This window comes from Brucella tritici (assembly GCF_008932295.1).
In the GTDB taxonomy this organism is placed as follows: Bacteria; Pseudomonadota; Alphaproteobacteria; order Rhizobiales; family Rhizobiaceae; genus Brucella; species Brucella tritici.
Window position 1 is genome coordinate 1 of sequence record NZ_WBWA01000017.1, and the last position, 57671, is coordinate 57671.

Consider the following 57671-nt stretch of genomic DNA (forward strand, 5'->3'; position numbering starts at 1 on the left):
GCACCTATCGACCCGCCCCCATTCCTCGCTTGCAACCCTGACCAGCCACTCGGCATGGGGGCTGAACGTCAGCACCTGTCGCATCTCTAACTTGCTAAAAACGTCGCATCCCTAACTTGCCAAAACAATGCTGGCATCCGAAGGGCCCGTCCGCACATGAGAAAGAAGCGCCTTCTCAGGCGCTTCCTTTAATCTTAGAATGTCCGCTGCAGTGCGATCAGTCCTTGCCAGGCGTCTGTTCCGTTGAGGACTGACTTCTTGTCATTCCAACGCACATAGGAGATTTCCGGCGTGACCGTGAAGCCCGGAACCAGTTCGTAAGCGACATTTGCAGTCGTATAGAACGTGTTCGTGCCGTCGTAAGCAAGCTCTGCATTGAGAACGGCCTTTTCGGAAAGCTTGTAAGCGCCGCCGCCCCATGCGGCCCAGTCACCGCCCCATTGGCCATAGAAACTATCGATCACGCGCACTCGACCAGCGATCTGGCCGTTGTCGTCCTGGACGTCCATATAGTTGTCTTTGTTAGACTTATAACCGCCCATCGCCCACACCGAAAACCGGTCGGTGATGTTGAGATTGCCGCGCAGCTTGCCTGCCCATTTTTCATTGCGGGCATCGTATGCGGCAACGGCGATGATTGCTCCCCAGTCCTGAGCATATTTGAGGCCGCCGACAACATGCGGCGTATAGCCATTGATGGTGCCGTCATAGCCATATTTTTTGTCGGTATCGACATTATTGCCCTGTTCCAGCGACAGGATTGCCGAAATGCCGTTGCTGCCGGAATAGGTGTAGCTGATCAGGCCTGTCCGGTAACCACCAGCCAGGATCACATCATCGTTGAAGACGTCGCCAAGATAACCAACGAAGGATGTGAAAGCTGAAAAATCGAGGCCGACACGCAGTCCGCCCAGATCGATATAGCCAAAACGTAGCGAGCCGGTGGACTTGGAGTCCTCGCCGTTGCCCCATTGAAAGCGGGTTTCCGCATAGGTTTTGAGCGTACCGAGCTCTGTCTCGGATGCCGTGCTGGCACGTAATGAGAAGCGGGCAGAATTATCCCACGTATCACGCTTGCTGGAACGCTGGAGATGAGGCTTTCCGTCCTTGTCGGTAAAACCGCGGCCATAAACATCGTCGCCGCCCTGCATGAGATAGCGGACGTAGCCGTGAATCCGCAGGCATGTTTCGGTTCCGGGAATATAGAAATATCCCGCACCGTAGGCGTCACAGACCCGGACATATTGTGCCGGTTCCGGCTCGGGTGCGACTACAGCGTCAGCGCCATAGGCAACGGACAGGTTGCACGCGGTCGCAATACCGCCTGCCAACAGTAAATTGAATTTCATGTCCCCTCACAAGTGGTAGTAAAAAATCCGAAAGAAAAAGGTTTTAAAGGAAATGCAAATACAAGATAAAACATGAAGGCAGTTTTTATAATCGCAAATTATAATAGGCGAATTATAGGTTGCATTTATATGCACCTGATCGAAGTTTTCTTACAATAAATCGCTGGTAATTACTTAAAATAGAAAGACGTAAGATGAATATATACATTGATACCTTCTTGCGGCGCATAAACGCTGCCGCACTATCAACGGGAGGGTTTCATGTATCGCAGTTTCTTTCTTGCGAGCGTTTGCTGGTGTTCTGTGGCTGGTATCGCATCGGCTGAAACAGTGCTTAACCGCGATAGCGGCAGCGATCCGTCCACGCTCGATCAACACCGAACAACGACGGTGAATGAAAGCGCCTTGCTGAGCGATCTCTATGAGGGGCTTGTTAGCGAAGATGCGAAGGGTGAGTTGATACCGGGTGTGGCACGGTCCTGGGATATTTCCTCTGACGGACTGATCTATACGTTTCATCTGCGCGAAAACGCGAAATGGTCGAATGGCGATCCGGTTATTGCCGGCGATTTCGAATATTCCCTACATCGTATCATCGATCCAAAGACCGGCGCTGGCTACGCCAATGTTCTCTATGCGATCAAGAACGCCAGAGAAATCAATACCGGCAAGCTCCCACTGGATCAGTTGGGCGTCGAGGCGCTTGACGACCGCACGCTGAAAATCACGCTTACATCCCCTACCCCTTATTTCCTTTCGCTGCTGACCCATCAGACGACCTTGCCGCTAAACCGGAAAGCCGTTGAAAAATACGGAGACAAGTTCACTTTGGCGGCAAACATGGTGTCGAATGGCGCCTATACGCTGGCAAGTTTTACGCCAAATGCCCAGATCGTCATGAAGAAAAACCCGAATTACTGGGACTCCTCCAGCGTAAAGATCGACGTGGTGAACTGGATCCCATTCGAGCAACCGGCGTCGTGCATGCGTCGTTTTGAGGCCGGGGAGATCGACATTTGCGGTACGGTTTCCGCCGAGCAGATGGATTATATCAAGTCCAATCTGGGGCATAATCTGCGCGTAGCACCCTATTTCGGCACTTTCTATGTCAGTGTCAAAGGCGAACCGGACAGCAAGTTGCGCGACCCCAGGGTGCGTCAGGCAATTTCGATGGCGATAGATCGCAAGTTTCTGGCAAAAGAAATCAGGCGCGGCATGATGATGCCGGGCTATTCGATGGTGCCTCCGGGCACTGAAAACTACGTCGCAGATGCGCCTCGGCTGGACTATATGGATGAGGATATTCTTGACCGCGAAGAAAAGGCGAAGGAATTGCTGAAGGAGGCCGGCGTCGCGCCGGGAAGCCTGTCGGTCAAGCTCCGCTATGCGACTTCGGTCAATAACAAGAACTCGATGATTGCTATTGCAGACATGCTCAAGAATATTGGCATCGAAGCATCACAAGACGAAGTCGAAGGTGCTACCTATTTCAATTATCTGCATGAACATGGCATGTATGATTTTGCATATCAGGGATGGATTGGTGATTACAATGACGCCTATTCCTTTCTGAGTATGTTCACGACGGGCAATTATTTCAATAATTCGGATTGGTCGAACAAGGAATACGATGCGCTGATTGCCAAGTCGGAGACCATGACCGACGCCAGGGTGCGCGCCCAAACGCTTGCCGAGGCAGAGCGTATTCTGCTGAGAGAAGTTCCCGTTATTCCCCTGCTCTATCCCTCGTCGCAAGCGCTCGTGGCAGACAAGGTTGAAGGCTACAGCGATAATCTGATGAACATACACGCAACCCGCTGGCTGTCGCTTCAAAGCGAATGAAATGAAGGTTGATTGTATGGCCATCGTGCGGACAGGTCGCGCGGTGGCCTGATTCCAATGTTTCAATCAAAACAGGAAATGCTCTAGCATAGCACTTTCAACTGAATCAGTTTCCGGCAAAGCCAGAACGGCGGGATATGAAACCAGCAATCGAACAGCTCTTTCCCGGCTTTGAAATGCGGGAGGTGGAAACGAACGATGTTCGTTTCGCCGTCATGACTGGCGGTAAAGGCCTGCCGGTCCTGTTGTTGCACGGTTATCCGGAAACCATGGCTGCGTGGCATCGCGTCGCTCCGGAACTCGCCCGCTCCTGCACAGTCATCGTGCCCGATCTGCCGGGCTATGGCCGGAGCAGCATCACGTCCAATCCTGCTGGGGCCGGATCGAAACGTCGCATGGCGGCCAGTCTGGTGGAGTTGATGCAGGCGCTCGGCCATGAACGGTTTGTTGTGATCGGGCATGATCGCGGTGGTCGTGTCGCCTATCGCATGGCGCTGGATCATCCGGACAAGGTGCTTGGGCTGGTATCTGTCACGGTCGTGCCGACACCGGAAATGTGGGAAGGCGCCAGCAAGGCATTCGGCATGGGCGCATGGCATTGGTTCATGTTGGCCCAGCCCGAACCGCTGCCGGAAACGCTCCTGTCCGGCGATCCCCGTTTCATGATCGATACGACCTTGCAGAAGATGGCGCATGGTCTCGACAAACTGCATCCGCTTGCACTGGAAGATTACCGGAAAGCCTTTGACAGCGCGGAAGTCCGGCACTGGATATGCGAGGATTACCGCGCTGGCGCTGGCGTGGATGAAGCCGACGATCTTGCCGATCGGGCGGCAGGACGGCGCATTCATGCGCCGGTTCTGGTCTTCTGGGAACAAGGTCGACGCTATGGCGGCGGGCGGGAACCACTCGATATATGGGCGGACTGGGCCACCGATGTTGAAGGCGAAGGATTGGCGGGCGGGCATCTTCTGCCTGAGACCGCATCCGGTCCGATATTGGCGCGACTGGTGCCGTTTCTCAGTAAATTTGATGCCGGTGCTTCTTTGAACATGCGCTAATCTTATTGAAAATCCCGCCACGTGGCTTTATGCGAAAGCAATCTTCCATATTTTTCCATGGCAGAGACGTAATGAAATTTTGTTTGCCGGGCTTGGCAGGAAATCTGTTGCGCCGGGCTGACACCCGCATCGGAGGAGAGCCAGAATGGATTTCACCCTGACACGCCGTCAGACATTGATGGGGCTTGGTGCGCTGGGCATCAGCACGGCTTTCGGCTCCCCTGCCCGCGCCGCGACGCGCAATCTGGCGGTACTCCATCTGGCGAGCCATGCGCCGAGCTATATTGCGCATGAGCGTGGCTATTTCAAAGATGCCGGTCTCGATATCGAGTTGAAGTTCTTTGAAGCCGCCCAGCCCATGGCCGTTGCCATCGCATCGGGCGACGCCGATTTCGGCGTGACGGCAATGAGCGGCGGACTTATCAGCCTGGCTGACAAAGGTGCGATCAAGGTGATCGGCGGTGCGCTTGCCGAAGAAAAAGGCATTACCGGCAATGTTATTCTGGCCTCCAACAAGGCCTATGAAGGCGGGCTGACGGAACCGTCCAAGCTAGCGGGACACAGCTTCGGCATCACCACGGCTGGATCGTCATTCCATTTCATGGCGCACAAGATCGCCAAGGCCAACAACATTCCACTTTCTGAAATCCAGCTCCGCCCGTTGCAGAAACTCGGTGCCGTAGTCGGCGCTCTGTCAACCGGTCAGATCGATTCCTGGGCCATCCAGCCCAATATCGCCAAGAAGCTCATCCGTGAGGGCGCTGCAAAGCAGATCGGCCTCGTCTCAGATTATGCGCCGGATTATCAGGTCACGACAGCATTCACGTCTACCAGGAATGCGAGCGACGAGCGCGCCATGACTGAAGCCTTCGTCAAAGCCTATTCCAAGGCAATCGATGACTATAATGCGGCCTTTGTCGACAACACGGCAGATGACGCTGCGCGCGACGACATCGCAAAGATCGTGCACAAATATGTCGAAAGCGACAGCCCGTTCGAGACGGCAAAACAGAACCTGATCGATGGCGCTATGCGCATCAACAAGGGACTGGCCCTGTCGCTGAATAGCTGCGTGGAGCAGCTCGACTGGTTCCGCTCCGAAGGCATGGTCAAGGAAGCTGTCACACAGGAAAAGCTGTTCGACACATCCTACGTCAAGACAATTTGAGACTGGCCAAGGCTGGCTGAAACTGAACATTCAGTGCCCGACAGGTTTTGTCGGGCACAAAGCCCGAAGATAGGCATTCCAAACCGGGGTGCGCGTCAAAACAAAGAGATAGAGCGCCGACCTGAACCAATCAGATCGAAACCGCTCTAACGTTGAAGGGCGGACTTTCCGACTGGAGTTGAGATGGATCTGCAACTGAAAAACATCAGCCATTCCTATGGTCCGGTCGAAGTTCTCAAAGATATATCGCTCACCATCCCGCAAGGGCAGATTGTCTGCCTGATCGGCCCATCGGGCTGCGGAAAGTCCACGCTCCTGCGTTTTCTGGGTGGCCTTGAAAAGCCATCTTCGGGCGAAGTGCTGCAGATCGGTTCGCCGCCGAAGGATTCACTCAATCCGCTCACCTATGTTTTCCAGCACTTCGCGCTGCTGCCATGGCGCAGCGTGGAAGGAAACATCAAGCTGGTGCTGGAGGACCACGGACTTGGCCGGGCAGAGATGGACCGGATCGTCACCAATGTGCTGGAACGCACCCGGCTTTCAGATTTTCGGCAGGCTTTACCGAAGCAGCTTTCGGGTGGCATGCGCCAGCGCGTGGCGATTGCACGCGCCTTGTCGGTGCGTCCTGCCGTCATGCTGATGGATGAGCCCTTGTCGGCGCTCGATAGCCAGACGCGGGAATTGCTGATGGACGACCTGATTGCGCTGTGGACGCGCCAGCCATTTACCTCCGTTTATGTCACGCACAATCTCAACGAGGCGGTGCGGCTCGGTCATCGGGTGGTGGTGCTGTCGCGAAGGCCGGGACGGATCAGGGAAATTGTCGATATCGATATTCCCCTTTCCGAACGTCATCTTGGCGACCCCGTTCTTGAAGAAAAACAGAAGCAGCTCTGGGAGCTGATGCGGGCGGAAGCGCAGGCGGCAGATCAGGAGCTGGTCAATGGTTGAGATCGCAGAAATGAAGCAATCCAGCCCGGATATTCGCCCGGTTCCTTTCCGGGGTGGCGGCTTCGCGCCCCAGCCGGTGCGCCATATGGCCCTGATCCTGTTCGTGGCACTGCTGGCTCTTGCGGAAATCGGAACCCGCAGCGGCTTCATATCCAACCTGACATTGCCGCGCCCTTCCGCGGTACTCGAAACTTTTGTCCAGCTTTGGCAGACCGGCCTTCTGTGGCAACATCTGCTGCCATCGCTGCGGCGGCTTGTCGTCGGTGCAAGCCTTGGCATCGCGGTCGGTGTTGGTCTCGGGGTGATGATCGGCTTGTTCAGCTATGTCCGCGCCGGTCTGGTGCCACTCGTCGCTGCCCTCTTCCCGATCCCCAAGATCGCGCTTCTGCCGCTCTTCGTGATCTGGTTCGGTATCGACGAAATGTCGAAATACATGCTCATTGCCTTTGGCACCTTTACGCCCACCGTCGTTGCCACTTACGGCGCGGTCGATAATGTGGATCGTTCGCTTGTGCGCATGGGCCAGAGTTTCGGTCTTGGATGGTGGTCGATCGTGCGCAAGATCATCCTGCCCGGCGCTTTCCCTGCGATCCTGTCCGGGTTGCGGGTGTCGATTTCCATCGCCATCATTCTGCTGGTCGCAGCCGAAATGCTCGGCGCCCAGTTCGGCGTTGGTTCCTATATCCTTGAAGCCGGGTCGCTCTACGACCTTGAAAAGCTGTTTGCCGGGGTCACAATCCTGTCGGTGATGGGACTGATCGTCAATTTCATCATCGGACAGATCGAGAAACGCTTCCTGACCTGGCGCGGCTGATCGCAATAATATTTCGTATAGACTTATTTTTGTTGATAGTTTGAAATGCGCTGTCCGCTTTTCGTTGCATGTTCTTGCCGGGACGTTATACGAAGGGACTCTATCGCAAATTTTTGCGTCTCGCTTTAGACGGATAAGGTCACGCATCTTGTCTGTTCCCCCATTCATGAGGCGCTACCCGAAAAGGAGCGGAAATATGAGCTGTTGTGGCAAAGCACATCGTCAGTTCACCGGATGTGACGAGCGATGAGCGCCGAACCAGGCCGTATTCAGCCGGAAGAAACACGCAAGACAGCAATCGCGCTCAAGGACGTGCAGATTTCGTTCAAGCTGGCCGATGGCGGCCGCTTCGATGCTGTCGCCGAAAGCAATCTGGACGTTGCTGAAAACGAATTCGTGGCGATTGTCGGTCCGACGGGCTGCGGAAAGTCCACATTGCTCAATGCCGTTGCCGGGCTTCTCGTACCAGCCAGCGGTACGGTCGAAATCAGCGGCCAGCGGCTGCAAGGACTCAATCGCAAGGCAGGTTATCTCTTCCAGCAGGATGCCCTCATGCCCTGGAAGACCGTGCTGGACAATGTCTCCATCGGACTGGAAATCGCTGGCACGCCAAAGGCCAGGGCGCGCGAACAGGCTCGTGAATGGCTTGGCCGCGTCGGGCTTGCAAGTTTCGGTGACCGTTATCCGCACATGCTGTCGGGTGGACAGCGCAAGCGCGTCGGTCTTGCGCAGGTGCTGATCCGCAATCCGAAATATCTCCTGATGGATGAACCCTTCGGCCCGCTTGATGCGCAGACGCGCGTTATCATGGGCGATCTTCTGCTGGACCTGTGGTCGCAGGACAAGAAGGCGGTCATGTTCGTGACCCACGATCTGGAAGAGGCCATCGCGCTGGCGGATCGCGTCGTCATCATGTCTGCCGGGCCGCGTGCCCGCATCATGGCAGAATATAAAATTCCCCTCGCCCGCCCGCGCGAGATTTCCGAAATTCGCCTCGACGACAAGTTTCACGAAATTCATCGCGAAATATGGAGTGCGCTCAAGGAAGAGGTTCTCAAGGGCTATCAGCAGACGAGTGGGGAAAAGAAATGAAAAAGCCTATGCTGTTTCTGGCGCAGCTCAGCGTGGCTGTCGTCGTTATTCTGGTCTGGCACCTCTTCACCGCCACTCATCTGCTGGGCAATCCGGCCAAGGCAAAGTTCTTCTTCGCAACGCCGGGCGATGTGGCGCAGCGCATCTATAAATGGTTTGCCGATGCAACCATCTGGTATCACCTCGGCATCACCCTGCTTGAAGCCATGCTGGCCTTTGCCATTGGCTCAATCGGTGGCGTTCTCATCGGGTTCTGGTTCGCCCGCAAGCCCCTCCTTGCAGCAATCTTCGATCCCTATGTGAAAGCGGCCAACTCGCTGCCGCGTGTCGTGCTGGCGCCGATCTTCGCCTTGTGGCTCGGCCTCGGCATCTGGTCGAAGGTGGCGCTCGGCGTCTCGCTGGTCTTTTTCATCGTCTTCTTCAACGTCTACCAGGGCGTGAAGGAAGTGAACCAGACGGTACTCGCCAATGCGCGTATGCTGGGCATGAACGAGCGCCAGCTCCTGCGCAATGTCTATCTGCCATCAGCGCTGTCTTGGATGTTCTCAAGCCTGCATACGGCTGTCGGCTTTGCCGTCGTCGGCGCGGTTGTCGGCGAATATCTCGGTTCGTCGGCGGGTCTCGGCTACCTGATCCATCAGGCGGAAGGCGTGTTCGACGTTACCGGCGTCTTTGCCGGAATGCTGGTGCTGACGGCATTTGTGCTGGTCATAGACTGGTGTGTGTCCATCGTTGAAGCGCGCCTGCTTGTCTGGCGTCCAAAAGCTGCCGGACACAATGATTAAGAGGATTCAAGGAGGAAACCATGACGACAACGCGTAGAGATATTTTGCTGGGCGCCGCCGCCTTCGGGCTTGCGGGTATCGCCTCGCGCCTGCCTGCCTATGCGCAGGATGCATCCGCGACGCCGGAAAAGCCGGAGCTGATGTTCGGTGTCGGCGGCAAGCCGCTCTTCTATTACCTTCCCCTCACCATTGCCGAGCGCAAGGGCTTCTTCGAGGAAGAAGGCATCAAGGCGACCATCAATGATTTCGGTGGCGGCGCAAAGTCCTTGCAGGCGCTGATCGGCGGTTCGGTCGATGTGGTGACCGGCGCATACGAACACACCATTCGCATGCAGAACAAGGGACAGGACATCAAGGCCGTCTGCGAGCTTGGCCGCTTTCCGGGCATCTGCATCGGCGTGCGCAAGGATCTCGCCGGTGAGATCAAGACGATTGCCGATCTCAAGGGCCAGAATGTCGGCGTCACGGCGCCCGGCTCTTCGACCTCGCTTTTGCTGCAATATGCGCTCATCAAGAACGGCCTCTCCGAAGATGCTGCTTCGATCATCGGTGTCGGCGGTGGCGCAAGTGCTGTCGCAGCCATCAAGAAGGGCGAAATCGCCGCCCTTGTCCATCTCGACCCGGTTATCACGCGACTGGAAGTGGATGGCGACATCACGTTGCTACTCGATACACGCACCGAAGAAGGCACGCGCCAGCTTTTCGGTGGCACCAATCCAGCCGCGACCGTTTATGTGCAGCAGAGCTTCATCGATGCAAATCCGGTTACCACGCAGCGGGTCGTCAATGCTTTCGTCAAGTCGCTGAACTGGATTCACAAAGCTTCGGCCGATGAAGTGGCCGATGCCGTGCCGGAAGAATATCTGCTCGGCGACCGTGAGCTGTACAAGACCGGTTTCGAGAAGTCCCGCGCCATGTATTCCGAAAAGGGCCTGATTGCGGAAGACGGCTTCAAGAGCCTGTTCGAGATGCTAAAGGCGCTCGATCCGGAACTGGCAAGTGCGGATATCTCATTTGCACAGACCTTCGATCCGCGCTTTGTGGAAGCCGCAAAGGTATAACCCGCTTTGGGCAGGGCCATTCCCTGCCCTTTGCATCTTCTTTATCAAAAGTTCAAAAGCGGCTCTTGGCAAAGCGCTCCTGCAGCCATTGGGCGGCTGGCCCCTGCCGTCGCCGCTTGTTCCAGATCAGCTCAAGCGCGACCGGATGCGCACCTTCATCGAACTGCAGTTTCGGAATGACAAGCTCCGGCGCCAGCGGCGAATCCTGCAAGATATGTTCGGGAATGAACGCCCAGCCGATCCCTCGCGTGAGGATTTGCAGGATGACCCAGTGGCTTTCCACCCACCAGACCTCGGCACCGACCCGCAGACGGCGGCTTTCAGCCGTATCGCTGTGCTTTCGAGCCATGATCTGGCGAAACGACCTCAAATCTTCCCAACTGACCGCATTATGCGCCAGCGGATGCTCGCGCCCGCAGACCAGCACCAGAGGCACCCAGCCGATGGTATGGAAGCCAAGCTCATCCGGCATCTGCTCGGCGCGCCACATGACGCCAAGGTCTGCCTTTCCTTCCAACACAAGCCCGCTTATCGCGGTTGAGGGTGGGAAGGTCAGCTCAAGCTCGACATGCGGAAACTCCTGCGCAAAGGCTGCAAACAGCGTCGCGATGGCCGGTTCGGGGTAAAGCTCGTCGATTGCGACCACGAGACGGCTTTCCACATGATCGCCGAAATTTCTGGCGACGGAAATCAGATGCTCACGCCTTGCAAGCAGCAACCGCGCTTCCGGCAACAGCCTTGCGCCCGCCTCCGTTAACACCGGATTGCGGGATGCACGGCTGAACAGCTTGACGTCGAGATCGTCTTCCAGCGAGGAAACCAGCACGCTGACCGCAGACTGCGCCTTGCGCAAATATCGCGCGGCGGCGGAGAACGATCCGTGATCCGCAGAGGTCACAAAGGCCTCGAGCTGCTCCAGTTCGATACTCATCTATCGCAAATCCAGATAATATCTAACTTTTCTTATTGGCATAATAAGATAGAAGCACGCGCATTAACAACAGGGATTAAAGGAAATGCGCAGTTTTATGGACCGTGTCCGCCACGCAACGATGTTTGAAGTCATCGGTCTGGCGATCTTCATACCCGGTTCCGCCTTCATTCTGGACAAGCCTGCAGCAGAGATGGGCGTCATCGGGGTTGTTTCGGCAACCACCGCAACCGTGTGGAATTTTCTGTTCAATCTGGGCTTTGACAAGGCGATGCTGCGCTTCACCGGTAGCGTCAACAAGAGCATGGCCGTCCGTGTTCTTCACGCGATCCTCTTCGAGGCAGGATTGATCGTACTTCTGATCCCGTTCATCGCCTGGTATCTGGGAATTTCGCTGATTACCGCTCTGGTGATGGATATCGCGATTGTCGTCTTCTATCTGGTCTATGCGTTCGTGTTCAACATCGCATATGACAGACTGTTCCCGCTGCCATTCGGGCATAAGGCCAAAACAGCCTGACACTTCGCTCTGGAGCATAAGCCGATCTGAACCAATCAGATCGGCGCTCTAATGATACAGCCACACAGGGCGAGCTTGGGAGCGCAATCTCAACAGGGGGCGCGGCGCTTGCGCAGGTTTGCCTGCCGTTGCTCCCAGGCGATGAGCAGCAGGCTTGCCAGCACGATCAGGAATGCACCGGCAAATACATTTGCTGCCGGAACTTCCGCCCAGATGAGATAGCCATAGATAAAGGCCCAGATCAGCCCGCTATATTCCACGGGCGCCAACGCCGAGGCGGGTGCGTGGCGAAACCCTTCATAAAGAAGGAACTGGCCAAGGGTTGATACGAGCCCCAGACAGATCATCAAAAGCCAGCCGTTGAGATCGGGGTCCTGCCATGTCCACGGAAAGGACAGTGCACAGGCCAGACCGAACAACAGGCTCGTCGCATACATCTGCGTCATCGTGGTTTCACTGCGGCTGACAAGCCGGATCAGGATCGTGCTCCATGCCCAGCAGAAGCCCGCCACGATGCACATGGCAGCGGGAATAAGATTGGGCGAATGGGTCGGGTTCGCAGCAACCGTTACGCCGATGAAACCGATGGCGCAGGCGATCCATCGTCCCGGTCCGATCTTTTCCTTGAGGACGAGGATCGACAGGAACATGACCATGATCGGTGCTGAGAAATAAAGCGTGGTCAGTTCTGCAAGCTCGAGATGGCGGGCTGCATTGTAGAACAGCAGCCACGCGCCAAGCATAAGCGCGGCACGCAGAACGACGGTGTTGCGATAAGGGCTTCGGAAAATCGATGGATGACGGCGATAACGTATCAGCACGCCGGTAATGAGCACGATCACCAGACTGCGCATGAACAATATCTGCGGCACCTGATAGGTCGCCACGAGCCATTTCACCATGGCATCCTGAAGGGCAAAACAGGCGTAACCGCCGCAGGCAAGCGCAATGCCTGCGAGCGGTCTTGAACTAACTGACCCGGTGTCCATGAATTCCTCGATCCGGCCCAGGAATCCCCGCTGCGGGAAGGGCCACGAACGCTGAATTTGCAGGACTGGAGCGCGTAAGCAAGAGGCTGATATATGACGACTGCAGACAGGTGCGCCAATGTAGCCGGAATGCAACAAATTGGGAGGCTAAAACACCAGGGATCGATGCGCCGCAGTTCCTGCCGTCACGCCATCAGCCACAGACCAGGCGACGCTGTGCGCGCCGCGAGTAATATCGCCTGCGGCAAAAATTCCGGGAACCGTTGTCGTCTTCAGCCCGTCTGTCTGTATCGTTCTGCCGAGCGGCAGTTCATCCATTGCGCAGCCAAACGTGTCGGCAATCTGGCTGTTCAGCCGATTGCGTGGTCCGATGTAAAGCGCATTGAGTGGGACCAGTCGCCCATCTTCAAGCTCGACTTCTGAAATGTCGCCCCCCTCGCCGTGCAATGCACTGACCGGGCTGTGTTCGATCTTCACGCCGCGCCGTTCCAGTTCTGCGAATGCCTCTGCATCCGGTTCCAGTCCCTTATCTATGAAGAAGGTTGTCGGTCCCCATTCGGAGATCAGCATGGCCTGATGCACCGACATTGGCGACATATTGAGAACACCAAGCTGCCGGTCGCTGAATTCATAGCCGTGGCAATAGGGACAATGAATGACGGTATTTCCCCATCGCTCCGCGAGGCCGGGAATCTCCGGCAGATCATCCGATATGCCGAAAGCAAGGATCAGTCTGCGTCCCTCAACGATCTCCCCGCTATCGAGTTCGATCATAAAATTGTCGATTTCGCCACTACCGGCAACGGCCTTGCCTTGCGTAAAGGTCACGGTCGGATAGGTTTCGACCTGTGCCTTCGCCGTTTCCAGCATAGAGAGCGGGTTGCTGCCGTCCTGCGCAAAGAAACCATGCGAATGTTCGGCAAAACGGTTGCGCGGTTTTCCGGCGTCGATCACGCGGACAGATCGTCTGCCGCGCGCCAGATAGGTTGCCGCAGACAAGCCAGCGAAGCTGCCGCCGATAATGATTGCATCATGATGCATGATTGCTCTCCAGATCGAATGTTACGCCGCGCTCCAGTGCGCGCTGATGAAAATCTGCGCTCAGCATGGCAAGCGTGACCTCGCCAAAACGCTCCAGAAGAAGGTTCTCGGCGTCGCTAAATGCCTTGCTGAGTGAAGCATTGACTGCCTGCTCCACCAGACAGCCTGGCATTTCCGTGCGGTTGCCCATGGCGAGAAGCGCCGGCTCCCCGATGGCTTCGTAAATATCACGCAAGGTAACCTTATTGAGGTCGCAGGCGATTTCCCAACCGCCACCATGTCCCTTTTCCGAGCGAACATAGCCCTGCTCGCGCAGACCGCCCATGACACGTCTCACGACGACCGGATTGGTGGTCATGGCTTTGGCAAGAACCTCAGACGTGACCGGTCCTTTATGTTCCGCCATGTGAAGAAGGACGTGCAGAACGCCCGATAATTTGCTGTCTCTTTTCATGTAACAATAGATGTTACGAGAATCAGTAAATGTCAACACAGCCGGTGAAAAACACCGGGTCAGATAAATGTGATCATTACGGAGTGGTTTGGATTATCTTTAGATTTCAGGCTTGTAACGGCTGCCGAGACGGTAGCGGTTGCCGGCATAGATCAGCTTGTTGACGGTCGCCACCGTCTCGCCCGTCCATGTCCGGCGATCCAGAAGCACACAGGCAGCCCCATCGTCGAGACGCAACAGGCGGGCAATTTCTGCGTCTGGTGTGATTGCCGAAATGACCTGCTCAACCTCGGTCATCGGGGTGCTTTTCTGGAGATAGTCGTATGTCGTGATTGCTCGGAAATCCTGCAATTCGTAGTGCTGCACGAGGCTTGTATTGACGAAGCGCTCTTCAAGCTGCACTGGCACATCGTTTTCGAGATGTACGATCAGCGAATGGGCGATTGGAATGCTCTTGCGCAGCTCGAACGCATTGAGCAGACCGGGCGTCGGCTCGATGATTTCGAGGGTGACGACTTCGGCGCTGTGCTGTCCGCCCCGCGCCTTGATTTCATTGGCGATGTTGACGACTTCGATCAGCGTCGTTTCCGGCTTTGGCGGAGCAACGAAAGTGCCGACACCCTGAATGCGCTTCAATATGCCCTGATCGGTCAGTTCACGCAGGGCCCGGTTGACGGTCATCCGGGAAATGCCGAGTGCATCCACCAGTTCATGTTCCGAAGGCAGGCGATGATTGCCGGGCCAGCGACCGGAGCGGATGTTGTCCAGCACCTGCGCCTTGACCTTCTCATAGAGCGGCCCGGCGGTTTCGGGCAGTTCAATGCCGGCGGTATGATGGGGTTCCGATTTGTCGCCAGCACCCATGGGTCACATCCCTGTCCGTATGATCGTTTTCAAGCCGTTCGCCTCACCGGCTATCAGCCGGGCATAGGCGTCCGGCACCTCATCGAGCGAGATTTCCCGGTCGACAAGCTGTACCAGCGGCGCCTCAAGATCCGGCAGAAGTTTTGCAATTTCATGCAGTTCGTCCTGATAGGCATGGCAGCCGACCAGGCTTATCTCCCGCTCGACCAGAATGTTCGGATCAAGCTCGATCCTGCCATGGGATATGCCGACCAGTGCCAGTGAGCCGCCGCCGGAAAGCACGTCGAGCGTTGCCTTGAGGACGCTGATATTGCCGGTGGCATCGATCGCATAGCGGATTGGCTGGCCATCAAGTGCGGCTTCAATTGCCGACTTGTCTAGCGGAACTTTGATTGCGCCGGTGACGGTTGAAACAAGATTGGCGCGCTGGTCGTTGCGGTCGCAGACCAGTACAGGACCGTCATGCAGGCGGGAAAGAAGAAGCGCTGCAAGCCCGCCGATTGGCCCGCAACCCACAACGAGAACCGCTTCGCCCGACGGCACGCGCTGCTTGCGGATGGCGTGTAGCGCCACCGAAAGCGGCTCGCCCATGGCTGCGACCAACGGGTTGATGGCCGGATCGTAATGAACGAGGAGCCGTGCGGGAAGTGCTGTCTCCTCGGCAAAACCGCCATCGCAGACTTCACCGATGAACCCCAGCGTTTCGCAGACATTGTGCCTGCCGCTTTTGCAGGACTGGCATTTGCCGCACCAGTAGCGGGAGTCCGCGATCACCGTATCGCCAGGTTTGAAACCGGTCACGCCAGCACCGATCTCGGTCACGACACCTGCAAATTCATGGCCTGCGACCGACGGTGACCGACTGATCCACTGCCCGGTCATGAAATTATGGAGATCGGAGCCGCAGATACCGGCAGCCGATACTTTCAGCAGGACCCAGCCCGGCTCCAGATGCGTCGGCGGGTCGATTGTCTCGACCCGCAAATCCTTCGCCGCATAGAGCCGCACAGCCTTCATCGTCAGCCTCCCCGGCTCTTTTCAGAGGTAATCCTTGCGGATTTCCGACACGGCGTTCTCGTGCGACGAGAAGCCCTCATAACGCGCCAGCGTGCGGGCATGTTTTGCAAATTCCGGATAGGCGGATGCCGTCACATAGCCGATGGACGAACGCTTGACGAAATCCGTAACCGAAAGCGGACCATAGGTGCGCGCCCAGCGGCTGGTCGGCAGCACGGCGTTCGGGCCAAGGCCGAAATTGCCGATGACGACCGGCGTATGCGGTCCCATCAGGATTTCGGCAGCTTCTGTGATATGGCCGAGATGCGCGAACGGATCGGTCGAAAGAAGCTCCAGATGTTCCGGCGCATAGTCGTTGATGAACTTGTAGCTCTCTTCCACGGATGACGTCAGGACGATACCGCCATATTTCCCGGTAAGCACGGTTTTGGAGAAGCCGACGCGCTGTTCGGTCATGCGCGCCCAATGGTCCGGCAATGCAGCCAGCGCTTCTTCCGCGACGCGGCGGCTGTGCGTGACGAGCCATGCCGACGAATCCGGGCCATGTTCCGCCTCGATCAAAAGGTCGAGCGCGGCAAGTCCGCCCTTCACCGTGTCGTCGGCGAAAATGACAGCTTCCGAAGGGCCAGCAGGCAGGCCGGGATCGATAACGCCGCCAAGCAGGCGCTTGGCAGCAACCACCCATGGGCTGCCGGGGCCGACGATCTTGAGCGCCGGCTTCACCGTTTCCGTGCCATAGGCGACGGCAGCAACGGCCTGCGCGCCGCCGACCTTGTAGACGGTTTCCACACCGGCAAGGCGTGCTGCAACGAGCGTGGCAGCATCGACCGAACCATCCGGCGTCGGCGGGGTGACAATGGCAAGATCAGGCACGCCAGCAACCACAGCCGGAACGGCGGTCATCATGGTGACGGACGGAAACGCCCCCTTGCCGCGCGGAATATAGAGCGCGACGGAACGAATTGGCGTGAAACGGTCGCCTGCAAAGGCACCGGGACGCATTTCCTTCAGCCACATGGCCTCCGGCTTCTGTTCTTCATGGAAATGGCGAATATTATCGATGCCGAACTGGATGGCCTCGATCACGTCTTTTTCCACCTTGTCGAAAGCGGCATCGAACTCGGCTTCCGTCGCCTTGATATTGGCCGGATCGACTTCAGCCTTGTCGAGATCGCGCGCAAAGCGGACAAGCGCCGCATCGCCTTCTGTGCGAACGGCCTCGATGATCGGCTTCACCTTTTCAATAAAACCGGACAGGTCGGTTTCCGAGCGCTTGAGAAGTTCGGCGCGCGCTGCGTCGTCCAGTTTAGCCAGTTCGTGAAAAGAAACATCGGACATGATCGGCTCCTTGCTGGTTGCGGTGGTGGCGCAACCCGTCATTTCGATTTGAGGAAGATGTCGAGCCCGACCAGCCGGTCGAGCAGGAAGATGGCGGCAGCGGCACAGGCGATGAAGACGACGGAGATCGCTGCAAGGTCTGGCGTGATGATGGACCGGATCGAATTGTAGATCTGCACCGGCAGGGTCACGATGCGTGCATCGACCAGAAGCAGGCTGACCAGAAATTCGTTCAGCGCCAGAATGAACATCAGAAGCGAGCCGCTGATGACGCCAGGCACGACGACCGGCAGCGTGACGAAGAAGAAAGTCGAGATTGGCCCTGCCCCGCAATTTGCGGCGGCAAGTTCAAGATCAGCATCGAGATTGGCGGCACTTGCCGTCACCGCCCAGATCATGAAAGGCAGATTGATGACGCAGGCCGCAATCCCTACCGGCCAGAGCTGACCTAGAATGCCAGCCTGACCGAAGATCAGCATCAAACCGATGCCGGAACCGATTAGCGGAATGGTAAAGGGCAGCAGCAGGTAAATCTGGATCGTCTTTTCAAACCGCACGGCATATTTCGCCAGCGCTATGCCCGCGAGCGTTCCGACCGGAATAGCGACGATAGTGCAGATGAAGGAAACGTAGAGTGAGCGCAGGAATGCATCCCAGAGGTCGCTCGTTCCGGCGATCTTTTGATACCATTTCAGCGAGAACCCTTCCGGCGGAAAGGTAATCATGTTGCCGGATGTGAACGATGCGCCAAGCACCACAATGGTCGGTGCGGAAAGCAACACCAGAACGGCGATAACAAACGTCCATATGACGATGGATTTTGACAGTGGCGAGGTCATTTGCGCGCCCTCCCCATGGCAAGCGTGCCTGCCCCGAACAACGTGAACACGATCCCGACGAGGATGGAGCCGACGCCGACCAGAAGCAGTGCGAGCGTCGCGCCGAGCCCCTGATCGGACGTACGGAAGAACTGGTCATAGATCGCATTGGCGATAAAATCCTGCGACCCGCCGCCCAGAATGGCCGGTACGGCAAAATCGGTGAGCGACAGCGTCATCACCACCAGTCCCGCGCCGATCAAGCCCGGACGGGCCATGGGCAGGACGACATGGGCGAAGGTCCGCAGCCAGTTTGCACCAAGCGAGCTTGCCGCCGCTTCCATTTCTTCCGGAATGGCGGTCAGCGCCGGTGCGAGCATCAGCACGGCGAATGGCAGCATATATTGAATGAGGCCGAACAGAACCGCCGGATAATTATAGAGCAGCCGCATGGGCGCGATGCCGACAAAGCCAAGCGCCTCGTTGACCATGCCCTGATTACCGAGAATGATGAGCCAGCCATAGGCGCGCACGACCTGACCGATGAAGAAGGGCAGGAACAGCGCGATCAGCAGGAATTTGCGCAATGCAGCCGATGGCGTGCGCACCATGAGATAGGCATAGGGAAATGCCAGAAGAAGCGTGAATGCGGTCACGACGAGCGAGCCGAACAGGCTGCGCCATGCCACGGTTGCAAAGAGGCTTTCCGTCAGTGCACGCTTGTAATTGGCGAGCGTGTAATAATCCGACATCAGGAATGTCGAAGTGTCGAGCGTGCGCAGGCTGGTATCCGCGATCTGGATCAAGCCCAGCACCAGCAGTCCGACCAGAACAATCGCCGGAAGCAGCATCAGATAAGGCACGGCGCGATTGAACCGCGCGGGCCACAAAAAGGCTGCGATTGCTTCCAGCGCGTCCATGATGCGCCATGTCATGGGATAGGCAGTGCGTGCCGCTCGCATGTTTCAATTCCTGAATATTTGTCCGAAATGTTTGCCCGAAGACGCCGGGCATACGGATCGCCCTATCGGGCGACCCGTCTTGTTTTTCAAGGAGCTGGATCAGCCCTGCATGATGGCCTTGAACTTCGAGAACCATTCGCTCTCGTTCTCCACCTGCACCTTTGCCGAAATACGGATGAGGTGTTTGAAATCCTCGTCCTTGGTCGGATAGGCCGGATCATTCACCAGATCGGCGGGCGGGGTCAGGCCCGGCACGACGCCCGGCAGGCCAAGGCCGTCGAGCCAGACCTGCTGCGCATCCTTGGTAAGTGCAAAGTTGATATATTCCTTGGCCCAGTAAAGCTCGTTTTCCGGCAGGCCCTTTGGAATCCAAAGGCCGTCTGTGTCGAACTTCGCGCCCTCTTCCGGAACGGTCCAGTCGATCTTGACGCCGTTCTTCTGGGCTTCGCGCGCATTGGTGGAAATGGTGCAGGCCAGATCGATTTCACCCTTCTGGAACCAGGTGGTGAAATCCGGGTCTTCGCCGAGAAGCGGCTGCTGCTGCTTCACCTTGGTGATGAAATCCCATGCGGGCTGCATATTGCCCGGAATGTCTTCCAGCTTGCCGCCACCGGCAACCTGCGCCGGGAAGTGGAAGCCGATGCCATCGTTATAAAGCGCGATGCGTCCCTTGAACTTCGGATCGAGCAGGGCGTGCCACGACTTCGGCGGGCCATCCGGGAAGGCTTCCGGACGATAGGCCAGCACATAGACATAGCCGTAGGTGTTGACGATCGGATAGCCGTCGAGACCGACAGGCTTGGCAAGATCGGTGGTGTTCTTGAGGTTCGACAGGTCCGACAGGTCTTCGGTCACGCCACGCAATGCCGATTTGGTCGCATTGGTGGTCGTATCCCAGTTGACGTGGATCGGCGGAACACGCTTTTGCGCTACCGCGGCCCAGAGCTTCGGCTGGATTTCGTTGTCTTCTGTCAGGTCGTGACGGATGGAAATGCCGGTCTTGGCGGTAAACGGATCGGATACGCCAGCTTTCAGCGCGTCCACCCAGCTACCACCCCAGGCGCGCACGATCAGTTCCTTCGGCTTGGCCGGTTCTTCAGCAAATGCGCGCGACAGGCCGAGCGATGTCGTGCCGGCTGCGGCTGCAAAAGCACCTGCGCTCTGCAGGAAGCGGCGGCGGTCGAGTATCAGAAAAGGCTTCTTCATCTTGCTCATTTTGTTTCTCCTCTGGAGTTTCCCCGTAACGTTTCAGTTCATGCAGCAAAGACGATGAGATCGCGGGCGTTCCAGCCAAGATGCACGGTTTCACCTTCTGCAAACTGGCTATGGCCGATGGGATCGTGGTCGAAGACGCGCATCAACACGTCTCCCAAGGCAGGAACCCGCAATTCATAGACGATGCGTTCGCCCTCGAAGATCGCATCCGTAACGATGCCTTCAAGCACGGTATCGAGTTCCGCATGCGCTGCGGCGCTGCCGCCGATACGGATCTGTTCGGCGCGGATTGCGCACGAGACATTTGCGTTGGCGGCAACCGGTCCGCGCCCCTCGCCTGCCATGCCTAGCAGAGGCATTCCTGCATCGACCCGCACGAGATTGCCGTCGAGCGACGATGCCTTGCCGGAAATGAAATTGGTGACGCCGATGAAGTTCGCCACAAAGGCGTTGGACGGGTTGCGATAGGTCTCGGATGGCTGCGCCATCTGCTGGATTTCACCGCCATCCATGACGATGATTTCGTCAGATACGACGAGCGCTTCGCGCTGGTCATGGGTGACATTGATGGTCGTGACGCCCAGTTCCCGCTGGATACGGCGGAATTCGAGCTGCATTTCCTCGCGCAGCTTGCGGTCGAGGGCCGCCAGAGGTTCATCGAGCAGAAGTAGGTCCGGTTCAAAAACGAGGGCGCGCGCGATGGCCACGCGCTGTTGCTGGCCACCGGAAAGCTCGTGCACACGCCGCCCGCCGAGGCCGTTCAGGCGAACGAGGTCGAGATAGCGTTCCACCCGCTCAGGGATCGAACGCGCATCGAAGCGGCGCATTTTCAGCGGAAACGCGACGTTTTCGGCCGCCGTCATATGCGGGAAAAGCGCGAGCTTCTGGAAAACCATGCCGATGGAGCGCTTGTGCGGCGGCACGGCGCTGACAGCTTCGCCGTTGATGAATATTTCGCCGATGCTTGGCCGCTGGAAACCGGCAATGAGGCGGAGAAGCGTCGTCTTGCCGGAACCCGAAGGCCCGAGAATGGTCAGAAAACGGCCCTTGGCGAGATCGAAAGATGCCGCACGCACGGCATGGAAGCCGTTATAGATCATGCTGACATTGTTGACCGATACGGCAGCCGGTCCGTTGGAGACTTTACGGCCAGTTCCGGTTTCGGTTGTATTCATCGCAGTTTCCCATTTCAGTCAAAGCACCGGAAGGTGCTTTATGAAGTTATTTCAATCCTGTTTCGCAATCTGCTGATGTTTCTCTTGAGAATATCAGATTGATGCGAGATAGCCGCCGTCAATGGGGATCACCTGCCCCGTGACATAGGACGATGCGGCGCTTGCCAGAAACACCACGGCGCCCGCAACATCTTCCATTGCGCCGAAACGGCCCTGCGGAATTTTGCCCAGCATCGCCTGCTGCCAGTCGTCATTCTCGTAAAACACATCCGTCATGGCAGTGCGGAAATAGCCCGGCGCAATGCCATTGACGCGGATACCGGAAGGCGCCCATTCAGTGGCCAAAGCATGGGTCATGCCCATGAGACCGGATTTGGAAGAACCGTAAGGAGCGGCGGTTGGCACACCGACATAGGAGGTCAGCGAGCACAGATTGATGATCGCTCCACCCTTCCCGCTCTCTGTCATGTGGCGGGCGGCGGCCTGCGCGCAAAAGAACGCACCTTTGAGGTTGGTCGCCACGATGCGATCCCATAGCGCTTCGTCCACATCGAGCGAGGGACGGATTTCTTCATAACCTGCATTGTTGACGAGAATATCGAGGCCGCCGAGAGCATCTTTCGCTTGCGCGACAGCGGCTCCACAGGCCGCGACGTCGCGCACATCGAGAGAAAGAGTTGCCGAAGTGCGGCCATGGGCGGCGATACGGGATGCCGTTTCGGAGAGGTCGTCGGACTTGCGCGCTGTAATGGCAACATCGGCACCAGCCGAGGCGAGTGCTTCGGCAATGGCCTGTCCCAGTCCCCGGCTGGCACCGGTAACCAGCGCTTTACGCCCGCTAAGGTCGAAAAGCGATAAAACCTGCATCATGTTCCCCTGCGGACCTTTGGCAAAACAATATTGTTGCCCGAACTTCTACTTGTTCTGGCTCCAATGTTTAGCAATTTTTTGTGGTCTCCCCAGCATAGGACCATCTTTTTTATAAGTTGTCTATACATATATATACAAAATTGGATTTTAGTCTTAGAACTTCTCTTCTAATGATGCTTATCAAGTGATGTTGGGCACCTGAAGCGACCTCTCATGGCACTGGAAAAATGCGGCTATCCGGGTTGATTCGGCCCAGGTTTTTGCCTGCCCCGCGCCGATCTCGGGTTTGAAAGCATGTTTCGGGAGGCGGCCTTCCCAACTCATGCTAGAAAGCTTTTATGAAAGACCTTTTCGACCAGATTGAACCGCGTGAAATTCTGGCGCCCGGCGCCGTGCTTCTACGCGGCTTTGCGCTTCCAAGCGAAGATGCTGTTCTGAAAGCTGTGACCGATGTTTCCGCTGTCGCGCCTTTTCGGCACATGACCACTCCCGGCGGGTATCGCATGTCGGTTGCGATGACGAATTGCGGAGAATTTGGCTGGGTTACGGACCGGACCGGTTATCGTTACAGTACCGACGACCCGGAAACCGGCCTGCCCTGGCCTGCGATGCCGGATGCGTTTCGCGCGCTTGCCCAAAGTGCAGCCCGTGAAGCTGGCTATCCTGACTTTGAGCCGGATGCCTGCCTCATCAATCGTTATGAACCGGGTGCGAAACTTTCATTGCATCAGGACAAGGACGAACAGGATTTCAACAATCCGATTGTTTCAGTGTCGCTTGGTCTGCCCGCGACTTTCCAGTTCGGCGGACTGAAGAGAACCGACCCGATTGCGAAATATATCCTGCATCATGGTGACGTGGTTGTGTGGGGTGGACCGTCACGTCTCTTCTATCATGGCATACTCGCCCTGAAGCGTGGCGAGGACGAAAAACTGGGTCCGTTTCGCCTTAATCTGACATTCAGAAAATCGCGCTGACAGTTGCCAAACGCGATTTTTGGAACAGAGAAGCGACAGAAATCGCCTTTTAATTGTGGCGAGCGACCGTTCTTTTTGCGGCAATTTTGTGGCGAGAGGGGGGTTAGTTAAACGCCCCGCCATCGCTTTTACTCTCTGGACGCTCCTTCGCAACCTTGTCGCGGTAGCCGCTGGCTCTGTAGGCAGCAATCGGTTCGATCGCCCCGCTGGTGCGGCGGCGTGCTTCCGCAAGGATCGGTTCGACATCGGTTCGATAGGCGCGTTTGAGCGTATCGGATGCCATCAGCGCATCGTTTTCCTGTTGGTAGGTTTCGAGCGCTTCACGATCCACCAGCAGCGCTTGCGCATAGGCACGGCGGATTTCATTGGCGGATGAGATCAGGCTTTCCAGCGGATCGGTCACATTATGCGACTGGTCGATCATGTGCGCCGGGTTGAAATCCTTCACGCCGCGATACTCCGCATCGACCAACTCATTGAAAACAAGGAATAATCGATACGGATCGATGGAGCCGGCATCGAGATCGTCATCGCCATATTTGCTGTCGTTGAAATGGAATCCGCCGAGTTTGCCGAACTGCATCAGCCGCGCCACGATCATTTCGATATTGGTGTTGGGCGCATGGTGGCCGAGATCAACCAGACATTGCGCCTTGGGACCAAGCGTCGAGGCGATGAGATAATTGGTGCCCCAGTCCTGAACCACCGTCGAATAAAAGGCCGGTTCATACATTTTGTGCTCGGAGAACAAGCGCCAGTCATCGGGCAGAGCTTTGTAGATTTCGCCCATCGAGGCCAGATAGCGCTCGAAAGCACGGGTGAAATTCTGCTGGCCGGGGAAATTGGACCCGTCGCCGAGCCAGACCGTCAGCGCCTTGGAACCGATGGCTTTTCCGATTTCGATACATTCGATATTGTGCTCGATGGCCTGCGCCCGCACCTTTGGGTCGATATGGGTGAGCGAACCGAATTTGTAGGAAAGCTTCTGGTCCGTTGCATCGGCAAAGGTATTGGAATTCATGGCGTCGAAGCCGAGGCCCAGCGCCGCGGCATGGGCTTTCAGCTTCTTCGGATCGGCCTTATCCCACGGAATATGCAGCGAGACATTCGGCGTTGCGCGCGACAATTCGTTGATGACGGCGCAATCGTCGAGCTTGTCGAAAATGCCACGCGGCTCACCCTTTCCCGGAAAGCGCCCGAAGCGCGTGCCGCCCGTGCCGGTGCCCCACGAAGGCACGGCAACGAAATAGCTCGCCACCTTGTCCGTAATCTTGTCGATCTCGATACCGCGGCGCAAAAGCTGTTCGCCGAGCGCCTGATAATCGCTCTTCAATGCATTTTCGAAACCGGAATTATGCTCGGCGATGAAATCTGCCGAAATACGTTGATCGGACATGGTTCCTCCCAAAATGTCCTGATTATATGGTCAGCGCGGAAAGCTCTGCTGGTTTCCGGCGTCGACATTGATGATGTTGCCGGTGGATTTTGCCGAAGCATCGCTTGCAAGGAAGTAGATGGCCTCGGCGATATCTTCCGGCAAAACATTGAGCTTCAGCAGCGAGCGCTTGCGATAATGCTCCTCCAGCTCCGAAACATCGATCTTGGAGGATGCGGCACGCTGTTCGCGCCACTCACCGTCCCATATCTTGGAGCCGCGCAGAACTGCATCGGGGTTGACGACATTGACGCGGATGCCAGCATCAGCACCTTCCAGCGCCAGACAGCGGGCCAGATGGATTTCAGCGGCCTTGGCCGTGCAATAGGCGGATGCATTGGGTGAAGCAGCAAGACCATTCTTGGAAGCGACAAACACCACATTGCCGCCGATCTTCTGGCGGCGGAACAGGCGAAAGGCCTCCCGCGACACGAGGAAATAGCCGGTCGCCAGAATGTCGATATTGCGGTTCCACATGGAGAGTTCGGTGGTTTCCACCGGAGCCGACGACGCGATGCCTGCATTGGAGACCAGAATGTCGATGCCGCCCAGCTCGACACTGGCTTCAACAAAGGCATTGGCTACGCCCTTTTCGTCGGTGACGTTCAGTTCGACACTGCGCACCTGATCGGCGCCATAACGCTTTGACAGATTGACGTGAGCGGATTTGAGCGATTCTGCGTCAATATCCGCCAGAACCACGCAAGCGCCCTCGCCCGCCAGCCGCTCGGCGGTGGCATAGCCGATGCCGCCAGCGCCGCCGGTGATAAGCGCGATGCGCCCGGCAAGGCTTTTCGGCTTTGGCATGCGTTGCAGCTTGGCTTCCTCAAGCAGCCAATACTCGATATCGAAGGCTTCCTGTTCAGGCAGGCCCTGATATTCCGATACGCCGGATGCACCGCGCATCACATTGATCGCGTTGACATAAAACTCACCGGCGATGCGCGCAGTCGCCTTGTCGCGTGCGAAGGACAGCATGCCGACACCGGGGATCAGGAAAATCACCGGATTGGGATCGCGCATCTTCGGCGAATTGTCGTGCTTGCACGCCTCGTAATAGCGCTTGTAGTCGGCGCGATAGGCTTCCAGTGCACCCTCAAGCCCGGCAACGATAGCATCGACATCGGGCTTGGCCGGGTCGAAATTAACGACCAGCGGGCGGATTTTGGTGCGTAGGAAATGATCCGGGCAGGACGTGCCCAAAGCGGCCAGCGGGCGCAATTCCTTCGCATTCACGAATTCCAGCACCGCATCCTGATCATCGAAATGGCCGAGCTTGCGCTCTTCCTTGCCGATGAGCCCGCGAATTTCCGGCATCAGACGCGCCGCAATGGCGCGACGCTCCGCAGCAGCCAGGCTTTGCGTGACAGCGCCGCCGAAAGCGGCCTTGCCTGCCGTCTTCTGGTCCAGCCATTCAATGGCCTTGTTGATGATGGCGAGCGTGGTTTCGTAGCAGGTCTTTGCGTCATTGCCCCACGTGAAAAGTCCATGACTTTCAAGGATAACGCCCTTTGCCTTGGGATTTGCCTTTACAAAGGCTTCAAGGTCAAGACCGAGCTGGAAGCCGGGACGACGCCATGGCAGCCAGCCGATTTCGCCGCCGAAAATCTCGGCCGTCAGTTCACGGGAATTCCGGGATGCGGCGATAGCGATGATCGCATCGGGATGCATATGGTCCACATGCCTGAAGGCGACAAAACCATGCAGCGGCGTATCGATGGATGCCGCGCGCGGATTGAGATTGAAGGTGCAGTGCGGCAGGAAGCCGACCATGCGGTCCTCATCCTCAACGCCCTTATAGATGGCTTTCAGAGCGTCGAGCTTGTCCTGATAAAGTGTCGCAAAGCCATCGAGCTTGATTGTGCCGACATCACCGCCCGAACCCTTGACCCAGAGAACCTGAACCTTTTCGCCAGTCAGCGGATCGGTTTCCTCCACCTTGGCGGAAGTGTTTCCCCCGCCGTAATTGGTGATGCGCTTGTCGGAACCGAGCAGATTGGAGCGGTAAAGCAGCTTTCCCGGCTCATCCATCGTTGCTGCTCTGGCATCATCCCACCGGTTTTCGAGAAGCCTGCTCTGGGCCACCATGTCATCCTCCCAAGTCTGTTATGGTGAATCGCAAGCCGCCTGTACGTCTGCAAGTACGTCTGCATGCCCGTTCAATGTGCCAGCGATCATGTTGCGGCAGATATGACGTATCAAACGAATTGCTGTCAATCACAAACGATCACAATCAATCATTAATGTGATTATTGTGCGCCATTGTGATTGTTTGTGATTGACAGTCGCGATATTTATGCCCGATACAAAGACAAGGAGGAGCCATGCACGAAAGAGAGCGCCACCGCATCATCCTGAGTGCTGTTCAGGAAAAGCCGGTGATTACCATTCAGGATCTGGTGGAACTGACGGAGGCGTCGGAAGCGACACTTCGCCGGGATATTGCGTCGCTCCATATGCAGGGCAGGATCAAGCGCGTGCGCGGTGGCGCAGAGGCTATTCATCCGCCGCAATTCGGCAATCTTGCGGGTCGTCCTTTCAAGGTTTCGGAATCGGAAAACGCGGACCGCAAGCGCGCAATAGCTCGTGAAGCGGTTGCGCTGTGCGAAGAAGGCGACAGCATCATCATCAATGGCGGGTCCACGACTTTTCAGATGGTGCATTATCTTGCTCCGCGCCGCCTTCAGGTGCTGACCAATTCGTTTGCCATCGCCGAACATCTTCTGCGCCAGTCGAAAAGCACGGTGATCGTGCCCGGCGGTGCGATCTATCGCGACCAGAGCCTTATCCTGTCGCCTTTCGACAATGACGTTATTCGCAATTTCTACGGTCGGCGCATGTTTATGGGCTGTCAGGGGATCAGCCCGCTCGGCGTCATGGAATCCGATGCGCTGATCATCCAGAGCGAACAGAAACTCATGGGCCAGGCGGACGAACTTGTCCTGATGGTCGATTCAACGAAATTCACACGCCGTTCCAGCCTCATCCTTTGCCCGCTCGACCGGGTCAGCACGCTGATCACCGATGACGGCATTTCGGATGAAGCGCGGCGCATGGTGGAAAATGCGGGCATCCGGCTCATCGTGGCGCAGGTCTCCGCAAATGCTGGCAAGGGCGACCCACGGGAGGATTCCGCCGAGGTGGCCTGAGCCGGAACAAGCGAAACATATGTCTTTATACTGGGAGGAATGAGACATGAAACTTTTCAAGAAACTGGCATTAGGCACTGCACTGGCCGTTGCCTTCATGGCTGCCCATGCGCAGGCCGCCGACATGAAGATCGGGCTTGTTGCGAAGTCGCTCGGCAACGGCTTCTTTGAAGCTGCCAACAAGGGTGCGCAGGAAGCTGCGAAGGAACTGGGCGGCGTAGAGGTCATCTATACCGGCCCGACCACCACAACGGCGGAAGGTCAGATTGAAGTCATCAATTCGCTGATCGCGCAGGGCGTGGATGCCATCGCCATTTCGGCCAACGACCCGGATGCTGTCGTCCCCGCCCTGAAGAAAGCCGCACAGCGCGGCATCAAGGTGATCTCGTGGGATTCGGGCGTCGCACCTGAAGGCCGTATCGTTCACCTCAACCCGTCTTCCAACGAACTGATCGGCAAGATGTGCCTCAAGCTCGCAGCCGATCACCTGCCGGACGGCAAGGGCGATTTCGCGATCCTGTCTGCTACCACCACTTCGACCAACCAGAATATCTGGATTGGCGAGATGAAGAAGCAGCTCAAGGACTTCCCGGGCCTCAATCTGGTGACCACCGTTTATGGTGACGACCTGGCCGACAAGAGCTACCGCGAAGCGCAAGGACTGCTGACTTCAAATCCGAATGTGAAGGTCATCGTGGCACCGACGACCGTTGGCGTTCTCGCTGCCTCGCAGGCTGTGAAGGATGCAGGCAAGATTGGTGATGTCTATGTGACCGGCCTTGGTCTTCCGTCCGAAATGGCCGGCGCCATCAAGTCGGGCGCAACCAAGGAATTCGCTATCTGGAACCCGATCGACCTTGGCTATTCGGCAACCCAGATTGCCTATCATCTCGTCAAGGGTGATGCCGATGGCAAGCCGGGCTCGGAAATCGAAGCCGGACGCATGGGCAAGATCAAGATTGGTGACAATGGCGAAGCCGCAATGAGCGATCCGTTCGTCTATGACGCGTCGAATATCGACGAATTCTCCAAGGTCTTCTGATCGGAAAGCGCATCCCGAAAAGTGTGAAACGGTTTTCGGACACGATGCGTATTTTAAAAAGAGGCGGCATTCGCTGAACGGGTGCCGCCTCCCGTTCCCCAGAATCGATTTCAGGTGTCTGCAATGAATGCAGCTTTTCTCTCAAGCGGCGATTCCAGCGGTGAGCAGACGGTGCTTGCCATGACGGACCAGCCCATTCTGGAAATGCGCGGCATTGCCAAGACATTTCCCGGTGTGCGTGCGCTCGATGACGTCAATATCGCGCTCTATCCCGGTAAGGTGACCGCGCTGATCGGCGAGAACGGCGCAGGCAAGTCCACGCTCGTGAAAATCCTCACCGGCATCTATCAGCCTGATGAAGGTGAAATCCTCATCGACGGCAAGCCGGTGCATCTGGCGACCGCACAGGATGCGACCGATCACGGCGTCACGGCTATTCATCAGGAAACCGTGCTCTTTGACGAATTGTCGGTGGGCGAAAACATCTATCTCGGCCATGCGCCGCGCACGAAATTCGGCTTCGTCAACTGGAAGGCTGTCTATGCTCGTTCGCAAGCCTTGCTATCCTCGCTGGAAACGACGGTCGACGCGCGCATCAAGCTGAAGGAACTGTCCATCGCCCAGCGCCATCTGGTCGCCATTGCCCGCGCGCTGTCAGTGGATTCGCGCATCGTCATCATGGACGAACCGACCGCAGCCCTGTCGCGCAAGGAAGTGGACGACCTGTTTCGCATCGTGGCGCGGCTGAAAGCGCAGGGCAAAGCCATCCTGTTCATCAGCCACAAATTCGATGAAGTCTACGAAATCGCCGATAATTATGCGGTTTTTCGCGACGGGCACGCCGTCGGGCACGGCACGCTTGCCGATACACGGCAGAACGATATTGTGCGCATGATGGTCGGACGGTCTGTCGATCAAGCCTTTCCCAAACAGGATGTCGCCATCGGCAAGCCGGTGCTGACCGTCGAAAACTATTCGCACCCGACCGAGTTTCGCGACATTTCCTTTGAGCTGCGCAAGGGGGAAATCCTCGGCGTTTACGGCCTTGTCGGTGCCGGGCGTTCGGAATTCGCACAATCGCTGTTCGGTATCACCAAGCCATCCCGTGGCCGTGTGACGCTTGAAGATCGCGAGATCAGCATCCGCCGTCCCGGCGATGCGGTGGCGCATGGCATCGTCTATGTGCCGGAAGAGCGCGGACGCCACGGCGCCGTGCTGCAACTGCCGATCTTCCAGAATGTATCGCTGCCGTCGCTCGCCCGCACCTCGCGCAATGGCTTTCTGCGCATGGCGGAAGAGCTGGCGCTGGCGCGCAAATATGCCGAGCGCTTCGACCTGCGCGCCGCCGCCCTTTCCGTACCGGTCGGAACGCTATCCGGTGGCAATCAGCAAAAGGTTGTCATCGGCAAGTGGCTCGCCACCAATCCGAAGGTCATCATTCTCGACGAGCCGACCAAGGGCATCGATATCGGTTCCAAGGCCGCGGTTCATGCCTTTATCAGCGAACTCGCCGCCGAGGGGCTCAGCATCATCATGATCTCGTCGGAACTGCCGGAAATCATCGGCATGTCTGACCGCGTGATGGTCATGCGCGAGGGGCTGATGGAAGGCGTCTTCGAGCGCGCCAGCCTCGACGCGGAAGTGCTAGTGCGCGCCGCCACCGGAAACACGGAGTAGACGATGAAACAGTTGCTCAAGCAGCGCGAACTCCTGCTCCTCGTCATTATCGCTCTTCTGGTGGGGCTGTTCGCAAGCCGCGCTCCGGGCTTTGCCAACGCACATAATCTGGCGAATATTTTCAACGACACGTCTATTCTCATCATTATCGCGCTCGGACAGATGGCGGTGATCCTGACCAAGTCCATCGATCTGTCGGTCGCCGCCAACCTTGCCTTTACCGGCATGGCCGTGGCGATGCTGAATGCGACCTATCCGGGCCTGCCGCTCGTGCTTCTGATCGCGCTGGCAATTGGCATCGGTGCGGTTCTGGGCGCGATCAACGGCATTCTGGTCTGGAAACTCAACATTCCGGCGATTGTCGTCACGCTTGGCACGCTCACCATCTATCGTGGCATGGCCTTTGTGCTGTCCGGCGGCGCATGGGTGAATGCGCATCAGATGACAGCGCCCTTCCTCAACACGCCACGCACGCCTTTTCTCGGCCTGCCGCTCTTGGGCTGGACGGCGATCCTGATCGTGGCGCTCGTCTATGTGCTGCTGACGCGAACATTCTTCGGTCGTGCCCTTTATGCCTCCGGCGGCAACCCGACCGCCGCCGTCTATACCGGCATCGACGTCGGCCGCACGCGCTTCTTCGCCTTCGTGCTTTCGGGCGCGCTCGCCGGGCTTTGTGGCTACCTCTGGGTGTCGCGCTATGCCGTCGCCTATGTGGATGTGGCCGCCGGGTTCGAACTTGACAGCGTTGCGGCCTGCGTTATCGGCGGCATCTCAACACTTGGCGGGATAGGCTCTGTCGCCGGTGCGGTTCTTGGCGCCCTGTTCCTCGGCGTCATCAAGAACGCCCTCCCCGTCATCAACATATCGCCCTTCTGGCAGATGGCGATCTCCGGTTCCGTCATTATTCTGGCGGTGATCTTCAATGCACGTCAGGAAAAGCGGCGCGGACGCATCATCCTGCGCGACAAGGCTGCAAAGACTTACGAGGAGGTTACGGCATGAAGAACGAACAGCGCCGTCACATTCCGGACCGGCTCGGAACGCCATTCTCGCGCATCTTCGCAAGCTGGGAAATGCTTCTGCTTGGTGTCGCGATTGCGATCTTCATCGCCAATTCCTTCGCTTCGCCCTACTTCCTCAATGCCTGGAACCTCTCCGACGCCACGTTCAACTTCACCGAAAAGGCGTTGATCGCCTTTGCGATGACGCTTCTGATCATTTCCGGTGAAATCGACCTCTCGGTCGCTGCGATCATTGCGCTTTCCTCGACCGCGATGGGTGCGGCTGCGCAGGCTGGCGTCGGCACGCCGGGTCTGGTCTGCATCGGCATTGGCACCGGCCTTGTCTGCGGCGCAATCAATGGCGGGTTGGTGGCCGGGCTGAAACTGCCATCCATTGTCGTGACCATCGGCACGATGAGCCTTTTCCGCGGCATTTCCTATATCGTGCTCGGCGATCAGGCCTTTGGCGGCTATCCGGAAAGCTTTGCCTATTTCGGACAGGGCTATGTGTTCTGGGTCTTCTCGTTCGAATTCGCACTGTTCATTCTGTTCGCCGTGCTGTTTGGCGTGCTCTTGCATGCCACCAGCTTCGGACGCCGTATCTATGCCATCGGTAACAATGAATTCGCGGCGCGCTTTTCCGGCATTCCGGTTGAGAAAACCAAATTCGTGCTTTTCCTGATGACGGGCGTGATGAGTGGCATCGCCGCCGTTTGCCTGACCTCGCGCCTCGGCTCGACGCGCCCGTCCATTGCGCAAGGCTGGGAACTGGAAGTCGTCACCATGGTCGTGCTGGGCGGCGTGTCGATCCTTGGCGGCTCGGGCACAATCGTCGGCGTGGTGATCGCCGCTTTCGTAATGGGCCTTGTGACCTTCGGGCTTGGGCTTCTCAATGTGCCGGGCATCGTCATGTCGATCTTCATCGGCCTCCTTTTGATTGTCACCATTTCATTGCCGATCCTCATCCGGCAGTTCAAAGGGAGACGCACAGCATGACGGCTGAACGCTATGCATTTCGCATGACGCTTAATCCGGGCATGGAAGCGGAATATCGCCGCCGTCATGATGAGATATGGCCAGAACTGGTGGACCTTCTCCACGAGGCAGGCGTGTCGGATTACGCGATCTATCTCGATGAAGAAACCAACATTTTGTTCGGCGTGCTGACGCGCAGCGCCGGTCACGGCATGGCGACCCTGCCCGACCATCCCGTCATGAAGAAATGGTGGGCGCATATGGCCGACATCATGGCGACGAACCCCGACAATTCGCCGGTTTCTGTCGATCTCAAGCCAGTGTTTCACATGTCATGAAGCGCATCGCCATTCTCGATATCGGCAAGACCAATGCCAAAGTCGTCGTGATTGATGCGGCAGGCGGCGAGGAAATTGCCGCGCGCCGCATGCCGAACACTGTGCTCCGCGACGGCCCCTATCCGCATTATGATATCGAGGCGCTGTGGCGCTTCTTTCTGGCAAGTCTTGCGGATTTTGCGCAAGAGCCGGGTTTCGATGCCACTTCCATCACTACGCATGGCGCGTCGGCGGCCCTTGTCGCCGCAGATGGCACGCTGGCAATGCCGGTTCTCGACTATGAACTCGAATATCCAGCCGAAATCCGCGCCACCTATGCGGCCATAAAGCCGGATTTTCGCGATACGTTTTCGCCGACCCTGTCGCTCGGCCTCAATCTCGGCGCGCAGCTTCACTATCTGAAAACGGTCTTTCCTGTCGATTTCGCGCGCACCCATTTCATATTCACCTATCCGCAATATTGGGCATGGCGCCTTACTGGCGTCGCCGCATCGGAAGTGACCTCGCTTGGCTGCCACACGGATTTGTGGCTGCCGAAGCAATCGGCTTTTTCGGCGCTTGTCGACCAACTGGACATTCGCGAAAAATTCCCGCCGCTGCGCTCCGCCTTCGATGCGCTGGGCGAGGTTCTGCCCGAAATTGCATCAGAGATCGGCCTTTACAAAGCCGTGCCGGTTCATTGCGGCATTCACGATTCCAACGCATCGCTGCTCGCGCATCTGATGGATCGGGAAGGCCCGTTCTCGGTCGTCTCCACCGGGACGTGGGTTGTCAGTTTCGCCGTTGGCGGTAATTTTGGCGGACTAGCCCCGGAACGCGATACGCTGGCCAATGTCGATGCCTATGGCCGTGCCGTTCCATCCGCCCGTTACATGGGCGGGCGCGAGTTCGATATCATGACTGAAGGACTGACCGTTCCTCCGGTCATCGACCAGCCCGATATCGTGACAACGGTTCTGGCGCAGCACATTATGGCGCTACCTTCAGCGGTGCCCGGTTGCGGTCCCTATCCGAATTCCAATCTTCGCTGGATCAACGCAGACATGGCCAGCGAGGCGGAACGCTATGTTGCCGCCTGCATCTATGCGGCGCTGATGACGGAGACCTGTCTCCACCTGCTGGGTGCAGGTGGACCGGTTATTGTCGAAGGGCCGTTTGCCGGGAATCCGGTCTATCTTGAAGCGCTGTCGAATTTTACGGGACGTGACGTTGAAGCCGTATCAGGATCGACGGGCACTTCGCTCGGTGCCGGATTGCTCGCAGGCGCAAGGGTTCCGGAAAAACACGGCCGGATTTTCAGGCCGGGCAACGAAGCCTATGCCGCCTATCGAAAGCAATGGATAAAGAATACGGCATAAATTACTGAAACAAGATGGAATAAGCCCGGAATGCATGAGCGCTTTCCGGGCTTATTCTGGTCAGTTCAGTGCCTTCTGGCGCGTCTCCACGTCGATGAAGAAGGCGATAATACCGGCCAGCGCCAGAAGTCCCGCGAATAGCGCCACGGCGACGTAAAAGCTCTGGCTGATGACGAGCGCCAGCGCGGAGGGCGCAAGCAAGCCGCCAAGGCGAGCCATCGCGCCCGCCGCTCCCATTCCGCTTGCGCGCAATCCTGTCGGATAAAGTTCCGGCGTGAAAGCATAGAGTGCGCCCCATGTGCCAAGCAGCGCAAAGCTCATGATGAGAATGGATGAACCGACAACGGCAGAGCTGTTGGCCACTGTAAAGAGAGCGCAGGCAGCCGCGCTGATGAACAGGAAGGCGATCAGCGTCTTCTTGCGTCCCCACGCTTCCACGCCATAGGCGGCGAGTGCGTAGCCCGGCAATTGGGCCAGCGCAACCACGACAAGGAAGCCGTAGCCGCGGACGAAGCCAAAACCGTCACCGGCAAGCTTGGCCGGAATCCAGGTGAAAATGCCGTAATAGGACACCGAAACGAGGAACCAGATTGCCAGCGTCGTCAGCGTGCGCTGGCGAAGGTTTGGCGATAGAAGCTTTTCGCCTGTCACCATAAGCGGTGCTTCAAGCCGGGCCTTCGGCGGCAGCTCAGGCTTGCCATTACGGCGAAGCACGCGGTTCATCACCGATTTGGCTTCTTCCGGGCGCCCCGACTTCAGAAGATGCATCGGGGATTCCGGCACCCAGAGACGCAGCCATATGCCGATAAGGGCGGGTGCAGCGGTGACGACGAAGATATAGCGCCACGCATCCTCTACGCCTGCAAGGCTGGTGGCCCATGCCGCAAGGGCGATGATAACAGTGCCGACCGCCCAGAAACCTTCGAGCATAACCAGCCAGCGACCGCGATTTTTGGCCGGAAGGAATTCGGCCATCATCGCATAGTCGACCGGCAAGGTTCCGCCCACTGCCACGCCTGTCATGAAGCGCAGGGCGAGCAAGACGCCGAAGCTGGGCGCAAATGCGGAAAGCAGTCCGAAAACGGCATCACAGGCGACAGTGATGAGAAGCACGCGACGGCGACCATATTTATCGGCCAATCGTCCGAATACGGCTGCGCCGATCAGCATGCCGAGGAAGAACAGCGTTCCGGTCTGCAATGCCTGCGGAATCGTCAGCCCAAAAGTCTTTGCAATGGCAGCGCCGGTAAAGCCGACGGCAAGCACCTGCATGGCATCGGCGGCCCAGACAAGACCGAACACACCCAGAAGACCGCGTTGAAATGCGCCCGTACCCGCCTGATCGAGCGTCTGTTCGATGGTAACTTTCATGCCGCGACGTGTCCCCTGCTGCCGGCTGAATATATGCTGCCTTTTACAACGCTGACGATGGGGCGCTGTCAATCGCCCTTTTCCGATATTGCCCGATCTTTTGCCTGCAAATATTCCCAGAAGCTCTCGGCATGGGCCGGAAGTGCCGCATCGTGACGATAGATACGGACCTCAACCGTGAAATCCCAATAGGGATCAGTCGAGGCCGGTACGAGTTCGCCGCGTTGCAGTTCATCATAGATGAGACTTTCGGGCAGCCAGGCCATACCCCACCCTGCAAGCGCCATGGCCTTCAGACCGATCGACATGGTGTTTTCGTGAACCACCTGACGCTTGAACGCAGTGCCGGATGCAAATTTCTGCGACAGGGCAGCGCCGAAGAAGGAAAAGTCGCCGTAGCTCAGATATGGCAGCGGCTCCCCGCTGGCGATTGCGTGATCGAGTATCGGCCCTGTCTGTGATGGGCGCGAGACCGGCATCAGCCGTTCGGTGCCGAGCACGATATAAGGAAACTGGGTGCGGTCGATCAGGATCGGCACGAAATTATGGGCATAAGTCAGGAAGAAGTGAACCTCTCCTTCCGTCAGCGTCGCGATATTGTCCTCAAAGCCGCCGCGATCCGGACTGAGCAGGGAGCGGATGCCGCCAACATCGTCGTCGATCTGTTTCAGCCAGTGCGGAAAGAACGTGACCGTCAGCGTGTGCAGTGCTGAAAATGTGAGGACGGGATTCTGGACTTCGCGGCTCGGCTGCAACGCTTTGCGCGTGTTGTAGAACTGGCGAACCGTATCCTGCGCGACAGGCAGGAAGGTTCGTCCCTCGCGGGTAAGCTCGGCAGGAAACGTCGCGCGATTGACGAGCGTGACCCCCAGCCAGAGTTCAAGCTGCTTGATCCGGCGGGAAAATGCGGATTGCGTCACATGACGGGCATCTGCCGCACGTGAGAAACTCGACGTTGCCGCCAGCGCGATGAAGTCTTCCAGCCATTTTAGTTCCATTGGGTCGGGCCTTCTCTAGGGGAGTAGGGGAATAAGGGAATAGGTGAGTAGGGCATCAGAGGCAATTCGCGGCCCCACATACTCCCTTACTCACCTATTCCCCTACTCCCTCACCCCTTATGCAATTTCTGCATAGTGATTGCAAAACATAGCATTGGCAGCTCCCAAGCTTTTTCCATACCGTCGCGTCAGGGCTTGTTAAACGCGCATCTGTTCCGAAAATCGCTTCACGCTTTTCGGGGTGCGCACAATCAATCACATAGATGTCCGAGGACGTGTTTTGGCCAGGGTAATTTATTTGAACGGCGCTTTCGTTGCTGAGAACGAAGCGAAAGTGTCGGTGTTCGATCGCGGCTTTCTGTTTGGTGACGGTATTTACGAAGTCAGCGCTGTCATCGATGGGCGTCTTGTCGATAACGAGCTTCACCTCGCCCGTCTGGAGCGTTCCGTCAAGGAACTCGGAATTCCGTTGCCTGCTTCGCTGGATGCCATTCGTGCGGCTCAGATCGAGCTGATGAAACGCAACGAGCTTTATGAAGGCGTCGTTTATATGCAGGTGACGCGCGGCGAAGCTGAGCGTGATTTCGTCTATGCCGACGACATCAAGCCGAATTTCGTCATGTTCACGCAGGCCAAGAACCTCGCCAATTCACCGTCGGTTCAGAATGGCGTAAGGGTGGATGTTGCACCCGACACACGCTGGGCGCGCCGCGACATCAAGACCGTCATGCTGCTGGCACAGGTGCTGGCGAAGAAGCAGGCCAAGAGCAAGGGCTATCATGAAGTCTGGCTGGTCGAAGATGGCTTCGTCACCGAGGGCGGTTCATCGACGGCATTCATCATCACCAATGACAATGTGCTGGTAACGCGGCCGAATTCGCACGCCATCCTGCCCGGCTGCACGCGCCGCGCCGTCATCAAGATCGCGGAAGAACAGAACCTTCGCATCGAAGAACGCCTGTTCACAGTCGATGAGGCGAAGGCCGCCAAGGAAGCATTTCTTACGAGCGCATCAAGCTTCGTGACGCCGATTATCGGCATTCAGGATCACACGATCTCCGATGGCAAGCCGGGACCAATCACCCGGCGCCTGCAGGAGATCTACATGGATATGGCTCGCACGGGAGCGGAGCCGGTACTTCAACCTTAACCCCAAGAAAAGAAAGCAAGAGGGGACAATGACAATAAAAAGACTACTGAAACAGACAGCCTATGGCGCAGTTTTTGCCAGCGCAGCAGCGCTGGCAGGTGCGGGAGCCGCATTGGCAGCAACCGAAGGCTACGGCGATTGCCCGCTGACGGGTGAAAAGGGTTCGGCCAAGATCAATCCGGCGGTTGAGGGACAGTTTACTGTCATCATCAACCTGCCTGCCCTTGGCCAGTTCAACGGCGATACGCCGGACAGCATCAAGGACGGCTATGAATTCTGCATGGCGGTCAACATTGCGCATCGTCTGGGCCTCGACAAGGTAAAGCTCGTCAACGCCTCGTTCGATTCCATCGTTGCCGGTCAGAACAGGGATTACGACATCGCGCTTGCGCTGATCTCGGTTACCGAGCCGCGCAAGAAGGTCGTGGATTTCTCCGTTCCTTACATGAATTCGGATTACGGTGTTGCTGCACGTGCCGACAAGCCGGTTACCGAAGCTGACATGAAGACCGGAAAGATCGGAACTCAGGCCGGTACGACATTGGTTCCTTTCGCACAGGATACGCTGAAGGTCGCAAGCCTCGATGTGTTCGACGATACGGCTTCCATGTTTACCGCTCTTGCCGCTGGCAAGGTTGATGCCGTGATGACTGACCTCACGATCATCCTCGGACAGGTACAGAATTCCAACGGCAAGCTGGCGGTTGTCGGCAAGTATACGTCCGGCGGCGAGACCGCAGGCATCTACCCGAAGGGTTCGGAAAACAAGAAGGTCATCGACCAGCTTATCGAGGACATGAACAAGGATGGCACGCTGAAGAAGCTTGAAGCTGCCTATCTGCTTCCGTCCTGGGGAATGTCGCCTTCCGACGTTCCGCTCTGGAAGCCATGATCTGACGGTTTTCGGGTCGCAATCGCAATGCCGGTTGCGATCCGGACTGACCGGCATTCAGAACCCGACCTTTGCGGCTGACGTTCCCGATCATCGGGACCGTTTCCCCATCTGTTTCAGCGAGAATAAACCATGTCTTATCCGGCACCGGATGCAAGCGCGGAACGCGCGCGGCAATGGCGTGTCCGAAACAAGGTTCGCACCCATGGCGGTCGTTCCCTGTTCGCTTTTGTCTTTTCCTTCCTTACCCTTCTGGCCTCGGGCCAGACGGTCTATAGCGTTTCGAGCTATACGATCTCGCAGGGCTGGCCTGAATTGCCCGTTGTGGCAGTAGGCATCGTGCTGCTGCTGGCACCGCTTGCCGTCCTCTGGTTTGCCTGGCGTGCCGTGCAGATTTCGGGCGAAGCCGGAAAGAGCGCCGATATCTACCGTGGGCGCGAGCTCGGCGCACAGGCGTCCGATCTTTCCTGGCAGGTGATTTCCTATGCCGTAGCGGTTCTCATCATCTGCGCCGGCGCGTGGTTCATGATCGTCAATGACGCAGCCGTCAGCCGAACCTTCTTCGACGTTAGCCTGATCGTCAAATCGGCAGGTACGGTGCTGAAAGCTTTCGGCACGAATATCGTCATCTTCTTCGTATCGGCCATCCTGATCCTCGTATGGGCGCTCGTCATCGCCATTGCGCGCACGCTGCCGGGCAAGGCTGGCAAGCCCATCCGCGTGCTTGCAACGCTCTACAGCGATCTGTTTCGCGGACTTCCGGCCATCATCACGATCTATCTTATCGGTTTCGGCCTGCCCCTGACCGGTCTGCCGATCCTGAAGGATCTGTCCTCCAACGCCTATGCCATCATTGCGCTGACGCTGACCTACGGCGCCTATACGTCCGAAGTCTATCGCGCGGGCATCGAAAGCGTGCATCCAAGCCAGATCGCGGCAGCGCGTTCGCTCGGCCTCTCCTATGCGCGCACCATGCGCTATGTAGTTGTGCCGCTTGCCGTGCGCGGCATCATTCCGCCGCTGATGAACAACTGCATCAGCTTGCAGAAAGACACCGCACTGGTCGCCATTATCGGCACCATTGATGCCTTCAACCAGTCGAAGATCATCGCCGCGAACTATTTCAACCTGTCGGCTGTCACCACCGTCGCCATTCTGTTCATCGTCATCACCATTCCGCAGGCCCGTTTCGTGGACCGCCTGATCGAACGTTATCGCAGAAAAATGCGCTCGAGCATGTAAGGGGACGGATAATGGCACTCGTAGAAATCGACAAGGCAATCAAGCGCTACGGCTCGCTGGAAGTTCTGTCCGGGATCAGCCTGGACATCGAGGAACATCAGGTCGTGTGCCTGATCGGGCCTTCCGGCTGCGGCAAGTCCACGCTTCTGCGCTGCATCAACCGGCTCGAAACCATCGACGAAGGCGAAATCCGCCTGCACGGCGACCGGGTCACGGGACCGGGCGTGGACCTCGACATTTTGCGCCGCGAGATCGGCATCGTGTTCCAGGGATACAATCTGTTTCCGCATATGACGGTTATGGAGAATGTCACGCTGGGGCCGACAAAAGTGCTGGGCATGCCGGTGAAGGAAGCCGAGGAAAAGGGGCTGGCGCTGCTTGCACGCATTGGCCTCGATCACAAGGCGAAGGAATATCCCGACCGTCTGTCCGGCGGACAGCAGCAGCGTGTGGCCATTGTGCGTGCGCTCCTGATGGACCCGACGCTCCTGCTGCTCGACGAAATCACTTCGGCGCTCGATCCCGAACTGGTGTCGGAAGTGCTCGACATCGTGCGCGACCTTGCCAAAAAAGGTATGACGATGGTGCTCGCCACGCATGAAATGGGTTTTGCCCGCGAGGTTGCGGACAAGGTTTGTTTCCTGCAAAACGGCAAGGTCTATGAAGAAGGCCCGCCGTCGCAGATTTTCGGCAATCCGCAGGGCGAGCGCACGCAGGCTTTCCTCAAACGCATTATCGAGGCTGGGCGTCTTTGACGCCCTGCCCCTTCAACCCCTGACGGAAAATGACCATGACAGGCAAGGCACGCGACTACGGCATCATTTGCGGCATCATGCAGCCGGGCGAAAACAACGCCATAACCGATGTGCCGGGCGTGCGCGTGGGGCACCACACCTTGCGCAACGGCGATATCAATACCGGCGTGACGGCAATTATCCCGCATGTCGGCAACATGTATCGCCGCAAGGTGCTGGCCGCCTGTGATGTCATCAACGGTTTCGGCAAGAGCACCGGTCTCGTGCAGGTCGAGGAGTTGGGCACGCTGGAAACGCCGATCCTGCTCACCAATACGTTTGGCGTCGGAACCTGCGCTAATGCGTTGATCCGCGATGCGATTGCGGGCAATCCCGATATCGGGCGCACCACGGCAACCGTCAATCCTGTCGTTCTGGAATGCAATGACGGTCCGCTCAACGATATTCAGGCAATGGCGGTCACGGAGGCTGACGCGCAGGAAGCCTTGAAGATTGCCGGAACGGATGTCGGCGAAGGCAATGTCGGTGCGGGAACCGGCATGAGCTGCTTCGGCTTCAAGGGGGGCATCGGTACGTCCTCGCGCCAGTTCGAACTTGATGGCAAGGTTTATCACCTCGGCGTTCTGGCACTGACGAACTTCGGTCGGGCCGGTGATCTGGTTCTTCCCGATGGACGCAGGCCTTCACCGAAGGCCGAAGCAGAGCCGGAAAAGGGTTCGGTTATTCTGGTGCTCGCAACCGACGTTCCGATGGAGCATAGGCAACTGAAGCGCGTGACCCGCCGCTGCGGCGCGGGACTGGCGCGCCTCGGTGCATTCTGGGGCCACGGCAGCGGCGATATTGCCATCGGCTTTTCAACGGCAGTGACCTTCGATCATGACGAAGAGCGCGATGTGGTCGAGATCGCGGTGCTCAACGAAAACCGTATCGATACGTTGTTTCGCGCAGCAGTTGAGTCTACGCAGGAAGCCGTTCTCAACTCAATGTGCATGGCTGAACCGATGCGCGGACGTGCCGCAAACCGCCGTTCGCTTGCCGACTGGCTGGAAAATCAACGGAACTAAGCCCGGCAATCCCTGGCGGGCTCCACACAAAACCCTGATATTTTCTGTGTATTGCCACAATTGACTTTGCTCATCCGCTGATGATCGAAGCTGAAGGATGGCAATATGCTGTCGAACCGCGACTCGGCGCGACCCAAGGTATGCTCCCACGAGTTTGGACTGCCCAGGTACAACCGTTGCAGGTATAAGGCGCTTCGTTTTCGGGGCAGTCGAATACTGGCTTGATGACAGCACCGGAATTTCAGGACCAAATTTTTGACGACATCGCTTGTTCGCCTGACCGTATTGGGAAGTATTCTGCCATTGCTGGCGGCGTGCGTTACCGTTGGTCCCGACTACCAGAAGCCGAATGTGCTGACTCCTGCCGGATGGAACAGCAAGGCTGACAGACGCGCTCCGCAGCTTGGCGATTGGTGGAGGAGCCTGAAAGATCCGGTTCTGGATCAACTGATCGCAGAAGGAATCGCAGGCAGCCCGGATGTAGCGACTGCGAAGGCCAAAGTGCGGCAGGCCCGCGCCAATTACACCTCGGCTGGTGGCGCGCTTTATCCTCAACTGGATGGCCAGGGAAGTTACAAGCGATCAGACGGTCCCAATGTGACGGCGTCAAACCAGTCAAGCATGGGCTTTAACACGACATGGGAACTTGATCTTTTCGGCGGTAACAGGCGCGGTGTCGAAGCCGCCTATTACAATGTTGAATCCGCGAATGAACAATTGCGGGCAGCGCACGTGACGCTGATCGGGGACATCGCCACCAATTATGCCAATCTGCGCGGGGCACAGGCCAATATTGCCATTGCGCAGCGCAATGCTGCATCGCAGCGGCAGACTGTAGCACTGACACGCAACCAGCTTGAAGCCGGACAGATTTCGCAGGTCGATCTTCTGAACGCCGAGACCCAGGCCGCCACGACTGAATCACAAGTTCCGGGGCTGCGGATCAACTATGCCCAGTATCTCAATCAGCTATCGGTCCTGACGGGGCGGTCTTCTTCGGCGCTGGCGAGCGTTCTGGACAAGTCGCGTCCTATACCAGCAATTCCAGGCAAGGTTTCAGCAGGTCTGCCTGCCGATCTGTTGCTCAGTCGCCCGGATGTCCGCGCAGCAGAACGTGATTATGCAAGTTCCAATGCCAGCGTCGGCCAGAAGCAGGCCCTGCTCTATCCGAGTATTTCCCTCACAGGGAATATCAATACGGGCGGCGCCAATTTCGGCGATCTTGGAAAGCTGTCGACGATCAGCTGGGGCTTTGGTCCTAGTCTGACCGTCCCGATCTTCCACGGTGGAAAATTGAATGCAGATGTGGATGCGGCTCGTGCGGTCCGCGACCAGTCGTTCATCGCCTATAGAAAGTCCATTCTGACAGCGCTCAGCGAAGTCGAGAATGCCAGCGTATCGCTCAATCAGAACCGCCTGCGCACAGCGCAATTGCAGAAAATCGTCGGTAACAGCCGCAAGATCAACGAGCTGACGCTGGAGCAATATAGAGCGGGCACCAAGAGTTTTGTGGATGTGCTGACGGCGCAGCGTGACCTTCTCAGCGCAGAAACCAATCTCAGTCAGGCCCGGACGGACCTCGTTTTGAATTATGTTGCCCTGCAGAAAGCACTGGGCGGCGGCTGGAACGGCATCATCGATGTTGCGAAGCCTGAAGTCGTTGACGGCTATACAGGTCCGCGCATCGTCAAGACGCCGGCGCTTCCTCCACTGACAACCGATAAGAGACCACTATGAAACCCAAGTCCAAACGCCGTTTTCGCTGGCGCCTGTGGCTGGCTGTCCTCATCGCATTGCTGATTGTCGTTTACTTCGTCGTCCGCTCCCTGACGAAAGAAGAGCCCCTGCCCGCCACGACCGAGATCAAGCGCGGCGACATCGAAAGTTCGGTTCTTGCCACCGGCACATTACGACCGAAAAATCTCGTTGCTATCGGTGCGCAGGCAACTGGCCGTATTCTTTCTTTGAAGGTGAAACCGGGCCAGCAGATAAAGGCCGGTGAAGTCGTTGCGCTGATCGACTCCACCAATCAGCAGAACGAGCTGAACAAGGCGCAGGCGTCGCTTCGCCAGAACGAGGCCACGCGTGCGCAGAACCTCGCTGATCTGGAACTGGCTCGACAGGATCTGGCACGAAACCAGATGATGATCGGCAAGAATGCCGTCGCACGCGCCGATTACGACAAGGCGGTCAGCACCGTCAAATCGAAGGAAGCGCAGGTTGCCAACAGCGAAGCGGCAATCGCGGCGGCGAAGGTCGACGTCCAGATCGCCGAGACCAATCTCGCCTATACCCGCATCACCGCGCCTATCGATGGAACGATCCTGGCGACGGTGGTTCAGGAGGGGCAGACCGTCAACGCACAACAAAGTGCGCCGACAATCGCCATTCTTGGCCAGCTCGACACGATGACCGTTGAGGCCGACATTTCGGAAGCGGACGTTACGCAGGTTCGCGAGGGAATGCCGCTTTATTTCACCATATCAGGACAGAATTTGAAGCGTTATGACGCGAAGCTTGAGAAGATCGAACCAGCTCCGGATTCCATCGTCAGCGACAAGAGCTTCACGACGACAGCCGTGAGTTCTTCCAGCGCAGCGACTGCTTCGGCCATCTATTACAAGGGCATTTTCAACGTTCCCAATCCAGACGGCCTGCTCAGAACCTATATGACCACCGAGGTGCACATTCTGCTCGCGAAGGCAACAAATGCGTTGATTGTCCCTGTGACAGCCCTCAAAGACACCAAGGAGCCCGGAAAATATACGGTTCGTGTGGTGACAGGTGCCAGCAAGATCGAAGAACGAACGGTCGAAACCGGTATTACCGACAAGATCAACAGTGAAATCCGTTCAGGCCTGAACGAGGGGGACAGAGTCGTGACCGACAATCAGGCCGTCGCTCCTGCCCCTGCCGGTATCTGAAATGAATGAAGCACCGCTGCTCTCGCTCAAGGACGTCTCCCGACATTATCCGTCGGGTGATGACTTCACGACGGTTCTTAAACATGTGAACCTGACCATCAGGCGCGGCGAGATGGTAGCGATCATCGGCGCATCCGGTTCGGGCAAATCCACGCTGATGAATATTCTCGGCTGTCTGGATCGTCCGTCGGAGGGCGAATATCTGATTTCCGGTCGTGCAACTTCGGAGCTTGAAGCCGATGAGCTGGCGCAGCTGCGACGTGAACATTTCGGGTTCATTTTTCAGCGCTACCATCTGCTCGGTGAGCTGGACGCCGTTGGCAATGTTGAGATTCCAGCCATTTATGCAGGCCAGAAGAAAACTGAACGGCGCGACAGAGCCGAAATGATACTTCAGCGGCTCGGCATGGGTGACCGCACCCATCACCGGCCAAGCCAGCTCTCCGGTGGCCAGCAGCAGCGTGTATCTATCGCCCGCGCGCTCATCAATGATGCGGATGTCATTCTGGCAGACGAACCGACGGGCGCGCTCGACAGCCATAGCGGTGAGGAAGTTCTCGGTATCCTGCAGGAACTGAACCGCGAAGGGCGCACTATCGTTATCGTTACGCATGACCGGCAGGTTGCAGCGCGAGCGCAGCGCATCATCGAAATTCGCGACGGCGAAATCATTTCTGATACGAGAAATGGGGAGACTGAGCGGCCAGCGACTTCCGTGCCGGTTGAGCCGCCGCTCGCCAGACCAAGTCTGCTTGCTGGAATGCGCGACCGCTTCAACGAGGCTTTTGCAATGGCGCTTCGCTCGATGAATGCGCATCGGCTGCGCACTTTTCTGACGATGCTGGGCATCATTATTGGCACGGCTTCGGTCGTTTGCGTCGTGGCGCTCGGACAAGGATCACAACAGCAGATTCTGGAACGGATCAGCGATCTTGGCACCAATACGCTCTACATCAGTCCCGGCAGGGGATTTGGTGACCTCAAGGCAGCCCAGATCACCACACTGAACCTGAGTGATGCCGACGAGATTGCAAAATTGCCCTATGTCGTGGCGGCCACGCCATCCGATACAACCAGTTCCACCATTCGCGTTGGTGACAAGGAAGTCAGTGTATCGGTAAACGGCGTCGGTTCGGAATATTTTGCCACTCGTAATAGCAAGCTGCTCGAAGGACGCTTCTTCGATCAGCGCAATGTCGACGATCTGGCGCAAGTGGCCGTGGTCGATGAAACGGCCAGGACGACCCTTTTCCCGCATGAGGTCGGCTCCGTCATCGGCAAGATTATCCTTCTGGATAAGGTGCCGGTTCGTATTGTCGGCGTCGTCAAGGCGGAAGACCGGGGACCGGGATCGGCACAGACACTGGAAGTTTATCTGCCCTATGCGACTGTGAAGACGCGTATGACGGGCTCGCGTTCATTGCAGATGATCGTGATTCGTGTCGCCGACACAATGGAGCCGTCGGTAGCTGAAAAACTGATTACTGCATTCCTCACCAAGCGGCATGGCGAGAAGGACTTCTCCGTCTTCAATACCGACAGCCTGCAGAAAACCATTCAGGCCACGACCGCGACGCTTGCGCTTCTCGTCTCAAGCATTGCAGGCATATCGCTTTTCGTCGGCGGTATCGGGGTGATGAACATTATGCTCGTGGCCGTTTCGGAAAGAATCAACGAGATCGGCGTTCGCATGGCCATCGGCGCGCGGCAAAGCGATATCTTGCAGCAGTTTCTCATCGAGGCGATTCTCGTCTGTCTGATCGGCGGCGTGCTTGGCGTTCTCATCGCTGCTGGATTCGGTTTGTTGTTTGCGCAGTTCAGTTCGATGTTCCAGCTCATTTATTCGCCGACATCCATCGTGGTTGCACTTGTCTGCTCGAGCCTGATCGGCATCGGATTCGGCTTCATTCCGGCCCGCAACGCCTCCAGACTCGACCCGGTCGTGGCGCTCGCACGAGACTGACCTCTGAGTCTCGGACGTGAGTCCTTTCTGCCGCCGGGCATGTCCCCCGGCTACAGAATTAACAGGCGCAGAAAACTACCCTTGATTGTTTCGATGTGTATAAATCAATATAAGAAATCCATTTAATATATTGATATTATGGTCTTTATGAATGCAACCGATAGTAATATCCCCTTCGGGATGCCTCGCAAGGCGATATATGCCCTGCAAGAAATTTCTGTCTTTCGTGTCGTTTCGGAAGGGGGTTGTTAACCTTCATTTTTTATTACTTGGGCTCATTCAGGCGACAGTATCTATGGTTCAGGTATCATGCGTAATTTGAGAGAAAATTTCCCCCAGTCGACAGGAAATCGTGCAGAGAACGCTCAGGACCCGAAGCAGCCTCGCGGCCAGACGGGAAGTCACAATCCGGCCAGTGACGATGCCTGGAAAATCCATTTTTCGCTCGGTGCGAATGTTCGCTTTACCCGCACACCGGAAGTCGAGCTTCTGCGTCGTCGCGGCGAGGAACTCCCGAACATCAATGAGCGCACTCAGGCAAGCACGGACGAGGCTGCATCTGCGATCAGTGTGGAGAAGGTTGCAGAAGCGCAGCCAATGGCTGTAGCCGAACTCCAGAAGACCGTGTCGCAGAGCATGGTGCGTTCGCCAGTTGCACCGGTGCCGCCAGCAATGCCCGCAGTTCCTGTCGCAGTCGTCGTCGCTCCGGTAGAGCCCGTTCTGGAAGCCACTCCGGTCATGATTGAGGCTGTAAATCCGGCTCAGCCATCGGCATTTACCTATCTTTCCGATTTTGCTTTCTGGGAAGGTTGCGGCATCGATACAGCACTTGTACCTGCGGAGCCTCTCGTTTCTACTGTTCCGGCAGAACCGCGCAAGCCATTGCCCACCGTTGAATCCATTCTGGCACAGTTTCGCATTCGCGAATGGAACAAGCAGCCGGAGCCGGTTGCTGTAGCCCCGGTTCAGCCGGTCGCAGAGGCGCCGGTTGCGCCAATGGCAGTCATGGCACCGGAACCTGTTGCTGCCGTTCAGGTCGAAACGCCCGCGCCGCAGCCGATTGTGGTTGTGCCAGAAATCGCACCCGAAGTTGTCGGGGAAGCTACTGAAGATGAAGTCGTGCTCACCGTTGCGGAAGCCGAAGAGCATGTCGTCGAGGAAGTGGCAGCGCCGGAGCCGGTCATCGAAAAGCCTGCCCCGGTCAAGGCGGCGCCTTCGATTGCATTGTATCAGCCGCAGCCCCTCCCCCGCGCCGAAGCGCCGGTTATCCACGGCAGCTATGAATTCCCGCCGCGCGATCTCTTGCAGATGCCGCCCGAACAGGACGGAAATGTCATCACGCAGGAAATGCTGGAACGCAGCGCCGGACTTCTGGAAAGCGTGCTGGAGGATTTCGGCGTGCGCGGCGAGATCATCCATGTCCGCCCAGGCCCCGTCGTCACGCTCTATGAGTTTGAACCGGCGCCTGGCGTAAAATCCTCGCGTGTCATCGGCCTCGCCGACGATATCGCCCGCTCCATGTCGGCGCTGTCCGCCCGCGTGGCTGTGGTTCCGGGCCGCAATGTCATCGGCATCGAATTGCCGAATGCCAATCGCGAAACGGTCTATCTGCGTGAAATGATCGATAGCCGTACGTTCGAGGCATCGAATTACCGTCTGCCGCTTTGCCTCGGCAAGGGTATTGGTGGTGAGCCGATCATTGCGGAACTGGCCAAGATGCCCCACCTTCTGGTGGCAGGTACCACCGGCTCGGGCAAGTCGGTTGCAATCAATACGATGATCCTCTCGCTGCTCTACCGTTTCAAGCCGGAAGAATGCCGCCTGATCATGGTTGATCCAAAGATGCTGGAACTGTCCATCTATGACGGCATTCCTCACCTTTTGACCCCGGTTGTTACCGATCCGAAGAAGGCAGTCGTGGCGCTGAAATGGGCTGTGCGCGAGATGGAAGAACGCTATCGCAAGATGGCCCGTCTCGGCGTCCGCAACATCGAAGGCTTCAATGCCCGCGCCGCCTCGGCCAAGGGCAAGGGCGAGACCGTGATGTGCACGGTGCAGTCCGGCTTCGACAAGGAAACAGGTGAAGCGACCTATATTCAGGAAGAACTCGACCTGACGCCGATGCCTTACATCGTGGTCATCATCGACGAGATGGCCGACCTGATGATGGTTGCAGGCAAGGACATCGAAGGCGCAGTCCAGCGTCTTGCCCAGATGGCCCGCGCCGCCGGTATCCACCTCATCATGGCCACGCAACGCCCATCGGTCGATGTCATTACCGGAACGATCAAGGCCAACTTCCCGACCCGTATCTCGTTCCAGGTTACCTCGAAGATCGACAGCCGCACCATCCTCGGTGAAATGGGTGCCGAGCAGCTTCTCGGTCAGGGCGACATGCTGCATATGGCAGGCGGCGGACGCATCGTCCGTGTCCACGGCCCGTTCGTTTCCGATGAGGAAGTGGAAAAGGTAGTCAACCACCTGAAGGAACAGGGGCGTCCGGATTATCTGGCGACCGTCACGGAAGACGAGGAAGACGAAGACACAACGCAGGAAGCGGCGGTTTTCGATGCAACCTCGATGGGTTCGGAAGATAGCGACGACGTGTATGAACAGGCCATCAAGGTCGTGATGCGCGACAAGAAGTGCTCTACGTCTTACATCCAGCGTCGTCTCGGTATCGGTTATAACCGCGCCGCCTCGCTCGTGGAGCGGATGGAGAAGGACGGTCTGGTCGGCCCCGCCAATCATGTCGGCAAGCGCGAGATCCTGACAGGCAATCGCGACTGATCACCGCCGGATCAAGGTTAGAAAAGGGCCGGATTGCACATGCGATCCGGCCTTTTGCTGCGCGTTGCCAAAGGGTTAGAAACTGTTGCAGCAATGCGCTTGTCAAGATGTAAAATTTAGTTAATACTTAGTTCATTCGTACATTCTTGATAATCGGTCGAGACAGCCTCGAAAGCTGTCACGCGCCAAGAAGATAGGGAGAATGATCGATGAAAAGCATAATTATCGGTCCTGCGACTAACGAAAAGGATCGCACAGTTACGCAGCAGATTTTGCTGCGCATTCATGAGCAGATGCCAAAGCCCTCGGAAGACAAGACACAGGTTTGCAACGTATTGCGCCTGTCGAAGGGTGGCTATTCGCACCGCAGACGCAGAATTCATAAACTTGCCTGAGAACGAAGCGATATAATAAAAATCTTGCTCAGCGCCACGCATTCATCGCGAATGCGGCAGGCGCTGTAATTTTTTCTGACATGATACCTGGAGCTGCTCCGCCTAGAGCGCATTTCAATCTGACTGGATCAGATCGGCGCTCTAAATATTTGTTTCGTCGCATTGTCCCACGTAAAACCGCTTCGCACTTTTGCTGGAAATGCTCTAGTCGTGAAGATCGAGCGCGCGATGAAGCTCTATATCCTTCGCCTCTCCGTTCATCCGTTCTGCCAGAATTCGACCTGTCGTCGGCCCGAGCGTAAACCCTTGATGACCGTGCCCGAAATTCAGCCACAAGCCCTTGTGTCGCGGAGCCTCCGCAACGACGGGCAGCATACGGGGCATACAGGGGCGACTGCCGAACCATGGCGTGTTTTCCGTAGGTACGCCAATGTCGAAAAGCTCGGCTATGGCCTTGATAGACCTGTTAAGCTGCTGATGGCGAGCCACGCTGTTCAAAGGTGTCAGCTCGGCCCCGGTCAGGATGCGCAAGCCTGCATCCATCGGCGTTGCGACTGTTGAATTGTTTACGTCGACGATTGGAACCTTCGGCCCGGTGCCCGAAAAATGCTGATGGTATCCACGCTTGATAACAAGTGGAATTTTATAGCCGAAACCGCGGAGGACTTCAGGGCTCCATGGCCCCAGAGCAAGAACAACGTGGCGCGCGCGATGTGGTCCTCCGGTTGTGTCAACCTGCCAGCCGGAACCATCCTGCCGCAAACTACGCGCATCGCCGTGCAGAAAGATTCCGCCGCGCTTTACGAACAGGCCAGCATAGGACTGGACGAGAGCGCCCGGATCGGAACAGGACCAGGGATCGGTCCAGTGGATGGCCCCGGCCGGATCTGTCTTCAACGACGGTTCAGCAGTGCGGACAGCCTTACTGTCCTCTATGATGCTCGCAACGCCGAACTCATGTTTTTTCCGCTCCGCATCACGCGCGGAAATATCAAACGACCGGGCGGAACGATGCAGCTCACGCAGTCCAGTCCGCCTTATCAGGGGCTCAGCTCCTGAAGCCTCGATCAAAGGAGCATGATCGTCGGCAGCACGCCGGATCATACGCGCATAGAACTGCGAAGCCGTGCGGTGACGCCCTGCTTCCGAATTGTGCCAGTAGCGCGACAGGGCGCCAATCTGCCCCGGCATATCGCGAAGCCGCCATACAACCTGATTGTTGGCGCCGAAGGCGGCCTTCAACAGTTCTGACGGGGCGCGTGGCAAGGCATAGGGGCTTACGGCTTCTGTCTGGATTATCCCGGCATTGCCATAACTCGTTTCAGTTCCCGGACCGCTTCGGTCGACGAGAAGAACGGACCAGCCCCTTTCCTGCAGGGCGAGCGCCGCGCCGACACCCACCATACCGGCACCCAGAACGATGCAATCCGTCATATCCAGCTACTTCTCAGAAATGGTACGATTCTCTTTGCGCCAGTATGTAAAATCCGGCCTGCGACTGACAAGTTCGATGATCACGTTCTTTTGTGGTCCAACCCTTTCTTGGCATTGAATTTTTGTTATAGAAGGCCACTTTCTGCATCAGGCTCTGTTGGCTGCCGTGATTGAAGGACAAGATAATGCCCTCCCCCGAAAATGAACAAACGATCCAGAAAACCTCTTCCCGGTTCTTCCTTGGTTTAATGTCGGTGCTGGGGGCCATCTTCTTCATCGTTTTCATGGGGCTGGGCATCTGGCAGGTCGAGCGTCTGCAATGGAAGCTCGATCTCATCGCAAGGGTCGATGCGCGTGTTCATGCCGAGCCAATTGCGGCGCCGGGTCCGGACGATTGGGCCAATGTCAACCAGAAGGATGACGAGTATCGTCATGTCATGCTGACCGGCACCTATCTGAACGACAAGGAAGTGCTGGTTCACGCGCTGACCGAACGAGGCGCGGGCTATTGGGTCCTGACGCCGATGCGTTCGCCCGACGGCGCGCTGACTTTCATCAATCGTGGCCTGGTTCCAAACGACAAGCGCGATCCGTCATCGCGGCAGGAAACGCAAATTGCTGGTGAAACGACTGTGACCGGCCTGTTGCGTATGCCGGAACCTGACGGGTTCTTTCTGCGCCCGAACGATCCGGCGCGCAATGACTGGAATTCGCGCGATGTCGCAGCCTTTGTGCAGAAGGAAAATTTGGGGCCGGTTGCGCCCTATTTCATCGATGCCGATGCAACTGCCAGCGCAGGGGCGCTTCCCATTGGCGGGCTGACGGTCGTGAAATTCCGTAACAGCCATCTTTCCTATGCAATCACATGGTTTGCGCTTGCTGCCATGATTGCGGGTGCCGCCATTTTTCTCTGGCGGCACGAGCGTAGGTCAAAGAGCTAGATATGTAGTGCGTGGCCGAGAGCTTTCATGCTCGCCTCGGCAAATCCTTCGCTCAATGTCGGATGCGCATGGATCGTAGCGGCGATATCTTCCAGTCTTGCGCCCATCTCCACCGCCTGCGCAAAGGATGATGAGAGCTCCGATATGCCGACGCCGACAGCCTGAATGCCGAGGATGAGGTGATTATCCGCACGTGCAACGACGCGGATCATGCCGTCTTCGCGTTCGATGGTCATCGCCCGGCCATTGGCCTGAAACGGGAAAATACCGACCTGAATTTCATGGCCAGCCTTGCGGGCTTCATCCGGCGACTGCCCGACTGTGACGATTTCCGGATCGGTGAAGCAGACGGCGGGGATGCAGCGTTTGTCCCAAAGCTGATTGCCGCCTGCGATGATTTCCGCCACCATCTCGCCCTGTGCCATGGCACGATGCGCAAGCATGGGCTCACCGGTCACGTCGCCGATAGCATAGACACCGCGCATGGAGGTGCGGCAACGCTCGTCGATACGGATGAAACGTCCGTCCATATCGAGGCGGATTTCACTGAGCCCCCAGCCATCGGTCTGTGGTTTGCGGCCCACGGTGACGAGTATCTTGTCAGCTTCAATGGTTTTCGTGGTTCCATCGGCGGTGAGAACTTCCAGCCCCGTCTCATCCTTTGATAGTCCCTTGGCCGAAGTGCTGGTCAGGACTTCGACACCGAGCGCCTTCAGGCGTGCCATGACCGGACGCGTCAGTTCGGCATCATATTGCGGCAGGATGCGGTCCGTTGCTTCCACCACAGTAACCTTCGCACCAAGCTTGGCAAAGGCCGTGCCGATTTCCAGCCCGATATAGCCGCCACCGACAATGGCGAGCTTTTCCGGGATTTTTTCCAGCGACAGCGCTTCAGTGGACGAAATGACTTTTCCGCCAAATGGCAGCGCCTGAATTTCCACCGGGACCGAACCGGTTGCGATCACGATGTTTTCTGCGTGGATCGTCTGGCGGCCTGTATCGGTTTCAACGAGAACGGTCTTCCCGTCGAGAAAGCGAGCCTGTCCATGGAACATGCGCACGCGCGACCGTTTCAGGAGGCCTGCCACGCCGCCATTGAGGCGGCTCACGATGCCGTCTTTCCATTCAAGCGTTCTGGCAAAATCGATGGCCGGATTTTCTGCCGAAATACCGAGCGCGCCCTTTGACGCGAAGACAGAAAGCCGGTGGAATTCATCGGCGGCATGGATCAGCGCCTTGGACGGGATGCAGCCCACATTGAGGCAGGTACCACCCAGTCGTGTCTTTTCCACCAGCACCGTGTCAATGCCAAGCTGGCCTGCCCGGATGCCGCATACATAGCCGCCGGGGCCGCCGCCGATGATCAGGAGTTTACAGGAAATCTCACTCATTCGATCAGCCTTCTACAAAAATCATGGCGGGCGTCTCCAGAAGGCTTTTCAGCTTCTGCACGAAGACCGCTGCATCCCAGCCGTCGATCACGCGATGGTCGAAACTGCATGACAGGTTCATCATCTTGCGCGGCACGAACTGGGCGCCGTCCCACATCGGACGAACGGCCATCCTGTTGATGCCGACGATCGCGACTTCCGGGCGGTTGATAATCGGTGTCGTGGCGATTGCGCCAAGCGGTCCAAGCGATGTGATGGTGATGGTGGAACCGGTCAGTTCTTCCCGCTTGGCTGTTCCGTTGCGCGCCGCGTCGGTAACACGCGATAATTCGGAAGCCGCCGCGAATAGGTTCATGCTTTCCGCATGGCGCACCACTGGCACAATCAGACCGTTCGGCGTCTGCGTGGCGATGCCAATATGCACACCGCCGAACTGGCGGATGATGTCGGCCTCGTCATCGAAATGCGCGTTGAGACCGGGCTGCTCCTTCACGGCTTTCACGATCGCGCGGATGATAAACGGCAACAGCGTGAGGCGCGGACGCCCCTCTTTCTGCTCCTGATTGAGCTTGGCGCGCAGTTCCTCAATCTGGCTGACGTCAACTTCCTCAACGATGGTGATATGCGGAATATGGCGCTTCGCCTCGGCCATGCGTTCGGCAATCTTGCGACGAAGGCCGATGACCTTGATCTCGTTGACCGAACTATCGGCTGCGTAACCGGACAGAGCCGGTGCTGCGCCTGTCTCCTGCTGGAAGAAGAGGTCGAGGTCTTCATGCGTGATACGCCCCGCCGGCCCCGTGCCGCGAACACGACGCAGGTCGACGCCTGCATCGCGGGCACGCAGTCTGACGGATGGCGTTGCCAGCGGCTTTTCGCCCTCACCACGTACTGGGCCAGCGCCGGTGAATGGTCGACCTGCACTCTCACGCTTCGGCGCAGCGGGCTTCGGAGGAACCGGCGTCTGCAACAGAACCGGTGTTTCAGGAGCTGGTGCTGGTTGCGGTTTGACCGCTTCTACAGCCGCTGGAGCCGGATTTCCCTCGGCTTTTTCGACGGGCTTTTCTTCCGTCGCGCCGCTCTCGATCTCCAGACGGACGAGTTCCGAACCGACGGCAATCTTCTCGCCGACTTCGCCATTGATGGCGATGACCTTCCCGCCGCGTGATGATGGAATTTCCACCGTTGCCTTGTCGGTCATGACGGCAGCGAGAAGATCATCCTCGCGCACGACATCGCCGACCTTCACATGCCATTCGACAAGTTCGGCCTCGGCAACGCCTTCACCGACATCGGGGAGCTTGATTGTAAAATGTGCCATTCTTCCCTCCCCCTCAGGCTTCCATGATGGATGTTAGCGCGCGGCCCACCCGGTCCGGACCGGGGAAATAGGCCCATTCCTGCGCGTGCGGATAAGGCGTATCCCAACCGGTAACGCGGAGGATTGGCGCTTCCAGATGATAAAAGCAGTCGCGCTGGACGAGTGCGGCAAGTTCTGCGCCATAACCGCAGGTCAGCGTTGCTTCGTGCACGATAACGCAGCGCCCGGTCTTCTTCACAGACGCCATGATCGTGTCCGTATCGAGCGGGAGCAGTGTGCGAAGATCGATAATCTCCGCATCGACGCCGGTTTCTTCGGCGGCTGCAAGCGCCACATGGACCATGGTGCCATAGGCAAGCACCGTCACGTCGCTGCCCTCGCGGCGAATGGCAGCCTTGCCGAGCGGCACGGTATAATAGCCTTCCGGCACATCCCCGAGATCGTGCTTCTTCCAGGACGTCACCGGACGGTCGTGGTGCCCGTCGAAAGGACCGTTATAAAGGCGCTTCGGTTCGAACATGATAACGGGATCAGGGTCTTCGATGGCCGCCAGCAGCAACCCCTTGGCATCGGCAGGTGTGGAAGGCATGACCGTCTTCAGGCCCGACACATGGGTGAAAAGCGCTTCCGGGCTCTGGCTGTGCGTCTGGCCACCATAGATACCGCCACCGGATGGCATACGGATCACGATGGGACAGGTGAATTCGCCCGCCGAGCGATAACGCAGGCGCGCCGCTTCGGAAACGATCTGGTCATAGGCCGGATAGACATAGTCCGCGAACTGCACTTCAATACAGGGGCGAAGGCCGTAAGCGGCCATACCGATGGCGGTGCCGACAATGCCCAATTCGCTGATCGGCGCGTCAAAGCAGCGTTCCTTGCCGTATTTCTTCTGGAGGCCAGCCGTACAGCGGAAAACACCGCCGAAATAACCGACATCCTCACCAAACACGACCACCTTCTTGTCGCGTTCCATGGCGATATCGTGGGCGTTCTGGATCGCCTCGATCATGGTCATCTTGCTCATGAATTATTTCCTCCGCATTTCCGAACGGATCGAAGCAGGATCAGAAACCAGTCCAGTGGACTGGTTCCCCTGCGTAGGCGCTTCACACTTTTCCTGGAAATGCTCAAAATCCCGCTTCCTGACGCTGGCGGATAAGATGCGGCGGCGTTTCAGCATAGACATCCTCAAACATGTCGCGCATTGACGGCTTGCGACCGTCATGCAGCGTACCAATGGCTTCCGCTTCGCGCTGTGCAGCAACCACCAGGTCCATTACTTCGGCTTCGGCCTGCTTGTGACGCTCATCCGACCAGACGCCGCGCTTGATAAGATGGTTCTTGAGCCGCAGGATCGGATCACCGAGCGGCCACGCATCGCTTTCGGCCTTGGGGCGATAGGCGGAAGGGTCATCCGAGGTAGAATGCCCGCCAGCGCGATAGGTGACATATTCGATGATGGTCGGCCCGAGATTACGCCGGGCGCGTTCCACAGCCCATTTGGCAACCGCATGAACGGCCAGATAGTCGTTGCCATCGACACGCAGGGCAGGAATGCCGAAACCGTGCCCACGAGCTGCGAAAGTGCCGGAGCCGCCGCGCGCAATGCCCTGAAAGGTGGAAATAGCCCACTGATTGTTGACGATATTCATCACCACCGGGGCTTTGTAGGTCGAAGCGAAGACCAAAGCTGCGTGGAAATCGCTTTCGGCGGTCGAGCCATCGCCGATCCATGCGGCAGCGATCTTCGTATCGTGGCTGATGGCGGACGCCATGGCCCAGCCGACGGCCTGCGTATATTGCGTCGCAAGGTTGCCCGAAATGGTGAAGAAGCCATGTTCCTGCGACGAGTACATCACCGGAAGCTGGCGCCCTTTCAACGGGTCCTGCTCGTTGGAGAAAATCTGGTTCATCATCGTGACGAGCGGATAGTCGTCGGCAATGAGCAGACCGGCCTGACGATAGGTCGGGAAATTCATGTCGCCCTTGCGCAGTGCCTTGCGGAAAGCGCAGCTCACCGCTTCTTCGCCCAGATGCTGCATATAGAACGAGGTCTTGCCCTGACGCTGAGCCATCATCATGCGGGCATCATAAGCCCGCAGGATCATCATGTGGCGAAGCCCGTCCTTCAGCTCGTCGTCGGTCAAGGTGCCCGCCCAGGGGCCGACCGCCTCGCCTTCGCGGTTCAAAACGCGGATGATGCTGAAAGCCAGATCCCGCATCGCTTCCGGTTTTTCATCAATTTCCGGTCTGCGAATGCTTCCCGCACGCGGAATTTTGACATGGGAGAAATCCGGTGCATCACCAGGCCGCCACTCCGGCTCGGGAACATGCAGGGATAGTACGACATCATCGCTCATGCGGGTAACCCTCGAAACTGGCCTCGCAACTGGCCTCGGGAACTTACAGAATGTCGAACGGGAGAATATTGGATTGGTTCCGTGCGTTTCGGAAACCCTATTGCCGGCGCTGTTGCTCACATCTGCCGACCTTGTTCCTCCCATGCGACATGGCGCCGATTTCCTCCTTCGGCTCCATCCGTTTTCAGGGTGGAACGGGTTCAAAAATAAAGCAAGATTATTTTTCGACTGCTCCGGCGCTCTTTTGCGAAACCGGTTCGCTCCTGCATTGAAAGGAACAGAGATGCATCGCACGAAACAAGCTTATTTCCGTGATTTAAATGGGATTTTAAGTGGAATGTTTTGCCATCATATACCGCAATAATATTGCTTTTGATTGACGGAAACGTCAGTACCTATTGGTACTCT

General features: G+C 57.3%; 49 protein-coding genes and 2 pseudogenes. 29 read left to right on the plus strand and 22 right to left on the minus strand.

Going from position 1 to position 57671, the window contains the following annotated elements; genetic code table 11:
* Positions 1-194: 194 nt before the first annotated feature.
* The gene (locus F9K91_RS16570) at positions 195-1349 is read right to left on the minus strand and encodes a porin (protein WP_151678250.1); all 1155 of its coding nucleotides are present in this window, start codon (positions 1347-1349) and stop codon (positions 195-197) included.
* Between the two features lie 261 nt (positions 1350-1610).
* Here F9K91_RS16570 and F9K91_RS16575 point away from each other — a divergent pair, with 261 nt between their 5' ends.
* From F9K91_RS16575 to F9K91_RS16615, 8 genes are all read left to right on the plus strand, one after another.
* Complete coding sequence (locus F9K91_RS16575; protein WP_151678251.1) at positions 1611-3191, plus strand: peptide ABC transporter substrate-binding protein; 1581 nt, start codon at positions 1611-1613, stop codon at positions 3189-3191.
* Positions 3192-3328: 137 nt separating this feature from the next.
* Positions 3329-4252: an alpha/beta fold hydrolase gene (locus tag F9K91_RS16580; RefSeq protein WP_151678252.1), complete on the plus strand. Its 924-nt coding sequence runs from the start codon at positions 3329-3331 to the stop codon at positions 4250-4252.
* A 145-nt stretch (positions 4253-4397) separates the two neighbouring features.
* The gene (locus F9K91_RS16585; RefSeq protein WP_094515774.1) at positions 4398-5420 is read left to right on the plus strand and encodes an ABC transporter substrate-binding protein; all 1023 of its coding nucleotides are present in this window, start codon (positions 4398-4400) and stop codon (positions 5418-5420) included.
* Between the two features lie 183 nt (positions 5421-5603).
* The gene (locus tag F9K91_RS16590; RefSeq protein WP_061345333.1) at positions 5604-6371 is read left to right on the plus strand and encodes an ABC transporter ATP-binding protein; all 768 of its coding nucleotides are present in this window, start codon (positions 5604-5606) and stop codon (positions 6369-6371) included.
* The gene (locus F9K91_RS16595) at positions 6364-7185 is read left to right on the plus strand and encodes an ABC transporter permease (protein WP_151556899.1); all 822 of its coding nucleotides are present in this window, start codon (positions 6364-6366) and stop codon (positions 7183-7185) included. Before F9K91_RS16590 ends, F9K91_RS16595 begins: the two co-directional genes overlap by 8 nt.
* Positions 7186-7431: 246 nt before the next feature.
* A complete protein-coding gene (locus F9K91_RS16605; protein ID WP_151556901.1) occupies positions 7432-8277 on the plus strand; it encodes an ABC transporter ATP-binding protein in 846 nt (281 codons plus the stop codon).
* Positions 8274-9062 carry an ABC transporter permease gene (locus F9K91_RS16610; RefSeq protein WP_151652708.1) on the plus strand — a complete coding sequence of 263 codons (789 nt, stop codon included), beginning with the start codon at positions 8274-8276 and terminating at the stop codon, positions 9060-9062. The genes F9K91_RS16605 and F9K91_RS16610 overlap by 4 nt, the downstream gene beginning before the upstream one ends.
* Positions 9063-9082: 20 nt before the next feature.
* Positions 9083-10123, plus strand: a complete 1041-nt coding sequence (locus tag F9K91_RS16615; protein WP_151646548.1) for an ABC transporter substrate-binding protein — start codon at positions 9083-9085, stop codon at positions 10121-10123.
* A gap of 52 nt (positions 10124-10175) precedes the next feature.
* On the opposite strand, the gene F9K91_RS16620 is transcribed toward F9K91_RS16615, so the two are convergent.
* Entirely contained in the window at positions 10176-11054 is an 879-nt protein-coding gene (locus F9K91_RS16620; RefSeq protein WP_151678253.1) for a LysR family transcriptional regulator, read from the minus strand.
* Between the two features lie 85 nt (positions 11055-11139).
* On the opposite strand from F9K91_RS16620, the gene F9K91_RS16625 reads away from it, so the two are divergent.
* A complete protein-coding gene (locus F9K91_RS16625; RefSeq protein ID WP_151678254.1) occupies positions 11140-11574 on the plus strand; it encodes a PACE efflux transporter in 435 nt (144 codons plus the stop codon).
* A gap of 89 nt (positions 11575-11663) precedes the next feature.
* On the opposite strand, the gene F9K91_RS16630 is transcribed toward F9K91_RS16625, so the two are convergent.
* The 11 genes from F9K91_RS16630 to F9K91_RS16680 form a co-directional block, all read right to left on the minus strand.
* Positions 11664-12563, minus strand: a complete 900-nt coding sequence (locus F9K91_RS16630) for a DMT family transporter (protein WP_109988724.1) — start codon at positions 12561-12563, stop codon at positions 11664-11666.
* 147 nt (positions 12564-12710) lie between these two features.
* Entirely contained in the window at positions 12711-13604 is an 894-nt protein-coding gene (locus F9K91_RS16635; RefSeq protein WP_151678255.1) for an NAD(P)/FAD-dependent oxidoreductase, read from the minus strand.
* On the minus strand, positions 13594-14058 hold the full coding sequence (locus F9K91_RS16640) for an Rrf2 family transcriptional regulator (protein WP_061345324.1): 465 nt from the start codon (positions 14056-14058) through the stop codon (positions 13594-13596). Before F9K91_RS16640 ends, F9K91_RS16635 begins: the two co-directional genes overlap by 11 nt.
* Before the next feature lie 99 nt (positions 14059-14157).
* Positions 14158-14922, minus strand: a complete 765-nt coding sequence (hutC, locus tag F9K91_RS16645; protein ID WP_151678256.1) for a histidine utilization repressor — start codon at positions 14920-14922, stop codon at positions 14158-14160.
* 3 nt (positions 14923-14925) lie between these two features.
* Positions 14926-15939, minus strand: a complete 1014-nt coding sequence (locus F9K91_RS16650; RefSeq protein ID WP_151678257.1) for a zinc-dependent alcohol dehydrogenase — start codon at positions 15937-15939, stop codon at positions 14926-14928.
* A gap of 21 nt (positions 15940-15960) precedes the next feature.
* Positions 15961-17277 carry a histidinol dehydrogenase gene (gene hisD, locus F9K91_RS16655; RefSeq protein ID WP_010658779.1) on the minus strand — a complete coding sequence of 439 codons (1317 nt, stop codon included), beginning with the start codon at positions 17275-17277 and terminating at the stop codon, positions 15961-15963.
* 38 nt (positions 17278-17315) lie between these two features.
* The gene (locus F9K91_RS16660; RefSeq protein WP_006468850.1) at positions 17316-18116 is read right to left on the minus strand and encodes an ABC transporter permease; all 801 of its coding nucleotides are present in this window, start codon (positions 18114-18116) and stop codon (positions 17316-17318) included.
* On the minus strand, positions 18113-19057 hold the full coding sequence (locus F9K91_RS16665) for an ABC transporter permease (RefSeq protein WP_151556918.1): 945 nt from the start codon (positions 19055-19057) through the stop codon (positions 18113-18115). Before F9K91_RS16665 ends, F9K91_RS16660 begins: the two co-directional genes overlap by 4 nt.
* Before the next feature lie 99 nt (positions 19058-19156).
* Positions 19157-20272, minus strand: a complete 1116-nt coding sequence (locus F9K91_RS16670; RefSeq protein WP_151678258.1) for an ABC transporter substrate-binding protein — start codon at positions 20270-20272, stop codon at positions 19157-19159.
* Positions 20273-20310: 38 nt separating this feature from the next.
* Positions 20311-21447 carry an ABC transporter ATP-binding protein gene (locus F9K91_RS16675; RefSeq protein ID WP_151678259.1) on the minus strand — a complete coding sequence of 379 codons (1137 nt, stop codon included), beginning with the start codon at positions 21445-21447 and terminating at the stop codon, positions 20311-20313.
* Between the two features lie 93 nt (positions 21448-21540).
* Positions 21541-22314: an SDR family NAD(P)-dependent oxidoreductase gene (locus F9K91_RS16680; RefSeq protein WP_151678282.1), complete on the minus strand. Its 774-nt coding sequence runs from the start codon at positions 22312-22314 to the stop codon at positions 21541-21543.
* A gap of 341 nt (positions 22315-22655) precedes the next feature.
* Between F9K91_RS16680 and alkB the strand changes: the two genes are divergently transcribed.
* A complete protein-coding gene (gene alkB / locus F9K91_RS16685; protein ID WP_151678260.1) occupies positions 22656-23294 on the plus strand; it encodes a DNA oxidative demethylase AlkB in 639 nt (212 codons plus the stop codon).
* Between the two features lie 103 nt (positions 23295-23397).
* Here alkB and rhaI read toward each other — a convergent pair whose 3' ends face one another.
* Both rhaI and F9K91_RS16695 read right to left on the minus strand, forming a co-directional pair.
* Positions 23398-24690 (minus strand): L-rhamnose catabolism isomerase, encoded by a 1293-nt coding sequence (gene rhaI / locus F9K91_RS16690; protein WP_151678261.1) that lies wholly within the window; start codon positions 24688-24690, stop codon positions 23398-23400.
* A gap of 30 nt (positions 24691-24720) precedes the next feature.
* Positions 24721-26817 (minus strand): bifunctional rhamnulose-1-phosphate aldolase/short-chain dehydrogenase, encoded by a 2097-nt coding sequence (locus F9K91_RS16695; RefSeq protein ID WP_151678262.1) that lies wholly within the window; start codon positions 26815-26817, stop codon positions 24721-24723.
* 236 nt (positions 26818-27053) lie between these two features.
* Between F9K91_RS16695 and F9K91_RS16700 the strand changes: the two genes are divergently transcribed.
* The 7 genes from F9K91_RS16700 (at position 27054) to F9K91_RS16730 (ending at position 34269) form a co-directional block, all read left to right on the plus strand.
* Positions 27054-27878, plus strand: coding sequence for a DeoR/GlpR family DNA-binding transcription regulator (locus tag F9K91_RS16700; protein ID WP_061345314.1), 825 nt, complete (start codon positions 27054-27056; stop codon positions 27876-27878).
* 46 nt (positions 27879-27924) lie between these two features.
* Entirely contained in the window at positions 27925-28920 is a 996-nt protein-coding gene (rhaS, locus tag F9K91_RS16705) for a rhamnose ABC transporter substrate-binding protein (RefSeq protein ID WP_061345313.1), read from the plus strand.
* Between the two features lie 123 nt (positions 28921-29043).
* Positions 29044-30597 carry a sugar ABC transporter ATP-binding protein gene (locus F9K91_RS16710; protein ID WP_412842174.1) on the plus strand — a complete coding sequence of 518 codons (1554 nt, stop codon included), beginning with the start codon at positions 29044-29046 and terminating at the stop codon, positions 30595-30597.
* Between the two features lie 3 nt (positions 30598-30600).
* Positions 30601-31599 (plus strand): ABC transporter permease, encoded by a 999-nt coding sequence (locus F9K91_RS16715; RefSeq protein ID WP_151652691.1) that lies wholly within the window; start codon positions 30601-30603, stop codon positions 31597-31599.
* Positions 31596-32594 (plus strand): ABC transporter permease, encoded by a 999-nt coding sequence (locus F9K91_RS16720; protein ID WP_151652689.1) that lies wholly within the window; start codon positions 31596-31598, stop codon positions 32592-32594. Before F9K91_RS16715 ends, F9K91_RS16720 begins: the two co-directional genes overlap by 4 nt.
* Positions 32591-32911 (plus strand): L-rhamnose mutarotase, encoded by a 321-nt coding sequence (rhaM, locus tag F9K91_RS16725; RefSeq protein WP_151652687.1) that lies wholly within the window; start codon positions 32591-32593, stop codon positions 32909-32911. The genes F9K91_RS16720 and rhaM overlap by 4 nt, the downstream gene beginning before the upstream one ends.
* A complete protein-coding gene (locus F9K91_RS16730) occupies positions 32908-34269 on the plus strand; it encodes an FGGY-family carbohydrate kinase (RefSeq protein ID WP_151652685.1) in 1362 nt (453 codons plus the stop codon). The genes rhaM and F9K91_RS16730 overlap by 4 nt, the downstream gene beginning before the upstream one ends.
* A 60-nt stretch (positions 34270-34329) precedes the next feature.
* On the opposite strand, the gene F9K91_RS16735 is transcribed toward F9K91_RS16730, so the two are convergent.
* Both F9K91_RS16735 and F9K91_RS16740 read right to left on the minus strand, forming a co-directional pair.
* Positions 34330-35640 carry an MFS transporter gene (locus tag F9K91_RS16735; RefSeq protein ID WP_061345307.1) on the minus strand — a complete coding sequence of 437 codons (1311 nt, stop codon included), beginning with the start codon at positions 35638-35640 and terminating at the stop codon, positions 34330-34332.
* Positions 35641-35708: 68 nt separating this feature from the next.
* Positions 35709-36638, minus strand: a complete 930-nt coding sequence (locus tag F9K91_RS16740; protein ID WP_061345306.1) for a LysR family transcriptional regulator — start codon at positions 36636-36638, stop codon at positions 35709-35711.
* A gap of 298 nt (positions 36639-36936) precedes the next feature.
* Here F9K91_RS16740 and F9K91_RS16745 point away from each other — a divergent pair, with 298 nt between their 5' ends.
* The 11 genes and pseudogenes from F9K91_RS16745 (at position 36937) to F9K91_RS16790 (ending at position 49813) form a co-directional block, all read left to right on the plus strand.
* Positions 36937-37788 carry a D-amino-acid transaminase gene (locus F9K91_RS16745; protein ID WP_412842175.1) on the plus strand — a complete coding sequence of 284 codons (852 nt, stop codon included), beginning with the start codon at positions 36937-36939 and terminating at the stop codon, positions 37786-37788.
* 28 nt (positions 37789-37816) lie between these two features.
* Complete coding sequence (locus F9K91_RS16750; protein WP_151678263.1) at positions 37817-38680, plus strand: ABC transporter substrate-binding protein; 864 nt, start codon at positions 37817-37819, stop codon at positions 38678-38680.
* Between the two features lie 132 nt (positions 38681-38812).
* A complete protein-coding gene (locus F9K91_RS16755; protein WP_151678264.1) occupies positions 38813-39922 on the plus strand; it encodes an amino acid ABC transporter permease in 1110 nt (369 codons plus the stop codon).
* A gap of 11 nt (positions 39923-39933) precedes the next feature.
* Positions 39934-40677, plus strand: a complete 744-nt coding sequence (locus F9K91_RS16760) for an amino acid ABC transporter ATP-binding protein (RefSeq protein WP_061345302.1) — start codon at positions 39934-39936, stop codon at positions 40675-40677.
* A 35-nt stretch (positions 40678-40712) separates the two neighbouring features.
* On the plus strand, positions 40713-41741 hold the full coding sequence (locus tag F9K91_RS16765) for a DmpA family aminopeptidase (RefSeq protein ID WP_151678265.1): 1029 nt from the start codon (positions 40713-40715) through the stop codon (positions 41739-41741).
* A gap of 255 nt (positions 41742-41996) precedes the next feature.
* Entirely contained in the window at positions 41997-43478 is a 1482-nt protein-coding gene (locus F9K91_RS16770) for an efflux transporter outer membrane subunit (protein ID WP_151678266.1), read from the plus strand.
* Positions 43475-44665 carry an efflux RND transporter periplasmic adaptor subunit gene (locus F9K91_RS16775; protein ID WP_151678267.1) on the plus strand — a complete coding sequence of 397 codons (1191 nt, stop codon included), beginning with the start codon at positions 43475-43477 and terminating at the stop codon, positions 44663-44665. The genes F9K91_RS16770 and F9K91_RS16775 overlap by 4 nt, the downstream gene beginning before the upstream one ends.
* Position 44666: 1 nt before the next feature.
* Positions 44667-46628, plus strand: coding sequence for a MacB family efflux pump subunit (locus F9K91_RS16780; RefSeq protein WP_151678268.1), 1962 nt, complete (start codon positions 44667-44669; stop codon positions 46626-46628).
* Between the two features lie 309 nt (positions 46629-46937).
* Positions 46938-47331, plus strand: a pseudogene (locus F9K91_RS26715) (DNA translocase FtsK); the annotation flags it as partial.
* A gap of 68 nt (positions 47332-47399) precedes the next feature.
* Positions 47400-49418: pseudogene (locus tag F9K91_RS16785) on the plus strand (DNA translocase FtsK); the annotation flags it as partial.
* Between the two features lie 209 nt (positions 49419-49627).
* Positions 49628-49813, plus strand: a complete 186-nt coding sequence (locus F9K91_RS16790) for a hypothetical protein (protein ID WP_061345297.1) — start codon at positions 49628-49630, stop codon at positions 49811-49813.
* 204 nt (positions 49814-50017) lie between these two features.
* On the opposite strand, the gene F9K91_RS16800 is transcribed toward F9K91_RS16790, so the two are convergent.
* A complete protein-coding gene (locus F9K91_RS16800) occupies positions 50018-51247 on the minus strand; it encodes an NAD(P)/FAD-dependent oxidoreductase (RefSeq protein ID WP_151652670.1) in 1230 nt (409 codons plus the stop codon).
* A gap of 248 nt (positions 51248-51495) precedes the next feature.
* On the opposite strand from F9K91_RS16800, the gene F9K91_RS16805 reads away from it, so the two are divergent.
* On the plus strand, positions 51496-52188 hold the full coding sequence (locus F9K91_RS16805) for an SURF1 family protein (protein ID WP_412842176.1): 693 nt from the start codon (positions 51496-51498) through the stop codon (positions 52186-52188).
* Here F9K91_RS16805 and lpdA read toward each other — a convergent pair.
* The 4 genes from lpdA to F9K91_RS16825 all read right to left on the minus strand — a co-directional run bounded on the left by lpdA (position 52185) and on the right by F9K91_RS16825 (position 57263).
* Positions 52185-53579, minus strand: coding sequence for a dihydrolipoyl dehydrogenase (lpdA, locus tag F9K91_RS16810; RefSeq protein WP_151652668.1), 1395 nt, complete (start codon positions 53577-53579; stop codon positions 52185-52187). The two genes, F9K91_RS16805 and lpdA, sit on opposite strands and share 4 nt — an antisense overlap.
* 4 nt (positions 53580-53583) lie before the next feature.
* Complete coding sequence (locus tag F9K91_RS16815; RefSeq protein WP_151678271.1) at positions 53584-54900, minus strand: dihydrolipoamide acetyltransferase family protein; 1317 nt, start codon at positions 54898-54900, stop codon at positions 53584-53586.
* A gap of 13 nt (positions 54901-54913) precedes the next feature.
* On the minus strand, positions 54914-55927 hold the full coding sequence (locus F9K91_RS16820) for an alpha-ketoacid dehydrogenase subunit beta (protein ID WP_151652664.1): 1014 nt from the start codon (positions 55925-55927) through the stop codon (positions 54914-54916).
* A gap of 103 nt (positions 55928-56030) precedes the next feature.
* Positions 56031-57263 carry a 3-methyl-2-oxobutanoate dehydrogenase (2-methylpropanoyl-transferring) subunit alpha gene (locus F9K91_RS16825; protein ID WP_151557787.1) on the minus strand — a complete coding sequence of 411 codons (1233 nt, stop codon included), beginning with the start codon at positions 57261-57263 and terminating at the stop codon, positions 56031-56033.
* Positions 57264-57671 lie beyond the last annotated feature (408 nt).

Bases quoted from the DNA above. Each gene is read 5' to 3' on its own strand.
- hisD (WP_010658779.1), bottom strand. From the start codon at position 17,277: ATGTCCGATGTTTCTTTTCACGAACTGGCTAAACTGGACGACGCAGCG.
- F9K91_RS16715 (WP_151652691.1), top strand. From the start codon at position 30,601: ATGAAACAGTTGCTCAAGCAGCGCGAACTCCTGCTCCTCGTCATTATC.
- F9K91_RS16610 (WP_151652708.1), top strand. From the start codon at position 8,274: ATGAAAAAGCCTATGCTGTTTCTGGCGCAGCTCAGCGTGGCTGTCGTC.
- F9K91_RS16590 (WP_061345333.1), top strand. From the start codon at position 5,604: ATGGATCTGCAACTGAAAAACATCAGCCATTCCTATGGTCCGGTCGAA.
- F9K91_RS16675 (WP_151678259.1), bottom strand. From the start codon at position 21,447: ATGAATACAACCGAAACCGGAACTGGCCGTAAAGTCTCCAACGGACCG.
- F9K91_RS16670 (WP_151678258.1), bottom strand. From the start codon at position 20,272: ATGAGCAAGATGAAGAAGCCTTTTCTGATACTCGACCGCCGCCGCTTC.
- F9K91_RS16790 (WP_061345297.1), top strand. From the start codon at position 49,628: ATGAAAAGCATAATTATCGGTCCTGCGACTAACGAAAAGGATCGCACA.
- F9K91_RS16825 (WP_151557787.1), bottom strand. From the start codon at position 57,263: ATGAGCGATGATGTCGTACTATCCCTGCATGTTCCCGAGCCGGAGTGG.
- rhaS (WP_061345313.1), top strand. From the start codon at position 27,925: ATGAAACTTTTCAAGAAACTGGCATTAGGCACTGCACTGGCCGTTGCC.
- F9K91_RS16735 (WP_061345307.1), bottom strand. From the start codon at position 35,640: ATGAAAGTTACCATCGAACAGACGCTCGATCAGGCGGGTACGGGCGCA.
- F9K91_RS16695 (WP_151678262.1), bottom strand. From the start codon at position 26,817: ATGGTGGCCCAGAGCAGGCTTCTCGAAAACCGGTGGGATGATGCCAGA.
- lpdA (WP_151652668.1), bottom strand. From the start codon at position 53,579: ATGAGTGAGATTTCCTGTAAACTCCTGATCATCGGCGGCGGCCCCGGC.
- F9K91_RS16730 (WP_151652685.1), top strand. From the start codon at position 32,908: ATGAAGCGCATCGCCATTCTCGATATCGGCAAGACCAATGCCAAAGTC.
- F9K91_RS16580 (WP_151678252.1), top strand. From the start codon at position 3,329: ATGAAACCAGCAATCGAACAGCTCTTTCCCGGCTTTGAAATGCGGGAG.
- F9K91_RS16815 (WP_151678271.1), bottom strand. From the start codon at position 54,900: ATGGCACATTTTACAATCAAGCTCCCCGATGTCGGTGAAGGCGTTGCC.
- F9K91_RS16615 (WP_151646548.1), top strand. From the start codon at position 9,083: ATGACGACAACGCGTAGAGATATTTTGCTGGGCGCCGCCGCCTTCGGG.
- F9K91_RS16620 (WP_151678253.1), bottom strand. From the start codon at position 11,054: ATGAGTATCGAACTGGAGCAGCTCGAGGCCTTTGTGACCTCTGCGGAT.
- F9K91_RS16640 (WP_061345324.1), bottom strand. From the start codon at position 14,058: ATGAAAAGAGACAGCAAATTATCGGGCGTTCTGCACGTCCTTCTTCAC.
- F9K91_RS16625 (WP_151678254.1), top strand. From the start codon at position 11,140: ATGCGCAGTTTTATGGACCGTGTCCGCCACGCAACGATGTTTGAAGTC.
- F9K91_RS16750 (WP_151678263.1), top strand. From the start codon at position 37,817: ATGACAATAAAAAGACTACTGAAACAGACAGCCTATGGCGCAGTTTTT.
- F9K91_RS16760 (WP_061345302.1), top strand. From the start codon at position 39,934: ATGGCACTCGTAGAAATCGACAAGGCAATCAAGCGCTACGGCTCGCTG.
- F9K91_RS16755 (WP_151678264.1), top strand. From the start codon at position 38,813: ATGTCTTATCCGGCACCGGATGCAAGCGCGGAACGCGCGCGGCAATGG.
- F9K91_RS16605 (WP_151556901.1), top strand. From the start codon at position 7,432: ATGAGCGCCGAACCAGGCCGTATTCAGCCGGAAGAAACACGCAAGACA.
- F9K91_RS16765 (WP_151678265.1), top strand. From the start codon at position 40,713: ATGACAGGCAAGGCACGCGACTACGGCATCATTTGCGGCATCATGCAG.
- F9K91_RS16680 (WP_151678282.1), bottom strand. From the start codon at position 22,314: ATGCAGGTTTTATCGCTTTTCGACCTTAGCGGGCGTAAAGCGCTGGTT.
- F9K91_RS16570 (WP_151678250.1), bottom strand. From the start codon at position 1,349: ATGAAATTCAATTTACTGTTGGCAGGCGGTATTGCGACCGCGTGCAAC.
- F9K91_RS16800 (WP_151652670.1), bottom strand. From the start codon at position 51,247: ATGACGGATTGCATCGTTCTGGGTGCCGGTATGGTGGGTGTCGGCGCG.
- F9K91_RS16635 (WP_151678255.1), bottom strand. From the start codon at position 13,604: ATGCATCATGATGCAATCATTATCGGCGGCAGCTTCGCTGGCTTGTCT.
- F9K91_RS16740 (WP_061345306.1), bottom strand. From the start codon at position 36,638: ATGGAACTAAAATGGCTGGAAGACTTCATCGCGCTGGCGGCAACGTCG.
- F9K91_RS16805 (WP_412842176.1), top strand. From the start codon at position 51,496: ATGTCGGTGCTGGGGGCCATCTTCTTCATCGTTTTCATGGGGCTGGGC.
- F9K91_RS16775 (WP_151678267.1), top strand. From the start codon at position 43,475: ATGAAACCCAAGTCCAAACGCCGTTTTCGCTGGCGCCTGTGGCTGGCT.
- alkB (WP_151678260.1), top strand. From the start codon at position 22,656: ATGAAAGACCTTTTCGACCAGATTGAACCGCGTGAAATTCTGGCGCCC.
- F9K91_RS16710 (WP_412842174.1), top strand. From the start codon at position 29,044: ATGAATGCAGCTTTTCTCTCAAGCGGCGATTCCAGCGGTGAGCAGACG.
- F9K91_RS16575 (WP_151678251.1), top strand. From the start codon at position 1,611: ATGTATCGCAGTTTCTTTCTTGCGAGCGTTTGCTGGTGTTCTGTGGCT.
- F9K91_RS16650 (WP_151678257.1), bottom strand. From the start codon at position 15,939: ATGAAGGCTGTGCGGCTCTATGCGGCGAAGGATTTGCGGGTCGAGACA.
- F9K91_RS16595 (WP_151556899.1), top strand. From the start codon at position 6,364: ATGGTTGAGATCGCAGAAATGAAGCAATCCAGCCCGGATATTCGCCCG.
- hutC (WP_151678256.1), bottom strand. From the start codon at position 14,922: ATGGGTGCTGGCGACAAATCGGAACCCCATCATACCGCCGGCATTGAA.
- F9K91_RS16820 (WP_151652664.1), bottom strand. From the start codon at position 55,927: ATGAGCAAGATGACCATGATCGAGGCGATCCAGAACGCCCACGATATC.
- rhaI (WP_151678261.1), bottom strand. From the start codon at position 24,690: ATGTCCGATCAACGTATTTCGGCAGATTTCATCGCCGAGCATAATTCC.
- rhaM (WP_151652687.1), top strand. From the start codon at position 32,591: ATGACGGCTGAACGCTATGCATTTCGCATGACGCTTAATCCGGGCATG.
- F9K91_RS16630 (WP_109988724.1), bottom strand. From the start codon at position 12,563: ATGGACACCGGGTCAGTTAGTTCAAGACCGCTCGCAGGCATTGCGCTT.
- F9K91_RS16660 (WP_006468850.1), bottom strand. From the start codon at position 18,116: ATGACCTCGCCACTGTCAAAATCCATCGTCATATGGACGTTTGTTATC.
- F9K91_RS16585 (WP_094515774.1), top strand. From the start codon at position 4,398: ATGGATTTCACCCTGACACGCCGTCAGACATTGATGGGGCTTGGTGCG.
- F9K91_RS16665 (WP_151556918.1), bottom strand. From the start codon at position 19,057: ATGCGAGCGGCACGCACTGCCTATCCCATGACATGGCGCATCATGGAC.
- F9K91_RS16700 (WP_061345314.1), top strand. From the start codon at position 27,054: ATGCACGAAAGAGAGCGCCACCGCATCATCCTGAGTGCTGTTCAGGAA.
- F9K91_RS16720 (WP_151652689.1), top strand. From the start codon at position 31,596: ATGAAGAACGAACAGCGCCGTCACATTCCGGACCGGCTCGGAACGCCA.
- F9K91_RS16780 (WP_151678268.1), top strand. From the start codon at position 44,667: ATGAATGAAGCACCGCTGCTCTCGCTCAAGGACGTCTCCCGACATTAT.